This is a genomic window from Alishewanella longhuensis, from assembly GCF_014653435.1.
GTDB classification, from domain to species: Bacteria; Pseudomonadota; Gammaproteobacteria; order Enterobacterales; family Alteromonadaceae; genus Alishewanella; species Alishewanella longhuensis.
In genome coordinates, this window is the sequence record NZ_BNAO01000005.1 from 30,920 (window position 1) to 88,590 (window position 57,671).

General features: G+C 47.7%; 55 protein-coding genes, 1 pseudogene and 2 riboswitches (1 of these 58 cut by a window edge). Of the genes and pseudogenes, 38 read left to right on the top strand and 18 right to left on the bottom strand.

The window, feature by feature from the left end; all coding sequences use genetic code 11:
* The 4 genes from IE163_RS11090 to IE163_RS11105 all read left to right on the top strand — a co-directional run.
* A partial coding sequence (locus IE163_RS11090) for a glycine cleavage system transcriptional repressor (protein WP_308430900.1) occupies positions 1-530 on the top strand: 530 nt, incomplete at its 5' end.
* A 9-nt stretch (positions 531-539) separates the two neighbouring features.
* Positions 540-1,007, top strand: coding sequence for a thioredoxin-dependent thiol peroxidase (gene bcp / locus IE163_RS11095; protein ID WP_189433045.1), 468 nt, complete (start codon positions 540-542; stop codon positions 1,005-1,007).
* Positions 1,008-1,131: 124 nt separating this feature from the next.
* Positions 1,132-2,244 (top strand): PQQ-dependent sugar dehydrogenase, encoded by a 1,113-nt coding sequence (locus IE163_RS11100; RefSeq protein WP_189433046.1) that lies wholly within the window; start codon positions 1,132-1,134, stop codon positions 2,242-2,244.
* Positions 2,245-2,246: 2 nt separating this feature from the next.
* Positions 2,247-4,274, top strand: coding sequence for a TonB-dependent receptor family protein (locus tag IE163_RS11105; RefSeq protein ID WP_189433047.1), 2,028 nt, complete (start codon positions 2,247-2,249; stop codon positions 4,272-4,274).
* Between the two features lie 70 nt (positions 4,275-4,344).
* Here the strand turns inward: IE163_RS11105 and IE163_RS11110 are convergent, their stop codons facing one another.
* Positions 4,345-5,421 carry an AI-2E family transporter gene (locus IE163_RS11110; RefSeq protein ID WP_189433048.1) on the bottom strand — a complete coding sequence of 359 codons (1,077 nt, stop codon included), beginning with the start codon at positions 5,419-5,421 and terminating at the stop codon, positions 4,345-4,347.
* A 236-nt stretch (positions 5,422-5,657) separates the two neighbouring features.
* Between IE163_RS11110 and bepA the strand changes: the two genes are divergently transcribed.
* The 5 genes from bepA (at position 5,658) to IE163_RS11135 (ending at position 9,201) form a co-directional block, all read left to right on the top strand.
* Positions 5,658-7,106 (top strand): beta-barrel assembly-enhancing protease, encoded by a 1,449-nt coding sequence (gene bepA, locus IE163_RS11115; protein WP_189433049.1) that lies wholly within the window; start codon positions 5,658-5,660, stop codon positions 7,104-7,106.
* 17 nt (positions 7,107-7,123) lie between these two features.
* Positions 7,124-7,468, top strand: a complete 345-nt coding sequence (arsC, locus tag IE163_RS11120; RefSeq protein ID WP_189433050.1) for an arsenate reductase (glutaredoxin) — start codon at positions 7,124-7,126, stop codon at positions 7,466-7,468.
* Complete coding sequence (wrbA, locus tag IE163_RS11125) at positions 7,468-8,052, top strand: NAD(P)H:quinone oxidoreductase (protein ID WP_189433051.1); 585 nt, start codon at positions 7,468-7,470, stop codon at positions 8,050-8,052. Before arsC ends, wrbA begins: the two co-directional genes overlap by 1 nt.
* Entirely contained in the window at positions 8,052-8,498 is a 447-nt protein-coding gene (locus tag IE163_RS11130; RefSeq protein ID WP_189433052.1) for a DUF2069 domain-containing protein, read from the top strand. The genes wrbA and IE163_RS11130 overlap by 1 nt, the downstream gene beginning before the upstream one ends.
* Positions 8,499-8,622: 124 nt before the next feature.
* Positions 8,623-9,201 carry an LON peptidase substrate-binding domain-containing protein gene (locus IE163_RS11135; protein WP_189433053.1) on the top strand — a complete coding sequence of 193 codons (579 nt, stop codon included), beginning with the start codon at positions 8,623-8,625 and terminating at the stop codon, positions 9,199-9,201.
* A 4-nt stretch (positions 9,202-9,205) separates the two neighbouring features.
* Here the strand turns inward: IE163_RS11135 and queE are convergent, their stop codons facing one another.
* Positions 9,206-9,871, bottom strand: coding sequence for a 7-carboxy-7-deazaguanine synthase QueE (queE, locus tag IE163_RS11140; RefSeq protein WP_189433248.1), 666 nt, complete (start codon positions 9,869-9,871; stop codon positions 9,206-9,208).
* Positions 9,872-9,987: 116 nt separating this feature from the next.
* Between queE and queC the strand changes: the two genes are divergently transcribed.
* Together queC and IE163_RS11150 are read left to right on the top strand one after the other, a co-directional pair.
* A complete protein-coding gene (queC, locus tag IE163_RS11145; protein ID WP_189433054.1) occupies positions 9,988-10,644 on the top strand; it encodes a 7-cyano-7-deazaguanine synthase QueC in 657 nt (218 codons plus the stop codon).
* A gap of 110 nt (positions 10,645-10,754) precedes the next feature.
* On the top strand, positions 10,755-11,999 hold the full coding sequence (locus IE163_RS11150; RefSeq protein WP_189433055.1) for a dicarboxylate/amino acid:cation symporter: 1,245 nt from the start codon (positions 10,755-10,757) through the stop codon (positions 11,997-11,999).
* Between the two features lie 81 nt (positions 12,000-12,080).
* Here IE163_RS11150 and lysC read toward each other — a convergent pair whose 3' ends face one another.
* Both lysC and IE163_RS11160 read right to left on the bottom strand, forming a co-directional pair.
* A complete protein-coding gene (gene lysC / locus IE163_RS11155) occupies positions 12,081-13,430 on the bottom strand; it encodes a lysine-sensitive aspartokinase 3 (RefSeq protein ID WP_189433056.1) in 1,350 nt (449 codons plus the stop codon).
* Between the two features lie 93 nt (positions 13,431-13,523).
* A riboswitch (Lysine riboswitch) is annotated at positions 13,524-13,696 on the bottom strand.
* A gap of 113 nt (positions 13,697-13,809) precedes the next feature.
* A complete protein-coding gene (locus tag IE163_RS11160) occupies positions 13,810-14,082 on the bottom strand; it encodes a DUF3081 family protein (RefSeq protein WP_189433057.1) in 273 nt (90 codons plus the stop codon).
* A 76-nt stretch (positions 14,083-14,158) separates the two neighbouring features.
* Here IE163_RS11160 and IE163_RS11165 point away from each other — a divergent pair, with 76 nt between their 5' ends.
* The 14 genes and pseudogenes from IE163_RS11165 to IE163_RS11225 all read left to right on the top strand — a co-directional run bounded on the left by IE163_RS11165 (position 14,159) and on the right by IE163_RS11225 (position 29,535).
* Positions 14,159-14,755 (top strand): hypothetical protein, encoded by a 597-nt coding sequence (locus IE163_RS11165; RefSeq protein WP_189433058.1) that lies wholly within the window; start codon positions 14,159-14,161, stop codon positions 14,753-14,755.
* Positions 14,756-14,840: 85 nt separating this feature from the next.
* Positions 14,841-16,544: a M28 family metallopeptidase gene (locus tag IE163_RS11170; RefSeq protein ID WP_189433059.1), complete on the top strand. Its 1,704-nt coding sequence runs from the start codon at positions 14,841-14,843 to the stop codon at positions 16,542-16,544.
* Positions 16,545-16,680: 136 nt separating this feature from the next.
* Entirely contained in the window at positions 16,681-19,314 is a 2,634-nt protein-coding gene (locus IE163_RS11175) for an intermembrane phospholipid transport YdbH family protein (protein WP_189433060.1), read from the top strand.
* Complete coding sequence (locus IE163_RS11180; RefSeq protein WP_189433061.1) at positions 19,311-19,499, top strand: YnbE family lipoprotein; 189 nt, start codon at positions 19,311-19,313, stop codon at positions 19,497-19,499. Before IE163_RS11175 ends, IE163_RS11180 begins: the two co-directional genes overlap by 4 nt.
* Positions 19,500-19,521: 22 nt before the next feature.
* On the top strand, positions 19,522-19,893 hold the full coding sequence (locus IE163_RS11185; protein WP_189433249.1) for a YdbL family probable chaperone protein: 372 nt from the start codon (positions 19,522-19,524) through the stop codon (positions 19,891-19,893).
* 118 nt (positions 19,894-20,011) lie between these two features.
* Complete coding sequence (locus IE163_RS11190; RefSeq protein WP_189433062.1) at positions 20,012-21,691, top strand: carbon starvation CstA family protein; 1,680 nt, start codon at positions 20,012-20,014, stop codon at positions 21,689-21,691.
* Entirely contained in the window at positions 21,688-21,960 is a 273-nt protein-coding gene (locus IE163_RS11195; protein WP_189433063.1) for a cory-CC-star protein, read from the top strand. Before IE163_RS11190 ends, IE163_RS11195 begins: the two co-directional genes overlap by 4 nt.
* A complete protein-coding gene (locus tag IE163_RS11200; protein WP_189433064.1) occupies positions 21,951-22,958 on the top strand; it encodes an ArsA family ATPase in 1,008 nt (335 codons plus the stop codon). The genes IE163_RS11195 and IE163_RS11200 overlap by 10 nt, the downstream gene beginning before the upstream one ends.
* Before the next feature lie 155 nt (positions 22,959-23,113).
* Positions 23,114-23,200, top strand: a riboswitch (cyclic di-GMP riboswitch).
* 109 nt (positions 23,201-23,309) lie between these two features.
* Positions 23,310-23,681 (top strand): DUF3718 domain-containing protein, encoded by a 372-nt coding sequence (locus IE163_RS11205; RefSeq protein ID WP_189433065.1) that lies wholly within the window; start codon positions 23,310-23,312, stop codon positions 23,679-23,681.
* A gap of 273 nt (positions 23,682-23,954) precedes the next feature.
* A complete protein-coding gene (locus IE163_RS11210) occupies positions 23,955-27,131 on the top strand; it encodes an amidohydrolase family protein (RefSeq protein WP_189433066.1) in 3,177 nt (1,058 codons plus the stop codon).
* A gap of 245 nt (positions 27,132-27,376) precedes the next feature.
* Positions 27,377-27,982, top strand: a pseudogene (locus tag IE163_RS17835) (DUF1538 domain-containing protein); the annotation flags it as partial.
* Positions 27,983-28,093: 111 nt separating this feature from the next.
* On the top strand, positions 28,094-28,786 hold the full coding sequence (locus IE163_RS17840; RefSeq protein WP_229833552.1) for a DUF1538 domain-containing protein: 693 nt from the start codon (positions 28,094-28,096) through the stop codon (positions 28,784-28,786).
* Positions 28,783-29,130, top strand: coding sequence for a P-II family nitrogen regulator (locus tag IE163_RS11220; protein WP_189433068.1), 348 nt, complete (start codon positions 28,783-28,785; stop codon positions 29,128-29,130). The genes IE163_RS17840 and IE163_RS11220 overlap by 4 nt, the downstream gene beginning before the upstream one ends.
* A 9-nt stretch (positions 29,131-29,139) precedes the next feature.
* Complete coding sequence (locus IE163_RS11225) at positions 29,140-29,535, top strand: CBS domain-containing protein (RefSeq protein ID WP_189433069.1); 396 nt, start codon at positions 29,140-29,142, stop codon at positions 29,533-29,535.
* 17 nt (positions 29,536-29,552) lie between these two features.
* On the opposite strand, the gene IE163_RS11230 is transcribed toward IE163_RS11225, so the two are convergent.
* From IE163_RS11230 to astA, 5 genes are all read right to left on the bottom strand, one after another.
* Positions 29,553-31,016, bottom strand: coding sequence for an FG-GAP repeat domain-containing protein (locus tag IE163_RS11230; RefSeq protein ID WP_189433070.1), 1,464 nt, complete (start codon positions 31,014-31,016; stop codon positions 29,553-29,555).
* A gap of 220 nt (positions 31,017-31,236) precedes the next feature.
* On the bottom strand, positions 31,237-31,590 hold the full coding sequence (locus IE163_RS11235) for a DUF3718 domain-containing protein (protein ID WP_189433071.1): 354 nt from the start codon (positions 31,588-31,590) through the stop codon (positions 31,237-31,239).
* A gap of 75 nt (positions 31,591-31,665) precedes the next feature.
* Positions 31,666-32,223: a sugar O-acetyltransferase gene (locus IE163_RS11240; RefSeq protein ID WP_189433072.1), complete on the bottom strand. Its 558-nt coding sequence runs from the start codon at positions 32,221-32,223 to the stop codon at positions 31,666-31,668.
* Positions 32,224-32,339: 116 nt separating this feature from the next.
* The gene (locus IE163_RS11245; RefSeq protein WP_189433073.1) at positions 32,340-33,143 is read right to left on the bottom strand and encodes a DUF1338 domain-containing protein; all 804 of its coding nucleotides are present in this window, start codon (positions 33,141-33,143) and stop codon (positions 32,340-32,342) included.
* A 49-nt stretch (positions 33,144-33,192) separates the two neighbouring features.
* On the bottom strand, positions 33,193-34,221 hold the full coding sequence (astA, locus tag IE163_RS11250; RefSeq protein ID WP_189433074.1) for an arginine N-succinyltransferase: 1,029 nt from the start codon (positions 34,219-34,221) through the stop codon (positions 33,193-33,195).
* Between the two features lie 140 nt (positions 34,222-34,361).
* Between astA and IE163_RS11255 the strand changes: the two genes are divergently transcribed.
* The 12 genes from IE163_RS11255 (at position 34,362) to IE163_RS11310 (ending at position 47,650) form a co-directional block, all read left to right on the top strand.
* Positions 34,362-34,799, top strand: coding sequence for an Lrp/AsnC family transcriptional regulator (locus tag IE163_RS11255; RefSeq protein WP_189433075.1), 438 nt, complete (start codon positions 34,362-34,364; stop codon positions 34,797-34,799).
* Positions 34,800-34,910: 111 nt separating this feature from the next.
* Positions 34,911-35,912, top strand: coding sequence for a thiosulfate ABC transporter substrate-binding protein CysP (gene cysP / locus IE163_RS11260; RefSeq protein WP_373297892.1), 1,002 nt, complete (start codon positions 34,911-34,913; stop codon positions 35,910-35,912).
* A gap of 2 nt (positions 35,913-35,914) precedes the next feature.
* Positions 35,915-36,751 (top strand): sulfate/thiosulfate ABC transporter permease CysT, encoded by an 837-nt coding sequence (gene cysT / locus IE163_RS11265; RefSeq protein WP_189433077.1) that lies wholly within the window; start codon positions 35,915-35,917, stop codon positions 36,749-36,751.
* Positions 36,748-37,563, top strand: a complete 816-nt coding sequence (cysW, locus tag IE163_RS11270) for a sulfate/thiosulfate ABC transporter permease CysW (protein WP_189433078.1) — start codon at positions 36,748-36,750, stop codon at positions 37,561-37,563. Before cysT (IE163_RS11265) ends, cysW (IE163_RS11270) begins: the two co-directional genes overlap by 4 nt.
* Positions 37,564-37,657: 94 nt before the next feature.
* The gene (locus tag IE163_RS11275; RefSeq protein ID WP_189433079.1) at positions 37,658-39,487 is read left to right on the top strand and encodes an SLC13 family permease; all 1,830 of its coding nucleotides are present in this window, start codon (positions 37,658-37,660) and stop codon (positions 39,485-39,487) included.
* 33 nt (positions 39,488-39,520) lie between these two features.
* Positions 39,521-42,421, top strand: a complete 2,901-nt coding sequence (locus IE163_RS11280) for a monovalent cation/H+ antiporter subunit A (protein ID WP_189433080.1) — start codon at positions 39,521-39,523, stop codon at positions 42,419-42,421.
* Complete coding sequence (locus tag IE163_RS11285; RefSeq protein WP_189433081.1) at positions 42,421-42,771, top strand: Na+/H+ antiporter subunit C; 351 nt, start codon at positions 42,421-42,423, stop codon at positions 42,769-42,771. Before IE163_RS11280 ends, IE163_RS11285 begins: the two co-directional genes overlap by 1 nt.
* On the top strand, positions 42,768-44,363 hold the full coding sequence (locus IE163_RS11290; RefSeq protein ID WP_189433082.1) for a monovalent cation/H+ antiporter subunit D: 1,596 nt from the start codon (positions 42,768-42,770) through the stop codon (positions 44,361-44,363). Before IE163_RS11285 ends, IE163_RS11290 begins: the two co-directional genes overlap by 4 nt.
* Positions 44,360-44,860 carry a Na+/H+ antiporter subunit E gene (locus IE163_RS11295; RefSeq protein WP_189433083.1) on the top strand — a complete coding sequence of 167 codons (501 nt, stop codon included), beginning with the start codon at positions 44,360-44,362 and terminating at the stop codon, positions 44,858-44,860. Before IE163_RS11290 ends, IE163_RS11295 begins: the two co-directional genes overlap by 4 nt.
* Positions 44,857-45,135: a K+/H+ antiporter subunit F gene (locus IE163_RS11300; RefSeq protein ID WP_189433084.1), complete on the top strand. Its 279-nt coding sequence runs from the start codon at positions 44,857-44,859 to the stop codon at positions 45,133-45,135. Before IE163_RS11295 ends, IE163_RS11300 begins: the two co-directional genes overlap by 4 nt.
* Positions 45,132-45,509 (top strand): monovalent cation/H(+) antiporter subunit G, encoded by a 378-nt coding sequence (gene mnhG, locus IE163_RS11305; RefSeq protein ID WP_229833538.1) that lies wholly within the window; start codon positions 45,132-45,134, stop codon positions 45,507-45,509. The genes IE163_RS11300 and mnhG overlap by 4 nt, the downstream gene beginning before the upstream one ends.
* Positions 45,510-45,643: 134 nt before the next feature.
* Entirely contained in the window at positions 45,644-47,650 is a 2,007-nt protein-coding gene (locus IE163_RS11310) for a cation:proton antiporter (RefSeq protein WP_189433085.1), read from the top strand.
* Between the two features lie 81 nt (positions 47,651-47,731).
* On the opposite strand, the gene IE163_RS11315 is transcribed toward IE163_RS11310, so the two are convergent.
* The 5 genes from IE163_RS11315 to IE163_RS11335 all read right to left on the bottom strand — a co-directional run bounded on the left by IE163_RS11315 (position 47,732) and on the right by IE163_RS11335 (position 51,824).
* Entirely contained in the window at positions 47,732-48,796 is a 1,065-nt protein-coding gene (locus IE163_RS11315; protein WP_189433086.1) for a sulfate/molybdate ABC transporter ATP-binding protein, read from the bottom strand.
* Between the two features lie 11 nt (positions 48,797-48,807).
* Complete coding sequence (cysW, locus tag IE163_RS11320) at positions 48,808-49,683, bottom strand: sulfate ABC transporter permease subunit CysW (protein WP_189433087.1); 876 nt, start codon at positions 49,681-49,683, stop codon at positions 48,808-48,810.
* A 2-nt stretch (positions 49,684-49,685) separates the two neighbouring features.
* Positions 49,686-50,510 (bottom strand): sulfate ABC transporter permease subunit CysT, encoded by an 825-nt coding sequence (cysT, locus tag IE163_RS11325; RefSeq protein WP_189433088.1) that lies wholly within the window; start codon positions 50,508-50,510, stop codon positions 49,686-49,688.
* A 56-nt stretch (positions 50,511-50,566) separates the two neighbouring features.
* Entirely contained in the window at positions 50,567-51,589 is a 1,023-nt protein-coding gene (locus IE163_RS11330) for a sulfate ABC transporter substrate-binding protein (protein ID WP_189433089.1), read from the bottom strand.
* Between the two features lie 73 nt (positions 51,590-51,662).
* Positions 51,663-51,824 carry a YezD family protein gene (locus IE163_RS11335; protein WP_189433090.1) on the bottom strand — a complete coding sequence of 54 codons (162 nt, stop codon included), beginning with the start codon at positions 51,822-51,824 and terminating at the stop codon, positions 51,663-51,665.
* A 258-nt stretch (positions 51,825-52,082) separates the two neighbouring features.
* Between IE163_RS11335 and IE163_RS11340 the strand changes: the two genes are divergently transcribed.
* On the top strand, positions 52,083-53,102 hold the full coding sequence (locus tag IE163_RS11340) for a porin (RefSeq protein ID WP_189433091.1): 1,020 nt from the start codon (positions 52,083-52,085) through the stop codon (positions 53,100-53,102).
* Positions 53,103-53,152: 50 nt separating this feature from the next.
* On the opposite strand, the gene IE163_RS11345 is transcribed toward IE163_RS11340, so the two are convergent.
* From IE163_RS11345 to IE163_RS11360, 4 genes are all read right to left on the bottom strand, one after another.
* On the bottom strand, positions 53,153-55,207 hold the full coding sequence (locus IE163_RS11345; RefSeq protein WP_189433092.1) for a bifunctional metallophosphatase/5'-nucleotidase: 2,055 nt from the start codon (positions 55,205-55,207) through the stop codon (positions 53,153-53,155).
* An 8-nt stretch (positions 55,208-55,215) separates the two neighbouring features.
* A complete protein-coding gene (locus IE163_RS11350; protein WP_189433093.1) occupies positions 55,216-55,638 on the bottom strand; it encodes an HIT family protein in 423 nt (140 codons plus the stop codon).
* 203 nt (positions 55,639-55,841) lie between these two features.
* A complete protein-coding gene (fghA, locus tag IE163_RS11355; protein ID WP_189433094.1) occupies positions 55,842-56,708 on the bottom strand; it encodes an S-formylglutathione hydrolase in 867 nt (288 codons plus the stop codon).
* Between the two features lie 138 nt (positions 56,709-56,846).
* A protein-coding gene (locus IE163_RS11360) for an S-(hydroxymethyl)glutathione dehydrogenase/class III alcohol dehydrogenase (protein WP_189433095.1) crosses the window boundary here: on the bottom strand, positions 56,847-57,671 show its 3' portion. It continues 294 nt past the right edge of the window; 825 of the gene's 1,119 nt are visible here — the last part of the coding sequence; its start codon lies beyond the right edge, outside the window; its stop codon occupies positions 56,847-56,849.

Consider the following 57,671-nt stretch of genomic DNA (forward strand, 5'->3'; position numbering starts at 1 on the left):
GGACCGCTATGCCCCAACAACTTGTCGTAACCGCCATTGGGCCAGACCGAACCGGTATCGTTAGTAAACTCGCCAGGCTAGTGACTGAATGTAACTGCAATATTATTGATAGCCGTATGGCCATTTTTGGCAGCGAGTTCACCTTTATCATGTTACTGGCTGGTGACTTGCCCGCCATTAGCCGTATCGAGTATTTATTACCTGCTCTGGGGTTAGAGCTTGATCTGACCACCATGAGTAAACGTACTACAGGCCGTCCAAGGACCCAAGTGGTTGCGCATTATGTGCTGGATTATGCTGGCCCGGATAAGGTGGGAACCCTGGGTGCTATTACCGGATTATTGGCCAGCCACAACATCTACATTGGTTCTTTGCAATCGGAAACGACCCCGATGGCGGACAACATAAAAATGCGTACTCAGATGACACTGGAATTACCTGAAGGTGTCAATGCACAACAAATTGAGACAGAGCTTAGCGCGCTAATGCAACAACTCGGCTTACATGGCCGGTTTATGGCGCAAATATAAGGAAAACAGATGAAGACATTAATTGCAGGTCAGCAAGCACCAAACTTTACACTGCCCGACCAACATCAACAAAATGTGACATTAAGTGACTGCTTAGCTTCGCACCGGGTGCTCGTTTACTTCTATCCCAAAGCAATGACGCCAGGCTGCACCGTGCAAGCCTGTGCTCTGCGTGATACCCAAACAGAATTAAAGGCCAAAAACGTCAGTATTATAGGAATTAGCACAGACAGTCCGCAGCGTTTGGCAAAATTCGCGCAACGAGATGCGCTAAACTTTACCCTACTGGCCGATGAAGACCACAAAGTTGCCGAAGCTTTCGGCGTTTGGGGACTGAAAAAGTTTATGGGTAAAGAATACGATGGAATTCATCGTTTAAGCTTTTTAATCAACCAAGACGGCAGTATTGCCAAAGTATTTGATACGTTTAAAACCAAAGATCATCATCAAGTGGTACTAGACTACCTAAATAACTGAATTTCAGCTTGCGTTGCAGGCGTTTGAACCGAAAATGCCTGCCGTATTCATCTCACGGCTGCTAGCATCAAATTTCTTCGGCTTTTTTTTCAGCCCACTACATCTGTCATCACAGGAGTTAATAATGAAAAACGTCTTCTCATTGTCTTTACTAAGCGCCAGCTTGCTGTTTACTGCCTCACTATCAGCTCAAACATTGAATACCGAGAAAACCAATTTAACACTGGAGAAAGTAACACAGGGGCTAGAACACCCTTGGGGCTTAGCTTTTTTGCCTGATGGCAGAATGCTGGTCACTGAGCGCGCTGGCAAACTGCGTTATGTCAACACCGACGGCAGTTTAAGTGAGCCGCTGGCAGGTTTACCGGATATTGCGGTGGCAGGCCAAGGTGGTTTATTCGATGTGCTGTTACATCCTAATTATGCTGAAAACAACCAAGTTTATATTAGCTACAATGAACCTAGTGCCAACGGCAGCAGCACGACAGTCGCTCTGGCAACATTGGCTGCAGACCGCCTCACCAATGTAAAGGTTATTTTTAGCGCCAACCCTAAATTCAGCAGTCGTCATCACTTTGGCGGTCGATTGGTTATTCAAGACAACCAATACTTGTTTATTACACTAGGTGATCGCGGGCAGCGTCGTGATGATGCACAAACGTTAGATAACCACCACGGCAAGGTGATTAGACTTAATCTGGATGGCAGCGTGCCGGAAGATAATCCTTATGTACGAAATGCCGCTGTACTTGATGATATTTGGTCATACGGTCATCGCAATATCCAAGGCGCTGCACTACACCCAACCACCGGCGAACTTTGGACTCACGAGCATGGTCCCCAAGGTGGTGACGAAATTAATATAACCCGCGCAACACTAAACTACGGCTGGCCGGTAATCACCTACGGCGAAGAGTATGGTGGTGGTAAAATTGGTCAAACCGCGAAAGAAGGTATGGAACAGCCACTGCATTATTGGGTGCCGTCTATTGCACCAAGCGGTATGGCATTTTATTTGGATGACGCTATCCCGGGCTGGAAAAATAGCCTGTTAGTGGGCTCTTTACGTTTTGGTCAGCTAGTGAGGTTAGAACTTGATGGCGACAAAGTGAGCCATGAGGAACGTATTATGATTGGGCAGCGTATCCGCGATGTACGTCAAGGTCCGGACGGTGCGGTGTACTTGCTTACCGACCAAGCTGATGGCCAGATATTACGCTTACGAACGGCTAAGTAACGATGAACTATTGGTTTTATCCTCTTACCGCGGTAACAGCGTTACTTTCTGCTGCAGTAACGGCTAACGAAGAAAGCGACGACAAAGCAATAGAAGTTATTGTTGTCTCTGCCGGCCAGCAACAGCAGAACTGGCTAAATACACCGGCCAGTGTCAGCGTCAAAACCTTACCACAAGCAGGGTTACTTATTGATAGTGGCCAGTTATTACAAGGAATCCCCGGCTTGCAAGTGGATAGCCGGGCTAACTTTGCTCAGGATACCCGGCTTAGCTTACGTGGTTTTGGTAGCCGCAGCGCTTTTGGGATCAGAGGTCTGTACCTGCAACAAGATGGTATCCCGATCTCAGCACCTGATGGCCAAGGACAGTTATCCAGTGTGCTGCTCGACAGTATTGGCCAGATTGAAGTTTTAAGCGGCCCTTTAGCTGTGCTATATGGCAATGGTGCTGGTGGTGTGATTAGTCTTACTACCCGTGAGCAAATCCCTACAGAAGTAAGTAGCAGCTTGGCAATAAGTGAAGTACAACAGCAATATCAGCTTAGGTTAAATAGACAAACAGCAGACCATAGCTGGCAAGTTGCCGCTAAACACTTTGAAACAGAAGGGTTTCGCCCGCATGCCGCTGCCCGCAAACAACAACTACAAGCCGGTTGGCAACAACTATTAACCGACGACTTGACGCTGAAATTTAAAGTCGATTGGGCAAATGATCCGCGATTACAAGATCCACTTAGTTTGTCAGTAGCGCAGTGGCGTGAAGATCCTACGCAAACGGCAAGCCAAGCTAAATTATTTGATACCACCAAAACTACTGAGCAACGCCAGCTAAGTGCGACATTGCAGCACAGCGGTCCAGCCCCTTGGCAAGTAGCCTTGTGGCAAGGTAAGCGAGAGGTTAGTCAACGGTTGGCTTTTACCGGTGAAGCCATTAGCTCTGCCGGTGGCGACATTGCCTTAGCGCGCGCTTATCATGGTATCAATGCGCAAAAAAAATGGCAGCTGACTCCAGCACTAAGTCATTTGCTCGGTGGCGCTTGGGTAAAAAGCGACGATTTACGCCGCGGATATGTTAATCAGTTTGGCCAGCGCGGCGCACTGCGCCGGGACGAAGTCAATCTGGCAGAAAACCGGGATCTTTATTGGCGTTTTAGTTACCAGCACTCTGCAGCACTCAGTATTGATGGAGGCTTACGTTACAGCGAATTGCGCTATCAGATCCTCGATAATTTTATCCAGCCAGGCAATCCAGATGACAGTGGCAGTAAAAATTATTATCAACATGCAGCAGCTATTGGGCTTACATATCGATTTGCCGAACAATGGTCTTGGTTTGTTAGCACAGGTAAAGGCTTTGAAGCACCAACCTTAGCTGAGCTAGCCTATAAACCAGAAGGCACTGGCTTAAATCTGGCGCTGCAGGCGAGTCAAAACCAGCAGTGGGAAAGCGGTTTTAAATATCAGGGATGGGCCAGCAGTGCGAGTTTAAGCCTGTTTAGTATTCGCAGCAATGACGAGCTGTTAGTCGCCAGTAGCAATAATGGCCGCACCAGCTATCGTAATGCTGGCAATACTGCTCGTGATGGTATCGAGTTCAATCTAAAGCAACAGCTCACAGCACAGCTTAAGCATGAGCTGAGCTTAACTCTGATTGATGCTCGCTTTCAATCGCCGGAACTTAAAGACAAGCGCCTGCCAGGTGTCGCAAAAACAGATGCTTACTGGCAACTACGCTTTCAACCAAACTTAAGGTTACCGGTCTATCTGGAGTGGCGCACCCTGTATCGCGGTAATATTGCTACTACCGATAACAACACTGAGTTTGCGCCTGCGGCACTTACCTTTGATGCTACCCTGCACGCGCAACAGCAACTCAGCCGCTGGCAACTTAACTACTGGCTGAAACTTGATAATTTAACTGATCGTGACAACGTTGGCGCAGTGGTCGTTAACCAAACCAACGGCAGAGCCATTGAGCCTGCACCAGGCCGACAATTAAGTGCTGGACTTAGCATGAACTACCTTTGGTGACGATAAATAGCGGCCGGCGCTCTAACTGACGTGCCGGCTGCAACATAACATCTCGATGCTGAAAAAGACGCTAGCTGGTTTCAACCTTCTCTACGGGACCTAATCTCGTCGACCAGGCATTAGCGGTTGCTTTAACCAATGACGCCAACGGTATAGCGAAGAAAATACCCCAGAAGCCGAATAAACCACCAAAGAACAACACGGCGATGATGATGTAAACTGGATTTAAATCAACAACCTCTGAGAACAGCAGTGGCACAAGCACGTTGCCATCTAAAGCCTGTATCACACCATAAGCCAGCATCAAGTAACCAAACTCAGCGCTAAACCCCCACTGAAACAAACCAACTAAAGCAACTGGCAAGGTTACAACGGCGGCACCTATATAAGGAATTAATACCGAGAATCCAACTAACATGCCAAGTAGCAAGGCATAGTTAAGACCAAATAACGAGAATACGGCATAACTGCACACTCCAACAATTAGAATCTCTAACATCTTGCCGCGGATATAGTTCATAATCTGCACATTCATTTCGTGCCATACCTGAGTAATAAGTTGGCGTTCATTTGGTAAAAATTGTATTAGTCCAGTCGTTAATTGCGTTTTGTCTTTCAACATAAAAAACACCATTACCGGCACCAGTACCAGATAGATTAATAGCGCAACTAAATCAACAATAGAGGCTAACGACATCGACAACATTTGCCGACCAAAAGCCATCACACGTTCATCTACCGTATGCATCATCAATAAAATTTGCTCTTCGCTTACCATACCAGGCAGTAACTCCGGCAGCTCTAACAAGTAGGTACGCCCTAATTCGATCATCTGTGGTAAATCACGGAGCAAATTTCTACCTTGATACCACGCCAACGGCACTACCCACATCAGCGCCAGAATCAGGACTCCCATAAACCCAAGCACCACAACGGTAGTGCTGACGGAGCGACTGGCCCCCATCTGGCACAAACGCGATACCGGCCATTCGAGGAGATAGGCAAAAGCGATAGATACCAACACTGGTGCTAACATCCCGCTTAACCAATAAAGACTCAAAAAGCCCATAAGCAACATTAAAAAGAGTGCGACAACCTGGGGGTCTGAAAATTTATTGGTATACCACTTTCTTAACCAGTCAAACATGTTCAATCTCATTGGCGGACAAACTTGTGCGCAGTATACCAAGATCAACAGAAAAGTAACGAGCCTCTGTATGACAAGCGACTGATTATGGTAGATTAGCGCTAAGGTAACGTCTCTGTATTAAATTTCAGCGTTTACACGCAGATCAGCAATAAGTAATGAACTTACCCTGGCAAAAATAGACAAATACACAGAATTACCGCTCTTAATCGCAGCATGAAACAGGTCAGCCGTTTATGATACGTCTTGCAGTAAAATCAACTCTCGCTTCAAGCCTGCTTATCTTCTGTTTGCAGACCACACCTGCCCAGGCGGTAAACAAGCTGCCTGATATTGGCGGCAATGCCTTTTCCACCTTAACACCAGAAAAAGAGAAGCAACTAGGTGATGTGATGATGCGGCAAACCAGAGGTAGCTTACCTATGGTTTACGATCCATTGCTCGATGAATACATTAATGCCCTGGGTAATCGTTTAGTGGCCAGAGCAAATGATGTGAAATTCCCCTTTAAGTTTTACTGGGTGAATAATCGGCATATCAACGCTTTTGCTACGCTCGGCGGAAATATTGCCTCGCATACGGGGACCCTCGCCGTCGCCGACAGTGAGAGTGAGTTCGCTTCAGTGATTGCGCACGAAATCGCCCACGTTACACAACGGCATATCGCCCGCTTTGTCGAAGCGCAAAACCAACGCGCACCCTTAACGATTGCTAGTTTGCTGGGCGCTATCGTGCTGGCTACTGTCAATCCAGAGGCCGGCATGGCAGCCATGATGGCTTCTCAAGGCGCGGCGCAACAAAGCGCCATTAACTTTACTCGTAGTAATGAACAAGAAGCCGATCGTATCGGCATGAACATACTGGCAGAAGCCGGTTTTGACCCAAATGCCGTTCCTCTTTTCTTTACAAAACTAAGTGAGCAAAGCCGCTTTGTTAATCAACAACTGGCATTTTTACAAACCCACCCTTTATCACAGGCCAGGGTCAGTGACACCCGACTCCGCGCACAGCAATATCCGCAACGTTTTGTGCCAGACAGCCAAGATTTTACACTAAGTAAAGCAAGGGTATTAGCACGTTACCAACACAATACTAAAGATGCTATCACCATTTTTAACCGGAAACTGGGCGAGCCTGGCGGCAATACCCGTGCCAACCGCTACGGTTTAGCGGTTGCCTTGCTAGACGATAAGCAATACGACGCTGCGTTAGCGCATATTGACGATCTGCTACAGCAAGATCCGCACAATTTATATTATTTAGACGTATATACCGATATTCTAATTGGTCAGCAAAAATACCAACAAGCCCTGGATATGTTACAACAAGCCTACTTGCTGCGCCCAAACAACCAGGTTGTTACCTTAAACTATGCCAACGTTGCGATTAAGTCGGGGAGTTATGGATTAGCAATACATTTGCTGCGCAACTTACTGTTCTACAAAGACGATAATATTTTGGCGTATGATTTATTATCTGAAGCCTATAAATTGCAGGAGGATTTTGCCAAATATTATGAAGCAAGATCAGACTTGTTTTATCAATTAGCCAATTATCCTAAAGCGATTGACGATTTAAATGAGGCGTTAAACCATCTGAAGCCAGATGCCCGTTTAGAGAATCGCCGCATTGAAGCGAAAAAGCGCCAATTACAAGCCGAATTTGATCGCTTACAACGCATGTAACACAACAAGGACACCAGATGATAACGCTTTACCATAACCCCCGCTGCTCGAAAAGCCGTGATGCATTAACATTATTGGAGCAACATGGTCAGCCTTTTCAGATAGTAGAGTATTTAAAAACACCGCTGGATGAAGGCACCCTTAGTGCTTTGTTGGTTAAACTGGGTCTGACCGCACGAGAGATTATGCGAAATAAGGAGGATGAATACCAACAGCTTGGCTTAGCCGACTCTAGCTTAACCGAGCAACAACTTATAAGCGCTATGGTCAAACATCCCCGTTTATTAGAGCGGCCTATCGTCGTAACAGGCGATAAAGCCGCCATAGGCCGGCCACTTGCCAATATAGCAGCAATATTATAATGACCTGTAATATCCTGATCCTGTATTATTCACGCCATGGCTCTGTGGCTGCCCTAGCGGAGAAAATTGCCAGTGGTGTACAACAAGCCGGTGCTGAAGCTAAAATCCGCTGTATCGCGGGCTTTAATCAGCACACCCAGCCGCGGCATCCCATAGCGGAGCTGGCCGAGCTAAGAGACTGTGACGGGCTGGCTTTTGGCAGCCCCGTTCGCTTTGGCAATATGGCAGCCGAAGCCAAAGCATTTTGGGATAACACTACCAGTTGCTGGCTTAAGGGAGAATTAATCAATAAAGCGGCTGGGGTTTTTACCTCATCGGGTAGTTTACACGGTGGCAATGAAGCAAATTTGCTAAGCATGATGTTGCCCTTATTGCACCATGGCATGCTGTTAATGGGTATACCCTATAGCGAGCCTGAGCTTCACAAAACACAAAGCGGCGGCACACCCTATGGCCCCAGCCATGTTAGTGGCATGAGCGCTGATACCCAATTGTCGGTAGAAGAACAACGACTAGCGCTGGCTTTTGGTAAACGCTTAGCGCAATTAAGTATGGCATTAAAAACTAAAGGATTCTCAACCTAATGACCGCAACAGCTACAGCGCCTATGTCTGCTGAAACACAACGATTTTTACGCTTAGGCCGCATTGGTTTCTGGGGTTTATGGCTACTTATCCCCGTTTGGCACCTCTGGTTGGCTCCCGTGGGCTATGGCGAGGAACAAGATCTTAAACCCAGTACTGTTAGTACCTTATTATTACTCTGGGTACCATTATGGCTACCCATGTGGGGTATCATCAAAGGCAAAGCCTATACCATGGCTTGGGCTAATTTTATTGTAATGATTTATTTTCTGCACAGTTTAACCAATTTATGGGTAAGTGTAGGACTGTATTTTTGGTTGTCGGTAGTAGAACTGTTGTTAGCCTGCCTGATGTTTTATGGCTGTACTTATTACGCCAGAAACCGTGGCAAAGAGTTAGGATTAAAAATTCCGAAGCTTAAAGATGATCCCGTACGTAAAAATTAAAACTATGCCCATGTAGCAATAGCCACTTTGATGATATCAGGGGTGTTTTTGAAATCGCTTTAATCTGGATTGTTATATCCTGCGTATTAGGTAGTAGGTTTTCATTATATAATACGCGGCAACTATGAACGAACAACTGGCCCTTTTTCCACTAGGCAGCTTTTTATTACCGAGGGGCAAGCTCAAGCTAAGAGTATTCGAACCTCGCTATATTCGCTTGGTCAAAGAGGCCATGAACAAAAAACGCGCCTTTGCCATGGCGACACTTAACCCCTTCGTCAGCCAGGAACATCCTGATCGTATTTTACCCTTAGTGTGCAAAGTACAAATTGAAGATTTTGAAGCGCTACCTGATGGGCTGCTGGGCATTACTCTGCGCGGCATCGCACGTTATGAAATCACTAACCGGTGGCAAGAGCCCGATAAATTGCATGTAGCAGAGGTCAGCCCAGTAGCAGATTGGTCAGAACATCATTTATCTGATGAGTTAAAGCCTCTGGCCATCTCTTTTGCTCGCCTGCTACGCGAATACCCGCAGTTAGCTGAACTCTATCCAGAACCAGAGCTAACTGATGCCGCCTGGCTCGCGGGTCGCTGGCTGGAAATATTGCCAATGCAACCCAGCTTAAAAATCAGGATGGCCACCACTGAACCAGACGCTTGCCTGGAGCAGTTGCAACAATGGTTGGAGCACAACGCTTAACGCACTACTCTATCCCCAAATATTTATGCACCTGTACACTTAACCGCCAGTTATGATTGATGCAGCTAGCAATAGCCAGCTCGGTAGCACGTTTTTGCTGGCTTATCGGCTGCAAATAAATCAACTTATCTGTGGTTGCCGTTTGTTGCAGTAACTGCAGTAGCTCATCGACATGTTTTTGCATAGCTACCGGATGTTTTATCTCGTTGGCACGCTGCATAGCGCTGGTCAATACCTGATAGCCCCCGGCCATATTAATTTTTGGTGAAACCGTAACCCAGCTGTGCTCAGGCACTCTAACTTCAAAGGTACCACTGGTTTCAATTTGACTCGTATAACCATGCTGCTGCAACATATTACAAAGCGGCACCAAATCGTACATACATGGCTCACCCCCAGTGATTACCACATGCTTCGCTTGATAAGCTCGTTCGCTAAACACGCTAAGTAGTGCTTCGGGTGTGACCTCTGCCCAATAATCACTCTCAGCTCGCTTGGCCATCACCTCAGGCAGCCCAACTTGCAGAGCGGGGTCAATCAGCCAGGTATGTTTAGTATCACACCAGGAGCAGCCCACCGGGCAGCCTTGCAGACGCACGAAAATAGAGGGCGTACCGGTATAGCTACCCTCCCCCTGAATGGTTTGAAAAACTTCATTAACCTTATACACCCGCTTTGTCATTCCTCTTTTAACTACATCGCTGTATGCTGTTAGTGCGCCCGAGCCGCTTTTGCACTATAATGCGCGGCCCAATTTTTCGGGCATTATACAAGAGAGAGTGGCTTATGACGCAAAAAGTTGTGGTTATTTATTCTGGTGGTATGGACTCCTACACCGTTTTGCATAAAGCCATCCGGGCTGGCCACGAGGTGTATGCGTTATCGTTTAATTATGGTCAGCGTCATGTGAAAGAACTCATTTGCGCCGAACAAGTCTGCCGGGAACTGGGTATCAATCACAAAATTGTTGATATTTCGGCAATTAATCAGTTAATTGGTGGCTCTTCCTTAACCAGTGATATCGAGGTGCCCGAGGGGCACTACGCGGCAGATAATATGAAGTCTACCGTGGTACCAAACCGCAATATGATTTTGCTGTCATTAGCTGTCGGTTATGCCGATTCGCTGGGCGCACGGGCAGTCTATTATGGTGCACACTCGGGCGATCACTTTATCTATCCGGATTGCCGGCCAGAATTCGTGCAAAAGATGAATGACGTTTGCCAAATTGCTAATTATGACCCGGTGGATATTGTTAGCCCGTATTTAGCGCAAACAAAAATTGAAATTCTGCGAGATGGCTTAGCTATGGGCCTTGATTACAGTAAAACCTGGACCTGCTACAACGGCCGCGAAAAAGCTTGTGGTAAATGCGGCTCTTGTCAGGAGCGGTTAGAGGCCTTCACGCTAAATCAGGCTACTGATCCCCTTCCGTACGAATAGTAAAGCGATACAGAATAGCTAAAAATGTTCTAAGTTAGAACAAAGCGGCCTTGTGATGGCCGCTTTTCGTTTTATACTGTGCTCTGATTTTTTCAGACAAAGGCTAATTAATGTTAAAGCTCTGGTTTGCAATTCCTTTTTGGCAACGGGTGCTGGGTGCCTTATTGCTGGGTGTCACTGTTGGCGTCATCTTAGGCGAACAAGCAACGGTTTTTAAACCGCTCGGTACCTTGTTTATAAACGCTATCCGCATGTTAGTGGTGCCGCTTATTTTCTTCGCCTTAATCACCAGCATCACGTCGCTCGCCGATACCAATAAAATGCAGCGGCTGGCATTTAAAACTATAGGTTTGTTTTTACTTACCGCCTTTATTGCCAGCTTAATTGGCTTAACGGTGGGCAGCCTGATGGATTGGGGCGACAGTTTGCAGCTGACTGCCAGCGAGGTACGAGAGCGCAATATTCCCCCGGTATCAGAAGTATTAACAGGCTTAATCCCCACCAACCCAGTGGCGGCCTTGGCACAAGCCAATGTGTTACAAATTATTGTGTTTGCCGCCCTTTTTGGTATCGCTATCAATAAAGTGGGCGAAAAAGCCGAACCCATGAAAAAGCTAATGCAATCGGGCGCTGAGATTATGTATCAAATTACCCGCATGGTATTGCAGCTAACACCAATCGGGGTCTTTGGTTTAATGGCTTGGGTGGTCGGCAGTTTCGGCCTGGCAACCTTATTGCCGCTGGCCAAATTTATTGGCGCCATTTATCTGGCTTGCCTAATTCATATTCTGGTGGTTTACGGTGGCTTAGTCAAAGTGTTTGGCGGCATGGGCTATAAGCAATTCTTTAAAGCCGTACTGCCGGCGCAACTAGTCGCTTATAGCAGCGCCAGTAGCTACGGCACCCTGCCCGTATCGTTTAAAGTTGCCACCGAAGATTTAAAGGTCTCTAAAAATTACGCCAGCTTTGTGTTACCGCTTGGTGCAACCATTAATATGGATGGCTGTGGCGGGATCTTCCCAGCGATCGCCGCTATTTTTATTGCGCATATCTATGGTGTACCGCTGGATACGCTCGACTATCTGCTGATTGCTGGCACCGCTACCCTTGCCTCTGTGGGTACCGCTGGTGTACCTGGCACAGCGATGGTGATGCTGACTGTCACGCTAAGTGTGGTGGGCTTACCGCTGGAAGGGATTGCCTTTATTGCCGCTGTAGACCGGATAGTTGATATGATGCGCACCGCCACTAACGTTACCGGCGATTTAATGGTGGCCAGGGTTATCGGTAAACAGGAAGATTTGCTGGAGCAGCCCGCTGCGACTGACCAAAACTTAGCCAAGCACACCAGCTAAGCACTGCGATAGTCTGCAGATATAAAAAAACCGGTCAGCTGACCGGTTTTTTTATACGGGGTTGTGCTGTTACCAGCGATTTTAGGCTGCAAATAAGCTTTGATGTAACTGCTTTACTACCGCTGGGCCATCGTTATCCTGCACCAGGAAACACAAGTTATGTTTTGATGCACCATGACAAATTAATCGCATATTGATGCGCTCTAACGCATGAAACAGCTCACCGGCAATACCTTTACTGCTATGTAAATGATTACCGATAACAGCGACCAGACTAAGCCCCTGCTCCACACTCACTTCACAAAAGCTTTTAAGCTCATCCAACGCCGGTTCAACATTCGTGCTAAAGGCACTGGTCATGCCGCCTTGATCCAGGGTTAAGGCCACACTGATCTCCGAGGTTGTCACTAAATCAACTGAAATCTGATGCCGGCTTAAGGTATCAAACACCCGGGTTAAAAAGCCTGCTGCATGCAACATAGCGGGGCTTTTTACCGTAATTAAGGTTTGTGACTTGCGCAGCGCAATAGCACGATACGGTGGCCGATCTTTTACTTCTTTGGCAATCCAGGTGCCACCTGCGGCAGGCTCACGGCTGGAACCAACAAACACCGCAATATTCTGGCGCATCGCGGGCAATAAGGTGGCCGGATGCAATACTTTGGCACCAAAGGTGGCCATTTCTGCTGCTTCATCAAAGCTGATTTCTCGGATACAACGGGCATCACTGGTTAAACGCGGGTCGGTAGTAAAAATACCCACCACATCGGTCCAAATTTGTACCGTAGCGGCGTTTAATGCTTCAGCTAATAAGGCGGCGCTGTAGTCCGAGCCGCCACGACCTAAGGTGGTGGTTTGCTCGCTATCATCCGCACCAATAAAACCCTGAGTCACAATACGATAATCGGCTAATAAGGGGGCCAGATGCACTTCACTAAGCTCGGCAATCTGCTGGATTTGCGGTTCGGCCTTTCCGAAACGCGCATCAGTACGCATCACCCGGCGAATATCAAAGCACAACGCAGAGGCTTCGCGTTCAGCCAGCACCTGGCTGAATAGCACCGAGCTTAAACGCTCGCCAAAGGATTGAATAAGATCTTTATGCGCACTGCTGTAAACCGCGCCGCCGTTTTCAATTAGGGCTTTTAGTTCACCCAGTAGCAAGGCGACCGGATCCGCGACGGCTTGTGGCGACGCAAGGCGGTTTAACACATTCAGTGTAATAGCTTCAATACCCGCATAGGCAGCGTAACGCTCCTGCACTTCGGTGGTTTTGGTAATATCGACCAGTAAGTTAGTTACGCCAGAGCTGGCGCTAACCACTACCACCCGAATATTTTCGTCGGCAAGTACAATATCGGCACAACGTGACATAGCATCAAAATCAGCCACGCTGGTGCCACCAAATTTGGCAATAATAAGTTTGGACACGGGGTCTCTCTCCTTAACAGATTAGATAAGCAGAGCATGGCATTTGCTAACACGCAAAACGAGAATAGAAACAGACCGTTGCTGTAAGTAACAAAGGCCAGAAGCTCTCCACCGGATTAAAGGTGACAGTCCTAAGGATTCAGCCTTAGCAACCGGGTGCACAACCACTATTTGTTGTTTACCCTCGGCGCTAAACCCCCTCTTCTATGCTACGAGTAATAGTGCTCTGACATAGAATACCTGGCTAGCGCGCCTCTTCTGGTCTATCGAATACGATTGACGGTGTGTACTTTATCGCGTTCTGCAGTAAATTGCAAACGGCCTTTTAGCCATCTAGACGTAAGAATGCGCTTTTATTCTGCAGTCGTCAAGCAAGGTTTTAACGATAACTTTTTTGAATATATCTAAGCCGCTCTAAAAAAGCCTCCATTTGCTTTTCCTCACTCGCATCCGCATGCCATTTATTGTGAAATCCCAGGGTTAACTGCACAGTACCATCTGAGAAATAGGCGTCGTAGCCGTCAAATCCCTGACTAACAGTAATACCCTCTAACTCAAAACCTGCGCCATTTGCTGTCGTCACCGCTTTACCGTTTTTTTCAATTTTGCTGTATAAACTCAGTAAAAACTTGCCATCAATTTCATTTTGCATAACTACCTCAGTCCCATCTCATTTGAACCCACTACGCTTTAACGGTATAGTTTGGCTGAAACAATAGGAGAAAATAATGAAAAAAACCTTAATTGCTGCTGGTCTGCTCAGCGTTTTTGCCGCTAATGCGCAAATTGTCCGACCTGCTCCACTGGTCTCTATTCCTACCCATGATGCCTTTTTTGACAAGCTAAAAGCCTTATGTGGCAAAGCTTTTGCCGGTGAAATTGCTGTTGATAATCCACCAGCTCCTGGTTTTGAAGGTGCACTTATTATGCATGTGCGCCGCTGTACTGACACTGAATTACAAATTCCTTTTCATGTTGGTGACAATCATTCCCGTACCTGGATTATTACGAAAACCGGCGCAGGGTTATCACTAAAACATGATCACCGCAATAAAGATGGTTCACATGATGAGCAAACCATGTATGGTGGTCATACCGTTGATGCCGGCTGGCCAAATTCACAGTCATTTCCTGCTGATCAATACTCTAAAGAACTGTTCGCCGCCCGCGGTATTCCGCAATCTAATGGCAACACTTGGCAAATGTATGTTTATCCAGAAAAATTTACTTACCGCTTAGTACGTGAAGGCCGGGAGTTCAGAGTTGAGTTTGATCTCACCAAGCCGGTAGCACTACCGCCAGTACCTTGGGGCTATGCCGACTAATTCCCCTGTTTTAGCGACGGCAGTGCTTGGCGGCACTGCTTTCCATCCTTACAATACTTAAAACAAAAACACCAAGGAACCCAAGATGAAAAACACCCTAAAGCAACCCGCACTGTGGCTTACCCTCGCCTCTGCGGTTGCCTTAACTGCCTGCGGTAAACCGGCTGAATCACCACAACAAGTAAGCCCTGTTTCAGCGAATGCTGCAACAGAGCTGGTTGATACCGAGTTTAATCCAAAACTAGCAGAATACATCAAAACCCTTTCCGATGATAAGTTTCAGGGCAGAGCCCCGGCAACTAAGGGTGAAGAGCTTACTGTTGCCTATATTGAAGACAACTTTCGCCGCATTGGGCTCAAAGGTATTGACGGCGACAGCTATAAACAACCGGTTTCACTGGTACAAATTGATCCCAAGCAAGTCAGCGCTATGACCTTAACCGGTGGCGGCGAGCAGTTGCCAACGTCATTGGCCTATCGCGATGATATGATTGCCTGGACCACGCAGGTGGTCGAAGCCGTAGAAGTTTTAGAGAGTGAAATGGTGTTTGTCGGTTATGGCATAGTGGCACCAGAATATAACTGGAATGACTACGAAGGCTTGGATGTCAAAGGCAAAACCGTAGTGATGTTTGTTAACGATCCCGGCTACGCCACGCAAAACCCAGAGCTATTTAACGGCAATGCCATGACCTATTATGGCCGCTGGACTTATAAATTTGAAGAAGCGGCCCGCCAAGGCGCGGCTATGGCACTGATTATTCATGAAACGGCGCCTGCCAGCTATGGTTGGGGTGTGGTAGCACATGGTTCACCGATTAAATTTGATTTGATTAAAGAAAACAAAAATATGGACCGCGCTAAAGTTGAAGGCTGGGTTACCGCCGACACTGCCGCCAAACTATTTGCTAATATCGACAGTGATATTGAAACACTGCGTGCGCAAGCACTGTCGGGCGATTTTAAGCCGGTGCCATTAAATGTAAAAGCCTCAGTTAGCGTGAATAATAACTTACGTGAGCTCAACTCCAGCAACGTAGTGGGCTATATTGAAGGCAGCAAGTACCCGGATGAATATGTACTTTACATGGCGCATTGGGATCACCTGGGCATGGATTTCTCTAATCCAACCAATAAAGTCTTTAATGGCGCCCAAGACAATGCCAGTGGCACCGGTGCCGTTATTGCCTTAGCAGAATACTTCGCCCAGCAACCACAGCCAGAACGCTCTATCGTCTTTGTGTTAGTGACCGCGGAAGAACGTGGCCTACTGGGCTCTGCCTGGTATGCGGAAAACCCGGTCTTCCCGCTGGAGAAAACCGTGGCGGCTATTAATATGGACGTGATGAACGTCTATGGCCCAATGAAAGATATGGTGGTGGTTGGTTTAGGTAATACCGATCTGGAAGAGATTTTGGTGAAGCACACTGAAAAGCAGGGGCGTTATGCGGTGAAAGAGCCTAATCCAGAAGCGGGTATTGCCTATCGCTCAGACCACTTTAGTTTATCGAAAAAAGGGGTTCCGATCCTCTATGCTAAAGGCGGTAACGATCACTATCAACATGGTGCAGAATGGGGCGCAGCTAAGCGCGCAGAATACAATACCTGCTGCTACCACAAGGTAGAAGATGAATGGGATGATAACTGGGATCTGCGCGGTGCCCAGCAAGATCTGTTTTTATACTATCGGGTCGGTAATGAACTAGCGAATAGTCGTCAGTGGCCAAACTGGTATCAGGGCAATGAGTTCCGTGCTATTCGTGATGCTTCAGCGGCAACGCGTCAATAATCTACAACAGCCAGACAAGATTTAAGGCACAGTAAAGCAGCTTCGGCTGCTTTACTTTTTGACGCGCTATAAATTCAGAGTATATTCAGTTAGTCTAGGCCAGACTACTATCAAGGAGCCTTGAAAAGGAGCAGTGATGCGCCGGCTGTTTAAATCGATACTTATTTTACTGCTAGGCTTACCGGTCATTCTCTTTGTTGGCTGGCTTTATTTGCATGCGCAGTTAAAACAAGCGGGTATTAGCGACTGGTCGGCACACCTTGATAAACTGTCGTTACATCAACTCGTGCTAACCGAACTGGTGTTTACTCTTGAGCAGCCAGACTATCAACTAAACGTTAGCCTCAAGACATTGCGATTGGACTGGTCCTGGCCCGCATTTTTCCGGATAAAACTACAAAACATACTGCTAGACTCTGCGGATATTCATGTAGAACGTTTTCAAGCTGTACAGCATGAGTCCAGCGACTCTGCCTTTGAGCTACCTGCCGAATGGCAATTGCCGCCTTGGCTGCCACAATTACTCAAGCTTGAGCACGTTAACCTTACCCTGCCCTGTGGCCAGCAACACTGTCAATTACAAGCAACAGCGCTAATCAGTGGCGATGACGCTGGGCAATGGCAGGCCAAGCTGCAACTGATTGACCCTAAACACCAATTGACGCTACACGCCGATTTCTACTACGAGCATCATGCCAGCGATAAAACGCTGCAAGGTAGTATTCAGCTTGACCAGCAACTGGCTCTTAGCCTAAAACAATACCTCAATAGTGACCGTCAGGCCAGGACTGAACTGGCACTAGCTATAGCGCCACCGTCAGCCGCCTTGCTGGCAATGCTGGCAGATTTCCAGCTTACTTTGCCAGCAGAATGGTTAACGCAATTTAAACAACCCGTGCAACTTTATGCCGCCGGCGACTGGCGACTACCAGCAACACTTGACACAAGCACCCATGCTTTACCACTGGCTGACGCAAGTTTTCAGCTAATAGCCAGAGCACCGGACCCTTTTATTGTTCCAGGGGTGGGTTGGTTAAAAGGTGAGATAACAAGCCAGCTAAAACTGAGCGATTCTCAGTTAACACAATGGCAGCTCGAGGCAGAGCTGGAGCTAACACACTATGCCAACACTATCGCTAATGGCAGCTTAGCAGATACGCTACTCGCAAGCTTTGACACGCCACTGGCGCCACTGCAGATAACACTGCAAAGTGGCAGTCAGTTAATGCCAGACGCGGTAACCGACACAACAACAGAGCAGGTGTTATGGGATCTGACTCAAGGCTTACCAATTAGCGTTAGGCTTAGCTCAAAAGCGCCGCTACAAAGCTTGGTAGAAGCTAATTTACTACTGGGTTTTGCACCGACACTTACTCTAGAACTACAACAGAGTAATGTTGCCATAGCAGCCAAAACGGTTAAGGCAAGCGCCATCCAGCTAGAAATTGCAGATTTGCAGTTACAAAGCAACGTCAGCGGTTTTTGGCAAGCAACCGGTTGGCAGTTTACACTGGCCGATAATAGTCAGCTCAGCGGTACTTTTAAGCATCCCAGCGCCCAGGCTAAACTGCAGTTGCAGCTAGAAAACACCGAGTTTACACAGCATGGCAGTGCCGATATCGCCATGCATGGTAAAACCATACTAACCATCGCCCAGTTGCAACAGCCTCAGTTAAATACCCAAGATTGGCAATGGCAGGCTGACTTAACGGGTAATTTGTCACAACTAGCCCTCAAAGGTGAACTGACAAACGACAGCGGGCTGTCGATCCCCCATCAACTGCAGTGGCAGGCATCAAATCCACTTAACGTAAACTGGCAAGTTGCCGATATTTTTTTACTGGCGGGTAACCCGCTACATAGCACCCTGGCCGTCTGGCCGGAACTGCTGACCCTTAGCCGCGGCCGCTTAATAGCTGCTGGCCAGCTAAGCTATGATGCGGATCATGTTACCGCCAGCGCCTTACTACAACTGCGTGAGCTAAATGGCCTTTATGATCGCACCTTGTTCAGCGGTCTAACGAGTCAAATTAGTGTTAAGTTGCAAGATCAGCAGCTTAGCGTGGATATTCCAGCGCTACAGCTGACCCAACTTAACCATGGTATGCAACTGGGTCCAGTTGCTATGACCGCCCAGTATACGGCCTCACTGGCTGAGCCGCTAACCGGTAAATTGCAACTGAGTAATCTGACCATGAGTTTTATGCAGGGCGAACTAGCAGTTGAACCGCAGTTGTTGGATCTTAGTGCTGCTGAACAACAACTGGTTTTAGTTATTAAGCAGCTGGATCTGGCAGAACTGATGCGGCAACACCCCACCACCGATCTCAATGCCAATGGCAAGCTAAGCGGCCGGATCCCGATTACTATTAAAGATAAGCAATTTAGTGTGCAGCAGGGTATGTTAGCGGCTGAGCAACCTGGCGGGCGATTACAATACCGCACAGCCGCCAGTGCAACGGGAAGTAGTAATCCAGGCATGAAGTTGGTTTTTGATGCGCTCTCCGATTTTCATTTTAGCGTACTAAGCTCAGAGGTCAGTTACAGCCACAGCGGTAAACTACTATTGTCCTTGCAGTTGCAAGGTGCCAACCCCGCCGTGCAACAAGGTCGCGCGATAAATTTAAATATTAATTTAGAAGAGGATTTACCCGCTATGATCGCCAGCCTGCAGCTGGCGAATAAACTGAACGATACGCTAACTAAACGTGTCCAACAGCATATCCAACGACAACAAGCAGCTAAAGCAGCTGCAGGAGAAAACCCATGAAGCGAAATGCGCTGCTGGCGCTCGGTGTAATAGTTGCGCTTAGCGCCTGTACCCCCAAGGTAGAAGTTGCCCTGGCCAATGAGCCTATTAATATCAATCTGAATGTAAAAATCCAGCACGAAATTTATATTAGAGTTGATAAACAATTAGATGAATTATTTAGTGACTCCAGTGGCTTATTCTAAGCGCTATTCTGAGGAAAACATGATGAAATCGATTCACAGCTTATCTGGTAGTAAGGTACTGAAAACACTGTTTTTAAGCGCCGTATTTGCGATCAGCATGCCGGTATTTGCCATGAACTTGCAACAAGCCATGAGTGCCCTGCCTAATGCAAAAACCCAGGGCTTAGTGGGTGAACAGCTTAATGGCTATTTAGGCGTGGTCCAAAGCAGCCCTGAAGCGGAAAGTATTGCCAAACTGATTAATGATGCCCGCCGTGCAGAATATACCCGCCTGGCCAAAGAAAATAATATCGCCGTCGCCGATGTGGAAGCCATGGCTGGACAAAAAGCAGTAGAACGCACATCGCGGGGACACTATATTCTGCTGGATGGAAATTGGATACAAAAACGTTAAGCATTGCGCTAACGCAAATAAACAACAGATAACCATTCGACTTTAGTCGCATGTTTGACGCTGAGCTAATGCTGTACCATGCTAAGTTGGTTTCTAACACCCACTAAGAGGTAGTAGCATGAATGCTATTTTGCTGATGTTGATGGGCCTGGGCGCCATGGCGCTCGGGTACTTCGTGTACTCTAAGTTCATTTGTGAAAAAATCTTTAAAGTCGATCCAAACTTCCGCACCCCTGCTCATGAAATGCAGGATGGCGTTGACTACGTACCCACCAATAAATATATCTTGTGGGGTCACCACTTTACCTCGGTCGCGGGTGCCGCGCCTATTATCGGCCCAGCAATAGCCGTTATCTGGGGTTGGGTACCGGCCTTTTTATGGGTGGTATTTGGTACTATCTTTTTTGCCGGTGTGCATGATGCCGGCGCGATCTGGGCCAGTAGTCGCAACAAAGCGAAATCTATCGGTGCCTTAACCGGTGATATTGTAGGCAACCGCGCCCGCAGTATCTTTATGATTGTGATCTTCTTAGTGTTGCTGATGGTTAACGCGGTATTTGCCGTGGTAATTGCCAACCAACTGATTAGCTTCCCAAGTGCCACTGTACCAGTGTGGGGTGCCATCATTGTGGCATTGATCATCGGGCAGCTGATTTATCGTAAGCTGATAGGTTTACTCATGGTAACCATTATTGGCGTAGTAGCACTTTACGCGATGATTTATGCAGGCCCCATGTTCCCGCTATCTTTACCAGAAAGCGTGATGGGATTATCTGATCGTCAAGGCTGGATCATCCTGTTATTTGTTTATGCTGCTATCGCCTCGTTATTGCCAGTATGGGCGCTATTACAACCACGCGATTATATAAATGGTATCCAGTTGTTTATCGGTCTGGGCCTACTATACGCAGCAGTTATCTTCGCCAGCCCGGATATCGTAGCACCAGCCTTTAATACCGATGTTCCTGAAGGCACCCCCTCACTTATTCCGCTACTGTTTGTGACTATTGCTTGTGGTGCTATCTCTGGTTTCCACGGCTTGGTAGCAAGCGGTACTACCTCAAAACAACTTGATAAAGAGCCCGATGTGCGCTTTGTGGGTTATTTTGGTGCTATCGGTGAAGGCTCATTAGCTTTAGCCGCTATCATTGCCGCTACCGCAGGTTTCGCTACCCTCGCCGACTGGCAAGCTATTTATCACAGCTTTGGCCAAGGTGGCGTAGGCGCCTTTATTCGTGGTGGTGCCAATATTCTGCAAGATGGTATTGGCTTAGATGCAGTGCTAGCACAAACGCTACTAACAGTAATGGTAGTATTATTTGCCGGTACTACTATGGACACCGGTTTACGGCTACAGCGTTATATCTTCCAGGAATGGGGCAGTATTTATAATGTTGGCTGGATGCAAAAAGCGGCGCCTGCAACCTTACTGGCAGTGGGCTCTTGTTTATTATTAGCCTTCGGTGCTGGTGGTGACGGTTCTGGTGGTATGATGATTTGGCCATTATTCGGCACCACTAACCAGCTACTGGCAGGCTTAACCCTATTGGTGATAACCGTAATGCTGGTTAAGTTGGGGCGCCCTATGTGGTATACCCTCGCGCCGTTAATTTTCTTATTAACGATGACGACCTTAGGTTTATTGATCCAGCTGAAGAGCTTCTACGACAAAGGTGATTGGTTCCTGTTTACACTGGATATCATTATCCTGGTTGCCGCCATTCTGGTTATTCTGGAATCAGGTTCGACCTTAACCAAACAAATTAAAGCTAATAAAACTGCTAGTAGTAAAGCATGAAGCTTGATGCGATAAAGGCCTGGTTTCGCCAGGCCAATTTTTATGTTGAAGAGGTCTATAATGCTCCCTATCGCTCGGCAATTGCCCGAGCGCAACGGGAGCAGGATGACCTCTTTATGTTATTAATCTTTTCAGAAATGATGGGCGTACCCAATCCTGCCAGCTACTACACATTAGAACTGCAACCGTTATTAATGGAGCGTTTTCATGATTGGCACAAACGTATGGGAATGGAGCACTCGCCTTTGGATAATTTCAAATGCTGTTAACTGACAAAAGGGTGTTACTGATTGGCGGTAAAGGCGGTGTAGGTAAAACTACCGTGTCCTCTGCCCTTGCCGTACTCGCTACCCAACGCGACAAAAAAGTCTTGTTGGTGTCTACCGATCCGGCACATAGTCTGGCTGACGCTTTTGGCCGTGAAAAAATTGGTGATAAGGTAACCCGACTCGCGCCCAATCTTGATGCATTGGAGCTTGATCCCGATCAGGAAGTAGAACAGCATCTGGCCAGAGTAACAGCGCAGTTAAAACGCTATACCCGTCCCGAAATGTTTACTGAAATTGAACGGCAAATGCGTTTAACGCGCCAATCACCAGGCGCGCAAGAGGCCGCTATGTTGGAGCGTATCGCCAACACCATTGAATTAGGCCTGGCCGAATATGATTTGGTCATTTTTGATACGGCCCCAACTGGCCATACTTTACGTTTGCTTAGTTTACCTGAGGCGATGGCGGCCTGGACTCAGGGATTACTTAACGCCAATAAGCGCTCTGAAAAACTCGGGGAAGTGCTCGGCCATTTAACACCAAAAGCGGGCCGGGATATCAATAACCCCCTTATCGATCCTGCCGAGCATGCCACTGCTGGTATGGATGAACGAAATAAAGCTCTTACCGAAACCTTGTTAGCCCGTCAGCGCTTATTAACGCGCACCCGGGAATTACTACTCGATAGCCAAAGAACAGCGTTACTTTTTGTACTGACCCCCGAGAAATTACCCATTTTAGAGACTGGTCGCGCCGTCACGGCTTTAATGGCAGAAAAACTGCCGTTAGCAGGCTTGGTGGTTAATCGTATTCTACCTGAGACAGCCGACGGCGACTTTCTGGCACAGCGCAGGACACAAGAAAAAAGCCACCTGGCACAGATTGAGCAAGACTTCAGCCAGCTCAAACGTTTTAAGCTGCCACTACAAGCCACAGACATTGAGGGAATAACGGCGTTAACGCAATTTGCAAGCTTATTAGCCGAAGCCGGGATCTAACGAGGCATCAATACGTTACCATTAGCCGCTAAGCACGCTATAGGAAATTTGGATTAGATCACACCAATAACAAAGCTTATCGCAGTGTTAGGGTATTCTATCGTAATTTTTGTGTATTTTACCTTGCGCATAAATTAATCATTACATAGAATGCGCGCATTGAAGGGCAAGTCATCCGAAAGGATGTACACGCAAAGCTTCGGATCTAACGGGTATACCCCCATGATAGCCGGGCCACCACGCTTAGATAAGTTATCTGAGCGAGTATTTGGGTTCTGCGCGAAATTTGCCTTTCTGAAAACGAATTGCCTATACTTATCCTGATCGTAAATGTACAAGCCGGAGCCGACAATGAAATTTAACGTTATTACCCTTGCCGCTGTTATTGCATCCACTGCTTTTATCAGCACTCCAGTTGCCGCAAACGATCAGCTAGCACAATCGATTTGTGCTTATGTTGCTGCTGATAGCAGAAATAACCTGCGTAAAACCTTATCAGATAATCGCTTACGTTTAAGCAACGTATACGGCAGCATCGTATGCGATGGTTTACCCTTAGTGCGTTACGCTATAAAAAATGGTGCTAACGACACTGCTGATTTTATTATTAAACAGTTACCTGGTAGTGTTGTAGCTGCATCAGGTGATGTTGAATGGGCCAGAAGTAATGGTTTCGCTGATTCACCGGTAATTGAGTCTTTAATTGCTCGTGCCGGCGGCTAAGTCTTAGCTCTATTAACTCGCTTTGTAAAATAGCACCTTAGGGTGCTATTTTTTTGCTTGTATTGAACCGTTATAAAGCGTTTTTTGCCGCATAAAATGATGTTCTCGCTTAACTTTAGCCTTAGTTTATGCCAGTCTGTAGCAGAATTACCTGAATTATCCGCTAAGATCTTGCAGCACCGCCGCTTATTTAGCGAGCCTAACGCTGACGTTAATCCAAGCAAACTCGTCAGGTAAACCACCCTAAAACTTATAACAACAATAGGTTATCAGATGCGCCTTCTTAAACCCAGTTTACTGACTTTAGCCCTTAGCAGCCTAAGTCTATTCGCCAACGAGCCAGCGTCCACCTGGCAGGTCAACGCACCTTTGGGTGAATTTAGCAGCGTTGATATACAGGTCCAGCAAGGTAGTTGGATGAATGTGAACGTCAGCCCCGATGGCAAAACTGTCGTCTTTGACCTACTCGGCGATATTTATACGATGCCCATTACAGGTGGCGCGGCCACTGCTCTAACCGCAGATATCGCCTGGAATATGCAGCCAGTATTCAGTCCAGACGGCAAATATATCGCTTTTACCTCTGACCGGGATGGCGGCGACAATATCTGGATAATGGATGCAGATGGTCAAAATTCCCGCGCTGTCACTAAAGAAACTTTTCGGTTACTCAATAGCCCGGCCTGGAGCCCAGACGGACAATTTATTGTCGCCCGTAAGCATTTTACCGCCAGTCGCTCTTTGGGCGCCGGTGAAGTCTGGCAGTATCATATAAGCGGCGGCACCGGTGTGATGCTGACTGAACGCCCGAATGATCAAAAAGATTTAGGTGAACCCGCTTTTTCACCTGACGGCAATTTTATTTACTTTTCACAAGACGATACCCCAGGTAAAACCTTCCATTACAGTAAAGACTCGGAAGCCGGCATCTATACCATTAAGCGCTTTGAACGTTCAACCGGTGATATAGACGTAATTTTAGCCGGTGCTGGTGGTGCGATACGCCCTACTCCCTCACCTGACGGCAAGTACCTGGCCTATATTCGCCGGGTCGATTTTCAAAGTACCTTATTTTTATACGACTTAACCAGTGGCGAACATATTAAGCTCTATGACGGTTTAGATAGAGATATGCAAGAAACCTGGGCCATTCATGGCGTCTACCCTACCTTAAGCTGGACACCAGACAATAGCAGTTTAGTGTTTTGGGCCGGTGGCGAGATCAAGCGCCTGACTATTGCCAATAAACAGGTGAGTACTATCCCTTTCAGGGTGAACGCCAGCAAGCAAATTCAAACAGCGCTGAGGGTGCAACAAGATTTAGATCAAGAACAGCTTGATGTAAAAATGCTGCGCTTTGTGCAAGTATCACCCGATGGTAAACAAGCCGTTTTTACTGCCTTAGGACATCTCTATATTAGCGATCTAAAAGATCCTAAACCACGGCGTCTAACCCGCCAAAATACTGACTTTGAATTTTATCCACAGTTCTCCCGCGACGGTCGTGAACTGGTTTATGTGACTTGGAATGATCAGACCCAGGGAGCAGTAAACATTCTAAATTTACGCAACAACAGAGTCACCAAACTCACTTCAGATCCCGGTAAATATATAGAGCCGACTTTTAGCCCTGATGGCAAAACGGTGGTGTACCGCAAAATTGGTGCCGGTAGCTTGCTACCCAAGCAATGGTCATTAAATACCGGTCTTTACAAGGTCAGTAGCCGTGGCGGCCCTGCCGAGCTAATTGCCCGCAACGGCCGCGCGCCGATGTTTGGCGCAACAAATGACAAAGTCTATGCGATGGATTTTGGTACCAGCCCGCGCCTGATTAGCATTGATATGACCAAGCATACCCAGCAAACCCTGTATACGGCTAAGTTTGGTACCGAATTTAAACTCTCTCCCGACGGCAAATACCTGGCGTTTGCTGATCGCTTCAAAATCTTTGTCACGCCGTTTATCGAGCGCGGCAGACCGATAGATATTGGTGCCAATGATAAGCAGCTGCCGGTAAAACAGTTGTCCGTGCGTGCAGGCGAATATATTAGCTGGCATGCCGACAGTAATATGCTTTATTGGAGCCTGGGGCCGGAGCTCTATCAAGCCAGCACTAGCGGGCTTTTTAGCGCCAAGAGTGCCGACGACGTAGCTGCCGCGCATGAGAGTATTCACTTGGGTTTTAAAGCACCGGTCGACTATCCGCGGGGTCTTGTGGCCTTTGTTGGTGGTCAGGTAATCACCATGAAAGGCGATGAAGTGTTGCAAAACGCCGTAGTCCTGGTGGAAAACAATAAAATTAAGGCGGTGGGCACTCAGGCAGAAATCAGCATCCCTGCTAACGCCAGAGTTTTTGATATCACTGGTAAAACGCTAATGCCGGGGTTATTTGATGCACATGCCCATGGCAGTCAGGGCGTGCAACAAATTACCCCACAACAAAATTGGCAAAACTATGCCGGTTTAACCTTTGGTGTAACCAGCATCCATGATCCTTCTAACGATACCTGGGAGATCTTTAGCGCCAGCGAGCTGCAGCGCAGCGGGCAAATTGTCGGACCGCGGATATTTTCTACCGGCACTATTTTATACGGGGCCGAGGGTGCAGGTTATACCTCGCATATTGATAGCCTGGAAGATGCGAAATTTCACCTTAGCCGTTTGCAAAAAGCTGGCGCCTTTAGTGTAAAAAGCTATAACCAGCCAAGACGCAATCAACGCCAGCAAGTGATCCAGGCCGCCCGCGAACTCAATATGATGGTGGTGCCCGAAGGTGGCTCGCTAATGCAGCACAATCTGACGATGATTGTCGATGGCCATACCACCATTGAACACGCCCTGCCCGCGGCTAAAGTCTATGATGATATTAAGCAACTGTGGCAAGCCAGTGGCACAGCTTACACACCAACTTTAAATGTGGCTTATGGTGGCATTTGGGGAGAAAACTATTGGTATGATAAAACCGAGGTTTGGAAACATCCGCGCTTAAGCCGTTACGTGCCCATGGATCAGCTAGCACCACGCAGCATGCGCCGGCCAACTGCTCCTGAGCATCATTACAACCACTTTAATGTAGTAAAAACAGCCGATGAACTAAAACAGGTTGGCGTAATAGCCAATATTGGTGCCCATGGGCAACGGGAAGGCTTAGGGGCACACTGGGAGATTTGGATGTTTGCCCAGGGTGGCATGACGCCGCTGGAAGCGCTGCGTACCGCCACGTTAAATCCGGCGAAAACCTTCGGTATGGATCATCAGCTGGGCAGTATTGAACCGGGCAAACTCGCTGATTTAATCGTTATTGATGGCAATCCACTGGATAATATCCGGATCACCGATCAAGTTATCTATACCATGGTCAATGGCCGATTATTTGATGCCGCTAGCATGCACGAAATTGGTCTGCGTGAACGCAAACGCCAACCCTTTTACTTCGAGCCAATGCAGTAAAAAGAAAGATTGCCATGCTGCTGTGAAGGCAGCATGGCAACCAGTTATATCCTGTTCTGTAATGTTAAAAGCGCTGACCTAAATCAACTTTCCGCCAAAATTTAGTATTTCATTTTGTGCTTTTTGCTTTAGACTAACAGCAGTTAGCTTATCAAACTTTACCAGTAAAAGGACCCCAGGTGCTGCAGCCATTTTTACATCAGCTACTACATGCGCTAAAAAACCTGCTGCCTATTGTGCTGGTTGTGTTGTTCTTTCAGCTTATTATCTTTCAAAGTGTTCCCTCCAATCCCATCAGCATCGCCATTGGTTTGTTTGTCGTCGCAATTGGCATTGCACTCTTTTTATTAGGTTTAGAATTAAGTATCTTTCCGGTGGGGAAAAATCTGGCAAACCAGTTTGCCCGCCGCGGCTCCTTACCGCTGTTAATGTTTTTCGGTTTTGCGATTGGTTTTGCTGCGGTGATTGCCGAACCGGCGCTGATTGCCGTAGCAGAGCAAGCACAGCTAATCAGTGATGGTCGGGTTGATGGTCTAACCCTTAGACTTATTGTCGCCACCTCCGTTGGCCTGGTGATGGCTCTGGGAGTGGTTCGTATTATTTTAGGCTGGCCAATCCATTGGTTAATGATTGGTGGCTATATTACCGTATTACTGGTCACGTTTTTTGCCCCAGAAGAGATAGTCGGCCTGGCTTACGATTCAGGTGGTGTTACCACTAACATTGTTACCGTTCCGCTAATTGCTGCCCTGGGTTTAGGTTTAGCGAGTTCAATTAAAGGCCGTAACCCGCTAACCGACGGTTTTGGCCTAGTCGCGCTTGCCGTCATGGTGCCGATGATCAGTGTGCAACTCTATGGTATTTGGGTATACCAATTTAGTACGGCAGCAACCCTAGTGATATCCGAAGCCGGCCCGAGTACTATCCACTGGTTATTAAAGGCGATTATCGATCTCGCTACCATGGTTAAAGATATCTTACCGATGATTTTAGTGGTGCTCGTTTTTCAATACCTTATTTTGCGCCGGCCGCTGGCAAATCCGCTTAAAGTCACCCTTGGTTTTGTGATGGTCTTGTTTGGCCTGTATGCCTTTGTGCTAGGTTTAAAACTCGGGCTCTTTCCGGTAGGTGCGCTAATGGCCGAGCAACTGATTAATCGGGGAATGAACAGCCTGATCCTGTTATTTGCCTTTATGATTGGCTTTGCCACCACCATGGCTGAACCCGCCTTGATTGCCATTGGTAATCAGGCCGAGGAAGCGGCTAAAGGTAAGTTAAAAGGTTCAGTAATTCGCCTAATTGTTGCCTTAGGTGTGGCTATAGGTATTACGGTTGGTGTATATCGTATTATCAGTGGTGACTCTATTCACTACTATATTATGGCCGGTTACGCGCTGGTGGTAATACTGACAGCCTTTGCCCCTAAATATATTATCGCCTTGGCGTTTGACCTCGGTGGTGTTACCACCTCAGAGGTTACAGTGCCGCTGGTAACAGCCTTAGGTATTGGCCTGGCGTCGGCGATTGAAGGGCGCAATGTGTTAATTGATGGCTTTGGTTTAATTGCCTTTGCCTCTATTTTTCCTATTATCACGGTTATGCTGTATGCCATCGCCGTAGAACATTTTAGTCAACTCAGGAGTGCTGCAGCGTGAAATTTTCTGCCATTGTCGTCATAGCGCCAGAAGAACTGGAACAACAAGCTATTGACGATGCAAAAGCGGCTGGCGCCACCGGTATTACCATTTTGTCCGGTCGCGGTATCGGCGGCGAAGTAAAGAAAACTTTTTTTGGTATGACCTTTGAAGGTAGTCAATCAGTACTGTTAATGGTCGTTGCCAAGCATCTGTCGATGCCTATTTTAAAAAAGATGCAACAGGTCCTGGTTGAAGACGGTAAATCTCGAGGTATTGCCTTTACCGTGCCCATTGATCACCTCACAGGTTTAGATATGGGTCAGGTGATGAAGTTTGAACAACATCTGCGTGAGCAGGATTAGGAGCGAGCAATGTCTTTAAAACTAGTACAAGATTTGATGGTAACTCAGGTCATCACTATCTCACCTTTTAGTAGCTTGCGTGAAGCCCTGAGCTTAATGAAGAAGCATAATATCAAATCTTTAGTGGTGGATAGGCAAAATGAACATGACGCCTATGGCCTCATTACCTACACCAATGTACTTAAAACCATTATCGCCGAAGAAGGCGATATTGATTTGATTAATGTTTATGATGTTTGTGTAAAACCTGCTATTACTGTCAGCCCTAAGTTAGCGGTTAAACACGCAGCGGCAATGATGAGTCAACATCGGCTCAAACGCCTGCTGGTTACCAGTGATAACCAACTGGTTGGCTTATTGGCAATGGACGATCTAGTCTCTGACATCCTGAGCTTAATTGAGTAACACCGGTTTCCTTGACACTAACGGCTATACAATAGAATAAGCTGATTACGTTGCCCTTCGATATCTAAGCTGTCGAAGGGTAAGATTAAATCTTGTTTACCATCACCATTCAGATCCAACACTTTAACCCTGCTTGAATCTCGTGGTAAGGGTAACGCGACCCTATCACTATTTCTGCTGAACAGGCGGCTTCTATCTGGTCCATAGAATCTTAATTCGCGCCCAGACTCACCCAACACCAGCGATTTACGGCCATCGCCATTCAGATCAATCAGCTCAAATAACGGCATATCAAACCGCAGATTACTAATACTGACATCGATCTTCGCTTGTTGTCTAAAGTCAGCTTTCGCTGCATAACGCCGCTGCTCTGACAGTAAGTAAAAATCGACATCTAAATTGGCACTGCCGCGCAGCAACACTCTAACAATAGTGCCGACACCAATTTTTGTGGTAGGAATATAGAAATCCCGGCGGCCATCACCGTTAAAATCCGCGATGACCACTTCAGTCGGCACCGAATCCAATACTATTTGGGTATCGGGTTCTGCAGTAAAAGTCAGCCCTGCTTCAGTTTGCTGCCCAAAATAAATCTCAAACCGGCTACTGCGCTCCAGCGCATCGGCTATTTGTTCTACATTCACTACTATATCAGGTAAGCCATCACCATCTAAATCCTGAATAGACTCAAGGCTACGAATTTGCTGCCCAGTGTAACTTCGGCCGGCATCAGAACGCTGATCGGCTTCTTGTTCGGTTGATAAGGCAATAGGCCAACCAGGATCCGAAGCAATACTGTTAAAGCTGCCGTCCTTTGCTTGTAAAAAAACATCAAAACGCCCCTGCTGCACAAAGACTAAATCAAGTAAACCATCCTGATTCACATCCAGCACATAATGGCGGCGGCCGGTATAATCAGCGCGATTATTATTCCAGGTTTGTACCCGAGCAGACACTGCTAAAGGATAGTGCTGAAAACTGCCATCACTTTGCTGCCGATAGAGGTGTGTCACCTCAAAATCTGGAATAAGCAAATCGGTTAAACCACTGCCAAGGTCGACACCAAGGTTACGCTGGCGCAAACGCACCGCATCGGCCACCCGGAAAATAGACGGCGTCGCTACTAGCAAGCGAGCATCTGCTGTGCCCTCATTTGGGTGATGGTAAATACCGTCAGTAGCCAGCATAATAAGTTGCGGGCTGGCAAAGCCTGCCAACTTTACCGTGTCAAAGAACTGCGCCTTACTGGGGAGTTGTAATACTGTGGTACTAAAATCAGTTAAATTGACTGCAGTGAGCCAACGTTCATACTGACTAAAACCTGAAACCAGTAAGTGTTGCTCGTCTAGCAACACTAAACTGCCATTGGCCGGATGTGCCAGTGGCACCTGCACTTTATCCATTTCGAATGCGTTGACGCTACCAGCAGCAATACTGCCTAGACCAAGGGAAAACACTAAGAGTGCAAAGTAATGACGCATTGATAATCCTATAATCTCGAAAATAGCCTAACGGCTAATACCATGATATTAACGTTAAATACAAGCAAATGGATCTGCATGGAAACGAGCAGCGCCTTATTATCAATGCGCGTTAAAGCTTAAATATGCCAAGACGGGAAGCGGCAAGAAAGAGGGAAAACCAGTGGTTAAAGCAAGAGCCTGAGAGGAGTCAGGCTCTGAAAATCTGTTATGTTACAACTTACTCGCCAAGCCGGGTCTTAATAATATTGACTAAAGGACTGTCGGCGAAACCATTTGCAGAGGCCCAACCATCATAGCCAGACTCTGCTAATACTTTTGCCGGCATCTGTTTCACGATAAAAGTACCGGTATCCAGCGCATCATTACGTATGGCTAACTGCAATAAACTTTCATTATTACAACGAATACCAGCATAGATATTGCGCATATTGAGTTTATTGTCAGACAACACTTTACGAACCTGATTGCGGTTATCTTGCGCCACAAAAGAACACAAAGACGTTGCGATCTGGTCTTGTGCTATTGCAGAAGAAGTAAACACTAACCCTGCGATTATTAATAGTTTTTTCATAGCTTTTCTCTACCGTTGTTATTCGCGTTACTATTATAGCCAGAGTTAAACAGATTAGCAGTAGCACACTAAAATTTAGTTATTGAGCATCCTGATCAACTTTGCCGGATTACCGCCATAAAGCCCATCAGCGGCAAGATCCTGAGTTACCACAGCCCCGGCGGCAACCACGGCTCTGTTACCAATAGTCACCCCAGGACAAACAATCACGCCGCCACCCAACCACACATCATCACCAATAGTGATGGGATTTGCCTGCTCGATACCAGTGCGTCGCGTTACTGCGTCAAGCGGGTGATTTACAGTATACAACTGCACTGCGGGGCCAAAAAAGGCATTGTTACCAATAGTAATAGTAGCCACATCTAGTAACACACAATTGAAATTAAAAAAAACGTTGTCGCCTACATGGATATGTTTCCCATAGTCACAAAAAAATGGCGGCTCAATAAACAATTGCTGCCCCACTGTGCCCAGCAACTCTGCCAATAACAGGCGACGTTGCTTATGATGGCTGGCTCCGGTGCTATTGTATTTAGTACAGTTTTCACGGCTTTTCAGCCGCAATTGCCGTAACTCCGCATCCAATGGGTTATACCATTGGCCTGCCAACATTTTTTCGTATTCAGTCATAGCTAAAACACCTTAGTGATTCTTTGCAGTGTGCCACGGCCATGTTTTCACCTAGTCACACCCACAAAAAAGCCCTGGGCATAACCACAGGGCTAAGGTTGGGAGTATAACAATAATTAGCGCGCGTTGGTGCTTTCGAAAATTTTGTCGGCCGAAGCTGCAACAAAACCCGTGTACAGGGCACCATTAGGCAGGGTATAGCGGCGGGCAAATTCATAAAAACAACTTGGAATATGCGCATCACCATCACTAAAGGCAACAGGTACTATGTCTGCCAGGGTAGAAGATTGCTCTAAATAGACTTCAGGCGTACCTTTAATTTCGCCACCTGAGGTGTTAAGTAGGAAGCCCGCAGTTTTCAGCGCCTCATTAACTTGCTCAAGCGAACTGAAATTCTGTAAATAATTTACGCTTACTGTGAAATGGTTGGCACGGTAACCCCAGGCGGCAACCCAGGCGGCATATTCGCTTTCTGCCAATAAGCTTTCATAGGTCGCACGATCAACTTGCCAATGGGTACCAGAGTATAAGAAATTATCCGCCGTTACCGCCTCTTCCGGGATCTGCGCAACCAAGGATTCGATGGTCGCTTTCAGCGACGGTGAGCATTGCTCTAACAGCAGCTCAGAGATAAATACCTTAGGTAAAGTACTGTCAGCATGTTCAAAATGTTTGGCGTACAATTTTTTCGCTTCGAAATGGTATTCGCCACACTCTTTGTACCCTAACGCCAAAAAGTGCGCCGCTAACTTTTCTAATGACACTTTCGGTAAATTAAAAGTGCGTAAAGCGATATGATCGTTAATCACATCATCTTGTTGTGATGAGCCCAATAATTCGTGTACTTTTTTTGTCGAAGGTGTTACCGACAAATAGTTCTGCCATAAATTTTCAAATAACGCTTTAACATCAGTATGCATTGCAAATCCTCTGTAGAATAACGCACTCATTTTATCAAAATGCGCAAGGTTAACGCTGATCCAGATTAATAAATCGGGCAAATTGGCCATCTTGTAACTGCAAAGCAGCGGCGAACGCTGGGCTTAATAACAACTCGCCGCTCGTTTCATCAAAGCTTGCTTGTTTACCAAAACTGGCTCTAAATTCTTTTAACTCCGTATTCGCCACCGCCAAAGTACTCTCGCCCAACACCTCAACAATTTTTACCGGCACTTTACGGCTCGAAGCGACAGAGCGAATGTCAGTTAAGTTCGCTTCCACTGTAGGCCCGGCATCGAATAGATCGATATAGCCGCGATGCTTAAAACCCTCTTTCTCAAGCATTTTTAATGCAGGTTTGGTGTTTTCATGCACCTGCCCTATCACTTGCTGCGCCGCCGCCGGTAATAAGCCAACATAAATTGGATGGCGTGGCATTAATTCGGCAATAAAGGATTTCTTACCAACGCCAATAAGCTTATCCGCTTCAGGAAATTCAATGGTCAAAAACAATTGCTGTAACCAGCCCCAGAATGGTGGCTCGCCACGATCATTCGTTGCGCCACGCATCTCGGCAATCACTTTTTCGGCAAAACGTTGCGGGTGTTCGGCCATAAATAAAAACCGCACTTTAGACAAGAAACGACCAGCATGGTTACGCCGATAGCTTTCGCGCAAAAATAAGGTGCAAATTTCTGAAGCGCCAGTGTAATCGTTACATAGTGTCAAGGTTTTTAACTGATTAAGCACATTAAGCTCTGCGCTGTGATGAATAACAGTATTCTGCTGAAAGTGATACAAGGGGGTATGTAAACCTACCGCTGCTTCAATACCGGTGGTGCCAACAATTTCGCCATTGCTGGTGTCTTCCAGCACAAACAAATAACCTTGATCACCCGGAGACTCAATATCAGCGGCAAAACTGGCTTCCGCATGGTGAATTTTTTGCCATAACCTTTCATCATGTACCGGTAAAGAGGTAAAACCATGACCAGATTCAATAGCAATTTGTTTTAGAGCAGCAAAATCCGCTGCAGTAATTGGCCGGATTATTAACATATCACAGAGTCTCGTCTAATCTAGATAAGTGGTAACCACTTAATTGAGCGTCATTATATTAGCCAAAGAAGTCAAATTGCAGTATCATTTTGCACAATTTACAAAGCTAATAATTCAAATTGATAAGCAAGGTGAGCAAAATGCTAAGTAAGGAAGATGAAAAACTATTAGCGCTGTTACAGCGGGATGGTCGCGCCAGTATTTCCGACCTGGCCCGGGCGTTGTCGCTATCCAGAGCAACCATTCAAAGCCGCCTACAAAAACTACAGGATACTGGCGTAATCAAAGGTTATACCCTGGAATTAGGCGAAAGCTATCTGGCGAATTTAGTATCAGCACATGTTAGTATTAAAGTTAAGCAAAAGCTCACGGCGCGCACTAACACCGAGCTTAGGCAGATGTCACAAATTTCCGCGCTTTATGCCATCAGTGGTGAATATGATCTCATTGCCATAGTGCAGGCACAAAGCACCGAGCAACTAAGCCATTTGCTAGATGATATCGGTAATCTGGAAGGCGTTGAGCGCACCACCTCATCGGTGATTTTAGAAACCAAGTTCAAACGTCATAGTTTTTAAGCCTTATAGCATCTGCGTCTGCTATATAACTAAATAGCCTTATCGAAGCGCTTGTAGTAACCATAGTGCATATTAAACTGGTGATATCAAAAGCTCATGGAGTTATCAGTTATGCGTAAACTTTTATTTGTCACGGCAATGTTAGCTGGCAGCCTTATTAACACCTCGCTTGCAGCCAAGGAGTTGCTAAACAGCAGTTACGATATTTCGCGCGAACTCTTTGCCGAAATTAACCCATTATTTGTCGCGCACTGGCAGCAGAAAACCGGCGAAACCTTAACCATCAATCAATCGCATGGTGGCTCTTCCCGTCAGGCCCAGGCCATTATTCAAGGCTTAAGAGCCGATGTAGTGACCTTTAACCAAAGCACCGATATCGATATTCTGCATCAGCGCGGCAATTTGCTGCCAGAAAACTGGCGCGAGCGGCTAGCCAATAACAGTTCACCGTATTATTCCACCATGGCGTTTTTGGTGCGCAAAGGTAATCCGAAAAATATTCAGGATTGGAGTGATTTAACCAATGACGGTGTCTCCCTGGTATTCCCTAATCCAAAAACGTCCGGTAATGCCCGTTATACCTACCTGGGTGCCTATGGTGCCGCCAAGCAGCGTTTAGCTGACGACGCTGCCGCCCGCAGCTGGATGGTCGAGTTTTTAAAGCGCGTCGTGGTATTTGATACCGGAGGCCGCGGTGCCACCACCTCTTTTGTGGAGCGTCAGCTCGGTGATGTACTTATTACCTTCGAGTCAGAAGTCAACAATATCATCAAGCAATACCCCGATTTGCAGTTAGAGCGGGTAGTACCAAAAACCAATATTCTCGCCGAGTTCCCAGTTACCTGGGTAGATCGCAATGTCACGCGTAACGGCACTGAGCAACAAGCTAAGGCTTATCTGGAGTTTTTATACAGTAAGCAAGCCCAACAAGTGTTAGCGAGCCATTATTATCGGGTACATCATGCTGAAGTGGTTGCCCAAACCACCGAGCAGTTTCCTGCCACGGCGCTATTTACCGTAGAAGAACAATTTGGTAGCTGGGATAAAGTGAATACAGAGCACTTTGCCAGTAATGCCGAACTGGATAAATTACTCGCCGAGGGTCGTCGTTAAGCATGGCGCAAAACCGCAGTAAACGTGTACTGCCAGGCTTTGGGATTAGCCTTGGCAGTAGTCTATTTTTTATCGGTTTGGTTATTTTACTGCCATTGACCGGCTTGGTCATGGAAACCGCTAAACTCACCTTACCCGAGTACTGGGCCATTATCAGCGATCCGCGGGTAGTGGCATCTTATAAAGTTACCGCCTCTGCCGCCTTGGTCGCCAGTATTTTTAATTTGTTTTTTGGCTTATTGATGGCCTGGATTTTAACCCGCTATCGCTTCCCTGGCCGCTTATTGCTTGATGGGTTAATGGACTTACCCTTTGCTCTGCCCACTGCTGTAGCCGGTTTAACGCTAGCGGCCTTGTTTTCTACCCAAGGTTGGTATGGTCAATATCTTGCTTTGTGGGATATTAAAGTCTCTTATACCTGGCTTGGCATCGTCGTGGCTATGACCTTTACCAGTGTGCCCTTTGTAGTACGCACGGTACAACCGGTACTGGAAGAGTTTGGTCCAGAATATGAAGAAGCCTCAGCGACCTTGGGAGCGACACCCTTTCAAACCTTTTACCGGGTTATCCTGCCGGAAATTAAACCGGCGTTATTAACGGGTACAGCCTTATCCTTTACCCGTAGCTTAGGCGAATTTGGCGCTGTTATTTTTATTGCCGGCAATTTGCCCTGGCAAACCGAAGTGACCTCTTTAATGATTTTCATACGCTTACAAGAATTCGACTATGCCGCTGCTGCCGCTATTGCCAGTGTGGTATTGATCGCCTCTTTGATTTTATTGTTTTTAATTAATGGTTTACAGCAACGCTATCAACATATTACCGGAGCCTTAAAATGAGTGTCTCAGCCTCAAGCAAGGTGCGTTGGCTGTTAATCGGCACGGGCGTTTCACTCAGCGTGCTGCTTTTATTAACACCACTTGTGCTAATTTTTATTGCCGCTTTCTCTGCCGGCATCGGTGGTATTATTCAAAATCTTAGCGATGCCGATATGCTGCATGCTATTGGTTTAACCCTATTAATCGCCGGATTAACCGTACCGATAAACCTGATATTCGGCACCTTAATCGCCTGGTGCGTCACCCGCTTTACCTTTCCGGGCCGCCGTTTGTTACTTACGCTGATAGACATTCCTTTTGCGGTATCGCCAGTAGTTGCAGGTTTACTGTACTTACTGCTCTATGGTAGCAATGGTCCCTTTGCTCATTGGCTGGATGCGGCTGATGTGCAATTGATGTTTGCCTGGCCTGGCTTGGTATTGGTCACCATCTTTGTCTCCTGCCCCTTTGTGGTAAAAGAGCTGGTCCCGCTTATGTCAACACTGGGCACCGAACAAGAAGAAGCCGCCGTGTTACTGGGGGCCAGTGGCTGGCAGGTATTCTGGCAAATTACCCTACCGAATATTCGCTGGGCCTTGCTATATGGCGTAATTTTAACCAATGCTAGGGCAGTAGGTGAATTTGGGGCCGTATCGGTGGTATCTGGTACCATTCGCGGCCAAACCAATACTTTACCGCTACATATTGAATTATTGCAGCAAGATTATAATGCTACCGGTGCCTTTATCGCCGCGGCACTATTGACCTTAATGGCCATTGCCACTTTGGTGGTAAAAGCGGTGCTGCAATGGCAGTTGCATAAAACAGACTAACAACAGCAAGCCTTCATAAGGCTGTATTCTTTTTGGCGGAAGCATTACACTGAATAACAGTAACTTAGTATAGCCTGGCCAAGGATTTCAGCTTATGTCTGACGAATTATGGATAGTACTGGCATTACTGCTTGGCGCTTTAATCTGTTTTGTAATGAATAAACCACGCTCGGATGTGGTTGCCCTGACATTGCTCATTCTCTTCCCGTTAACAGGCATCTTATCGGTCAGCGATAGCCTGGCCGGTTTTAGTAATCCTACGGTGATTCTGATTGCGGCCTTATTCGTCGTGGGCGATGCTCTGGTTCGTACCGGTATTGTTTATCGCTTGGGCGACTGGCTGGTGAAAACCTCGGGCAGCAGTGAGATCCGCTTACTCGTGTTGCTGATGAGCAGCGTAGCCTTGCTTAGCTCAGTAATGAGCTCTACCGGCGTGGTTGCGGTCTTTATCCCGGTGGTATTAAGTGTCGCCGCCCGCCTTAAGATCCCACCCGGGCGCTTGATGATGCCACTGGCTTTTGCGGCACTGATTGGCGGTATGTTAACGCTAGTGGCCACCCCGCCTAATATGGTAGTAAACAGTGAACTGATGCAAAGCAGCCATTCGGGCTTTAATTTTTTTAGTTTTACCCCTATCGGCCTGACGATACTTTTAGTTGGCATCGGCTATATGTTGCTGCTTCGCCATTGGTTAGTGCCCACAGCAAGCAATGATAGCCCTTTGCTGCAACGCCTAACGCTGACAGACTTAGCCAAAGCTTACTGCTTGACCGAGCGCGAAGTCAGGCTGAAGGTGGCTGGTCATTCCCCCCTGCTTAATCAGCCACTCAATGCGCTGGCGCTGCGCTCTGAATATGGTATCAATGTGGTTGCGGTGGAGCGGCCACAAAAATTTCGCACTTTACTGCTGGTGGCAACGGGACAAACAGTGATTCAACGCGGTGATATTTTATTAGTCGACTTAGCCGATCCTCAAATGAGTGTCATGCAAGCTGCGGCCATTCTGGGTTTAGAGCCTTTGCCACTCACCAGCTCCTATTTTAGCCTGCATGCCCACGAACTTGGCTTAGCCGAAGTGGCCTTTCCACCGGAATCGTCATTACCGGGTAAAAGTATTCAGCAGCTCGCTTTTCGCAGCCGCTACCGGCTGAACGTGCTGGGGATCCGGCGCAATGGTAAAGCCTTAAACCAAGTGTTGGTCGAGGAAAGGCTACAAACCACAGACACCATCTTGGTTGCTGGTACTTGGCAAGATATTCAGCAGTTACACCGGCAAAACCGCGATTTTTTAGTGTTAAGTGTGCCGGCAGAAATGGACGAAATGACACCCGCAGCAAAAAAGGCGCCACATGCGCTGGTCTGTTTGGCGCTAATGGTCGTGTTAATGGTCAGCAATCTGGTTCCGGCGGTGGTTGCTGTGTTGATAACCTGTTTGTTGTTAGGCGCTTGCCGCTGTATTGATTTAGCCAGTGCCTATAAAGCCATTAGCTGGCCCAGTATACTGCTGATTGTTGGTATGCTGCCCTTTGCACAGGCGCTGCAACAAACCGGCGGCATCGACTTACTGGTCAGTCAATGGCTGGCGCTGATGGGGAACGCCAGTTATCATGCCATACTGGCGGCGGTCTTTATGCTAACGACTCTGCTGAGCTTATTTATCTCCAACACCGCTACTGCCGTATTGATGGCACCGGTCGCGATTTCGCTGGCCAGCGCCTTTAATGCCTCACCCTATCCTTTTGCTATGATGGTGGCGCTGGGTGCCTCTGCGGCCTTTATGACGCCAGTCGCCTCCCCCGTTAACACCCTGGTATTAGGGCCTGGTCAGTATAAATTTAGTGATTTTTTAAAAATCGGCACGCCCTTTACCTTTTTGGTATTGTTAATTAGCGTTATACTCGTACCTTGGTTATTCGCGCTGTAACCCAGCTAAACTAGCTGTTTTTTAAGGAGAAAAATGCTGCTACTGTTACTGATTATCCTGCCCTTTTTCGGTGCCATGGCCGCGGCCTGTATGCCAGCACACGCCCGCAACCGCGAAGCTTGGTTTGCCGCAGCGATCGCCCTAATGGGCTTAGTGATAACACTATCGCAATATGAGGTAATCAGTGAAGGCACAGTATTAAGGTACGAATTAGCCTGGCTTGCCAGCTTTGATCTTAATCTGGTGTTTCGTATGGATGGCCTGGCCTGGCTCTTTACCGTACTGATCCAGGGGATCTGCCTATTGGTAGTGCTGTATGCCCGCTATTATATGTCGCCAAAAGATCCGGTGCCGCGCTTTTTTGCCTTTCTATTGGCTTTTATGGGGGCGATGCAAGGGGTGGTGCTGTCCGGTAACCTCATTCAATTAGTGATGTTTTGGGAGCTTACCAGCCTGACCTCTTTTTTACTGATTGGCTATTGGCATCACCGACCCGATGCGCGGCGCGGTGCCCGGATGGCCTTTACGGTAACCGCTATTGGTGGCCTCTGTTTACTGGCTGGCGTGCTGTTACTTGGCCATATTGCTGGCAGTTATGATCTGGATAAGGTGTTGGTAGCCGGCGATATTATCCGTGCTCATCCCTGGTACTTACCTACGCTGGTATTAATTGCCCTGGGTGCGCTGACCAAAAGCGCGCAATTCCCATTTCATTTTTGGCTACCCCATGCCATGGCAGCCCCTACACCGGTATCCGCTTACCTGCACTCAGCTACCATGGTCAAAGCTGGCATCTTCTTATTAATGCGGCTTTGGCCAGTATTAGCAGGCACACCGGAGTGGACCTGGATTATTGGCACTGCCGGCGTTTGCACCATGTTAATTGGCGCCTTTTTAGCCATTTTTCAGCATGACTTAAAAGGGCTGTTAGCCTACTCCACCATTAGCCACCTGGGGTTAATTACCTGTCTACTCGGTATTGGTACCCCCCTGGCAATGGTCGCCGCAATTTTCCACACCCTAAACCATGCCACCTTTAAAGCCTCACTTTTTATGGCAGTGGGTATTATTGATCATGAAACCGGTACTCGCGATATGCGCACCCTTAGTGGTTTGCGCCGGGTATTGCCTTATACCGCCACGCTAGCCGTTGTTGCCAGCGCCGCGATGGCTGGGGTGCCGCTGTTAAACGGCTTTTTATCCAAAGAAATGTTTTTTGCCGAAGCGCTGTTAGTGGGCTCAGCCTCCAATTGGTGGATGTCGGCTGCAGCAGTATTAATGGGCATTTTTGGTGTCGCCTATTCACTGCGTTTTATTCAGGTATTTTTTGGCCTCCTGCAAAGCGGTGACAACCCTACACCGCACGAGCCACCGCGTTGGATGCGCTTTCCGGTCGAGCTGCTGGTGCTGTGCTGTTTAATTGTCGGTATCTTGCCAGAACTCAGTATTGGTGTGATGTTAGATGCTGCCGCCCAATCGGTATTGGGCGAAGCCTTGCCAGAATACAGCCTGGCAATTTGGCATGGTGTTAATCTGCCGCTGATTATGAGCATGCTGGCTTTTGTCGGTGGTGTGCTGTTTTATCTTTGGTTAAAGCTGCGCTGTAATTTACAACAACGTGACAAAGTACCGCTGCTGCATCATCTGAATGGAAAAGAAGCCTACGAAACCACTATGCTTTTGCTGGCCGCAGGCGCTGCCAGACTAGAAAGGCTGTTTGGCACTCGCCGTCTGCAGCCGCAATTGCTGCTTATTGTGCTTTGTGGCCTTGCTGCCTGTGTGCCCCTGTGGTGGCTATTACCTCAAGTATCTACAAGCCTTAGCCTTAGTAACATCAGTTGGCCCTTTGCCATGCTCTGGCTGGTCGGCTCTGCCTGTGCCATCACCGCCGCCTGGCAGGCAAAATTCCATCGCTTGGCCGCGCTGATTCTGGTCGGTGGCACCGGTATTATCACCAGCTTAACCTTTATGTGGCTGTCAGCGCCCGATTTAGCGCTAACCCAACTGATGGTAGAAACGGTTACCGCCATTTTATTATTATTAGGTTTACGTTGGTTACCGGCGCGGATCAGTGCAGATAAGCTTAATCTGGTCGCCAGTAATACCGATAAACTGCGCCGGGTGCGCGATCTCATTATTGCTATTGGTGCAGGTGCCATATTAGCTTTAGTGAGCTATATCATTCTCATTCAACCAGATAACCAAACGATCAGCTTGTTCTTTCTAGAAAAATCCTTACCTGAAGGGGGCGGCAGTAATGTGGTGAATGTGCTGCTAGTCGATTTCCGTAACCTGGATACGCTGGGTGAAATTACCGTGTTAAGCATTGTAGCCCTTACCGTTTATGCGCTGTTACGGCGCTTTCGACCGGCAGTGGAAAGTATGAAAATGCCGCCGCAGCAACGTAATCCCATCGATCCTGCTGTCAATCAGTTACCCGGTGAGCAGGCTACCACGGGTTATTTACAGGTACCTGCGGTGTATTTACGTTTACTGTTACCCATCATCAGTGTAGTGGCGGTGTATTTCTTTATGCGCGGTCACAATCTGCCCGGTGGCGGCTTTATTGCCGGCCTGGTGTTCTCGGTGGGGCTAATTATTCAATATATGCTGGCAGGCACTGCCTGGGTTGAAGCACGGTTAAAAATGCAGCCACACCGTTGGATCAGTTTTGGCCTGGCGCTAGCTGCCGTCACCGGTATGGGGGCCTGGGCCTTTGGCTATCCGTTTTTAACCACCCACACCGCCCATATTACGTTGCCTTTCTTCGGTGAGCTGCATCTACCCAGTGCCTTTTTATTCGATTTGGGCGTATTTGCTGTGGTAGTAGGCACCACTATGTTGATCTTAATTGCCTTAGCGCACCAGGCAGTGCGCAGCCACCGGATCCCAGGGCAAAGCAATGAATATCGGGCACAACAGGAGACTCGCTAATGGAACTGATACTGGCACTGGCCATTGGTGTGCTTTTCTCATCAGGTATCTGGCTTATTCTGCGTCCGCGTAGCTTTCAGGTGATTACCGGCTTTATGTTGCTCTCTTATGCGGTAAATTTGTTTATCTTTATCACCGGTAAAATCCACATTAACAAAGCCCCGCTAACCCTGGACGGCGTGCCCGTCGATCCTACGCGCTATGCCGATCCGCTACCACAAGGTTTGGTGTTAACAGCCATAGTGATAGGTTTTGCCACCACAGCACTGTATTTGGTTGTGCTACTGGGTTCTCGAGGTTTAACCGGTACCGACCATGTCGACGGTAAAGAGCGGGACCACGACGAATGAACCCTTTGTTAGCCGAACTATTGGTATTACCTATCTTGTTACCGCTATTAACCGGTGCCTTGTTGGTACTGATTAATGAGCGGCATCACAAACTAAAATTTGTGATTAACCAAGTGAGCTGCCTGTTATTACTGGCGCTGGCGTGCTGGCTATTATGGCTTACCGATGGCCCAGCCACCGGCGAAAACATCCTGGTCTTTCTGGCTGCAAACTGGTCTGCCCCCTTTGGTATAGTGCTGATTGGTGACAGGCTGTCTACCTTGTTTATGCTGCTGGCAGCCTTACTGGCAAACTGCGCGCTGATTTTCTCTTACAGCCGCTGGGCCAGGCTGGGTGTGCACTTTCATACGTTATTTCAGTTGCTGTTGATGGGGATTAATGGGGCCTTATTGACCGGCGACTTATTTAATCTCTTTGTGTTTTTTGAAGTGATGCTAGCCGCATCATACGGCTTGTTATTGCATGGCTACAATATCACCCGTATTAGGGCCGGCATGCAATACATTGTAGTTAATTTGCTCGCTTCAGTGTTTTTCCTACTGGGTATTGCCTTGGTTTACGCTGCCGCCGGCAGCCTCAATTTTGCCGACTTAGCCGCAAAAATCCCAATGCTAGATGACAGCGCGCGGCTGCTGCTGCATACCGCTGCCGCCATGCTGGCGGTGGCGTTTTTAACCAAGAGTGCCATGTGGCCGCTCGGTTTTTGGTTACCTACCACCTATTCCGCTGCCTCCCCGCCGGTAACCGCTATGCTGGTGTTATTAACCAAAATAGGCGTTTATATTATTCTACGCTTAAATTATTTATGGTTTGGCGACAATGCCGGGGCTTCTGCCCACTTTGGTAACCCGATGTTACTGCTTGGCGGCTTACTAACGCTGGCCTTTGGTGCTGTAGGTTTACTCGCCAGTCAGGATTCAGGCCGTATTGCCAGTTATAGTGCGGTGATCTCCTCCGGCACCTTGTTGGCCCTTATTGGCTATGGCGAGCACCTTACCTTAAGCGCTATGCTGTTTTATTTAATTAGCTCTACCTTAGCGGTTGCCGCCTTTGTGCTACTGACCGAGCTGATTGAACGCATTTATACCCCAGCCGATAGCGTCTTTGCATTGAGTATGGAGTTTTTTGCACCTGAGGAAGAAAAGCACGAATCAGCCGGGGTGGCTATTCCGGCCGCCATGGCCTTTTTAGGTCTAACCTTTGCTGCTTGCGCGCTGATTATCTCAGGTTTGCCGCCATTATCTGGCTTTATTGCCAAGTTTAGTATTCTGCATCAGCTGTTACAAAGCCGCAATGATATGGCTAGTTGGTTATTCTTGCTGCTGTTAATGCTGGCAGGTTTAACCGCTATTATCTCATTAATGCGTTTTGGCGTGCGCAGTTTCTGGACAGCACAAAGCAGCCAAAGCCCACGTTTAAAATTAAGCGAAGCAGGACCCGTTTCCCTATTATTAGTGCTTTGTATTAGCATGGCTGTACTGGCTGGGCCGCTTCACACCCTGCTAGAGCGGGTGGCAGATGATTTACAGCAAACCGAACGCTATATTGAGCAAGTACTAGAGCGCAAAGTCATCAGCAAGGAGGCACTATGAAGCGCTTACTGCCTTCCCCCTTGTTAACGCTGGCTTTGCTGGTTATCTGGTTGCTGTTAAACCAAACAGTAGCGCCACTCCATGTTTTATTTGGTTTATTGCTGGGGCTAATCATTCCCCGTTTAACCCTGCCCTTGCGGCCAACCCAAACTCGGCTGCGTAAGCCCTGGGTATTGTTTCGCTTGTTGAGTTGGTCGTTACTGGAGATCTTGCGTTCGTGCTTTAACGTCAGCCGGATTATCTTGTTTCGAAAGCAGCAAGACTTAAATTCACAGTTTATTCGGGTACCCTTAGACTTAAAAGATGCCACTGGCTTAGCGGTATTATCCTGCCTGATCAACTCCACCCCCGGTACTGTCTGGGTAGAGATTCTAAGTGACTCGCATGAGCTCTCGTTGCATGTGTTTGATTTGCATGATGCTAACTGGTGGATAGACACCATAAAACAGCGCTACGAACGGCCGCTGATTGAGATTTTTGAACAGGAGCAAGCATGATCACATTGCTGCAGTACGCCTTATATTTCTCACAGTTTTGCCTGCTACTGGCGATGATTTTTTGTACGCTACGCCTACTGCGCGGCCCTACGGCACAAGACCGGGTATTGGCATTGGATACCTTATGGATGATTGTGATGCTGTTCACTTTGGTACTAGGCATTAGTTTTGCTGATCAGGTGTATTTTGAGCTGGCGCTGCTGATTGCCTTAACTGGCTTTGTGTCGACCATTGCCTTGGCGAAATTTCTAATGCGCGGGGAAATTATTGAATGATGCAGCTACCTGAAAGCCTGCCTCTGTGGCTTGGCATACCTGTGGTGTTTCTGCTGTTAGCCGGCAGCCTGGTCACCTTAATTGGTGCCCTCGGTTTATTGCGGCTACCGCATTTTTATCAACGGATTCATGGCCCCTCCATAACAATAACCTTCGGAACCGGCTGTTTTTTGCTGGCCTCTATGCTTTACTTTACCGGCTTAGAGCAAAGGCCCATAGTACATGAGCTACTGATCACGGCTTTTGTATTACTTACCGCACCCGTTAGTGCCATGCTGATTATGCGCGCCGCCGTATACCGGGATTTGCGTAATGAAAATAAAAAAGCCACCGAAAATTTACATCAAAGCCTGCCTAAGCCGAAAACAGATTAAAGTAGAAAAGTGGATTGACACTATAAAGCCGCTTAGCAGCACTATATTTGATATGTATCGGTTACAACCGCTATTTATGAGGCTGTTTTTCAACTAAGCTAGCCTTCTTTTAGGCTAACATATCTGATTACTCTATGGAAAACCTGTTGCCGATAACTAACCCTGTTATCGTCTTTGCCTTAGTTGCCAGCCTGATCCTACTTTGCCCCTTGCTGTTAGCACGCTATCGGCTGCCGGGCATGCTAGGGTTATTATTTGCTGGCGCCCTGCTTGGCCCGAATGCCCTTAATGTCTTAGCGCGTGATCAGTCTTTTGTACTCTTTGGCACCGTGGGCTTGCTGTATATTATGTTTATTGCTGCATTAGAAATTGATATGCAGCAGTTAAAACGTTCTAAGTCTCATACGCTGCTGTTTGGCTTACTCACCTTTATTATTCCACAAGCGACCGGCACCGCCATCGCCTTGCTGCTCGGTTTTGACTGGCTGGCGGCAATACTGCTGGCAAGTATGTTCGCCTCTCATACGTTGCTGGCTTACCCTATTGCCAGCCGCTTAGGTATTAGCCGCAACCCTGCCGTTACCACTGCGGTCGGCGGCACCATTATTACCGATACGCTAGCCTTATTAGTGTTGGCGGTTATCGCCACTATGGCCAAAGGCGAGCTCGGTGAACACTACTGGCTGCAGCTTGGTATCAGCTTAAGCCTCTATATTCTGGCTATTTTATTCTTATTGCCCAAGCTGGCGCGCTGGTTTTTTCGCAGTGTTGGCGGTGATGGTGTTGCCGAGTTTGTGTTTGTGCTGGCGACGGTGTTTATCTGCGCCAGCTTCTCACACCTGGCCGGCGCTGAGCCCATTATCGGGGCGTTTTTAGCGGGGTTAGCCCTTAACCGCATTATTCCGCACAACAGCACCCTGATGAACCGGCTGCAATTTACCGGCGAAGCGATTTTTATCCCGTTTTTTTTGTTATCGGTTGGGATGCTTCTGGATGTCGGTATTTTCTTTGCCAGCGCCCGCGCTTGGGTAATAGCCTTTGCCATGGTAGCAACAGTTATCTTAACCAAATGGGCCGCCGCTGAGCTATGCCGGCTATTTTTGGGGTATAGCAAACCGCAAGCGCGGGTAGTGTTTGGCTTAAGCGTGGCGCAAGCGGCAGCTACGCTGGCGGCAACTATGGTGGGTTATGAAATAGGCTTATTTGACGAAGCCGTGGTAAATGGCGCGATTTTAATGATTTTGGTTACCTGTTTTCTGGCGCCCTGGCTGGTTGACCGCTACGGCCGGAAAATGGCCTTAAGCCAACAGCAGCTGCCAGAAGACAGTCTGGCTGAACAACGCATTATGGTAGCACTGTCACCAGAGCAACCCGCAGAGCCCTTTTTACAGCTGGCGAAATGGTTACGTAAGCCTGGCAGCGTGCAACCCGTTTATGCCATGACCATCGTAGAAGAGCAACACAGCCAGGATGCAAAATTACAACACGCGGAGCAGCTACTGGCAAATGCGGTAAGCTATTTAGCCACGGCGAATATCAGTGCCGCATCGAAGCTTAGGATAGATCTTAATATCACCGATGGTATTTTACGCACACGCCGCGAACTCAGGGCCAGCGAGGTCATTGTTGGCTGGAGTGAACACAGCAGTACCTCCGAGCTGTTATTTGGTTCTATGCTAAGCCGCTTATTAGCTGACCCTGCTTATACACTGCTGGTAAAGCGCCAGGTTGCACCGCTGCAACATGGTAAAAGACTCTGCTGGTTACTGCCACCCAATGCCGATTTAGAAGCCGGCTCTGCCGAAGCACTGCAATTAATTAAAAGACTCTGTCAGCAGCTAGGGTTAACGCTGCAGATCTATTGTCAGCCAGAACAGCAAACGCGGTTAAAGCTGCGCTTAAAAGCCCTGCCCGATACCCAATGGCATACCGCCGCGGACTGGCTACAATTACCTGCGCTATTGCAAAAACACACCGCAGCAGGTGATTTACTGGTGCTCTATGGCGTGCGTAAAGATGGCCTAGCCTGGAACAACCACTTACCTGAGGTACAAAACCAATTGGCGCAACAGCTGCCCGCGGTTAATTTACTGGTTATCTATCCGGCAGAGCCGCAGGATCTGCCGCTCATCAATCGATGATCATTAGAGCCCCGACGCAGTGTCGGGGCAAAATAACGTTTTTTATAAACTGTATAACTGGTGTGGTAGCATCCAGCGCGATTAAATCCCCTCCCCCAAAAACACCTTGGTATAACGCGGTAAAATCCAGGCGGTATCGCCCTGTTTTAAGTTAAGCTGTTTAAACTGCTCTTTCGGTTGCTCAATATGAATAAGTTGCTGATCGCTCTCGGCCAACACTTCCAAGCGCACCGCCGGGCCAACAATGGTCACCAGATCCAGCTTCACTTTAATCGCATCCGGTTGCGGCAGATTAAACACATCAATTTCGTGTGGCCGTACATACGCCAGACCGTCTTGCTCTTCGCTATTGGTATATTCCGGGGAAGGTACTTGTAAATCGCCAATGCTACTTTGCCCTTGTTTAACCCTGGCATGAAACAGGTTTACATTACCTAAGAACTCATACACAAAAGGATTTGCTGGGTTGTCATACACCTGCTCAGGGGTGCCATCTTGTTCAATACGGCCTTTGTTCATCACCACTATTCTGTCAGCCACTTCCAGCGCTTCTTCCTGATCATGGGTAACAAAAACACTGGTAACATGAATTTCGTCATGCAGGCGGCGCAACCAGCGGCGTAGCTCAGCACGCACCTTGGCATCTAGCGCACCAAAGGGCTCATCTAATAACAGCATTTTTGGCTCTACCGCCAAAGCGCGGGCTAAAGCAATCCGTTGGCGCTGCCCGCCAGAGAGCTGCGAAGGGTAACGGTCTGCCGTCCAGCCCAGTTGCACTAACTCGAGCAGATTATTCACTTTTTTGGCAATCTCCGCTTTAGAGGGGCGGAATTTTTTTGGCTTAACGGTTAAGCCATAGGCCACGTTTTCAGATACTGTCATATGCTTAAACAGTGCATAATGCTGAAACACGAAGCCGACGCCACGCTCCGACACATGCTGGCCGGTAATGTCTTCATTATTAAAGCGAATAATACCGCTATCGGCCTGCTCCAGCCCAGCAATAATGCGCAGCAAGGTGGTTTTACCCGAACCGGAAGGCCCTAGCAGCGCCGTGAGCTCGCCGGTTTTAATGGCTAAATTCACGTTATCCAGCGCCACAAAATTACCAAAGCGTTTGTTTACCTGTTCAATACTAATACTCATTACATTCTCTCTTAGGCCGTTTTATGACGACGTTCGTCTTTGTATTCAACCCAGCTTTTAATCACTATGGTTACTAATGCTAAGCCGGTTAGCAGGGATGACACGGCAAAGGCCGCAGTAAACATATATTCGTTATACAACACTTCGATATGCAGCGGCATGGTATTGGTTTCGCCACGAATACGGCCCGATACAATCGCCACAGCACCAAACTCGCCCATGGCACGGGCATTACATAGCACCACGCCGTAAATCAGGCCCCATTTAATATTAGGTAAGGTTACGTACCAGAAGGTTTTCCAACCACTAGCACCGAGTGTAAGCGAGGCCTCTTCTTCTTCTTTACCTTGTTGCTGCATCAGTGGAATAAGCTCACGTGCCACAAAAGGCAAAGTACCAAATAAAATCACAATAATAATGCCCGGCACCGCAAACACAATTTTAATATCATGCGCCGACAGCCAGGGGCCAAGCCAACCCTGCGAGCCAAACAGAATAACGAAGATTAAACCAACCACCACAGGTGAAATAGCAAATGGCATATCAATAATGGAGATTAAAAGGGTTTTGCCTTTAAACTCAAATTTGGCAATAGCCCAGGCGATGGCGATACCAAAGATGGCATTTAGCGGCACCACGATCACTAGTACAAAGAGCGTTAAGCGAATAGCTGCCAGCGCATCGGGCTCGGTAATCGCATCCCACCATACTTTTACCCCAAGCTCAAAAGCACCGTATAACACCACGGAAAGTGGTAATACCAAAAATAACGTTAGAAAGGTTAACGCCACTGTAACCAAGGTCCATTTTACCCAAGCGGGCTCTGCCGTTGCTTTTGGCAAGCTGGCTGCAGCCAAGGCGGGTTGCGTTTGTGCAAGACTTGACATGCTTATCCCCTTCTACTCGCCCACCACTGCAGGCCATTAATCATTAATAACAAGATAAAGGCAGCCGCCAGCATCACCACGCCTATAGCCGCTGCGCCGTTGTAATCGTATTGTTCAGCCTTGGCGACAATTAATAACGGGGTAATTTCTGTTTTATAAGGCATATTGCCTGAGATAAAGATCACCGAACCATACTCCCCAACAGCACGGGCAAAGGCCAGCGCATAGCCCGTAAGTAACGCGGGTAAAATAGCCGGTAAAATAACCCGTCTGACGGTTGTTAACCGGCTGGCACCAAGCGCAGCAGAGGCTTCTTCTAATTCTTTTTCAAAATCAGCCAGTACCGGTTGTACTGTGCGAACCACAAAAGGTAAACCAATGTAGGTGAGCGCAATGACTACGCCAATTTCACTATAAGCTACCCGAATACCAAACAGATCCAGATAATGCCCTACCCAACCGGTACTGGCATACAGCGTAACCAAGGCAATGCCGGCCACCGCCGTAGGTAAAGCAAAGGGTAAATCGACTAGCGCATCGACAATCTTTTTACCGGGAAAGGTGTAACGCACTAACACCCAGGCCGTTAAAGTACCGAATACCGCATTAATACTGGCACCAATAAAAGACGCTAAAAAGGACAACTTATAAGAGGCAACAACCTGCGGATGGCTTACTGCGGCCCAGAATTCTGGCCAGGTCATTTTAAAGGTAAAGAGTACCAAACCGGCAACGGGCAATAAGAACAGTAAACTTAAATATAAAACGGAAAAACCTAAAGTAATGCCAAAACCGGGTATCACTGAACGCGCAGCACTTTGACTCATAACGTATTTCCAACAACAAATGACAAAACCCCCGGCCAAAAGCCGGGGGAACTTGGTTAGCGTCGCGCGCGCGCTATCGCTTCTAAGATGGCATCAAAGCGACCGCCGTCGTTAAAGTGCGTCTCTTGCGCATTATCCCAACCCGCAAAAACCTCATCGACAGTGAAGAAATTCACCTGCGGAAACTTCTCTAGGTATTGCTTGGCAATCTCGGGTTTAGCCGGACGGTAATAATGTTTCGCCGCTAAATGCTGTGCTTCATCACTGTATAAAAAGTTAAGATAAGCTTCTGCTGCTTTACGCGTGCCTTTACGATCAACGTTCTTATCCACCACAGTGACCGGCGGTTCGGCTAAAATGCTGGTACTTGGCACAATGATTTCGTATTCGCCACGGCCTAACTGTTCAACAGCTAAGAAGGCTTCATTTTCCCAGGCTATAAACACATCACCAATGCGGCGCTGTACAAAGGTATTGGTCGCACCGCGGGCCGCCGGATCAAGCACTGGCACATTTTTATAAATCTTTTCAACAAACTCGTAGGCTTTTTCGTCTGAGCCATATTTTTTCAGCGCATAACCCCAGGCAGCTAAATAATTCCAACGCGCCCCGCCAGAGGTTTTCGGGTTTGGCGTTATCACCTGTACATCGTCACGTACTAAATCATCCCAATCTTTAATATTTTTGGGGTTACCCTTACGTACTAACAGCACGATGGTGGAAGTATAAGGCGAGCTATTAAGCGGCAAACGGCTTTGCCAGTTCTCAGGTATTAACTCACCACGTTTGCGCAGTGCATCGACATCATAGGCCAGCGCCAGAGTCACCACATCGGCATCCAGGCCATCAATTACCGAACGCGCTTGGGAACCAGAGCCGCCGTGCGATTGGCGCACCGTTGCCGCTGGATTGTCTTGCGCTTGCCAATGCGTATTAAAAAGCTGATTGTATTCGCGATAAAACTCACGAGTGGGATCGTAAGAGACATTTAATAACGTGGTCGCAGTAGCGGCAAAACTGCCGCTGGCGATAATGGCGGCTAAGGCCAGTTTTTTTGCTGTGTTAATTAATGGTTTCATGCTGAACTCCTTGGAAGTAAAACGCATTTTCAGGTTTTGCTTCCGGTGTTCCGGTCAGCATTCTGGTGTTTATTTAAGGTTTATCGAAACGAATTTTTTCACTTTTCTCTAACTGCACTAATTTCCCGTTATGAAAAATCAGTTCAATTGAGCCGAACTCGACGTGCCCGATTAACGATCGGAGCAAGCGGATTAACTCATCTAACACAACCGCGTCTTTGGGTATGTTGCTCACTGTGCTCTCCTGCTTTTCAGTTGTTGCGCTGTAGATAATAACCAAATCTATTGATAACTTTGTAATCACATTTAAAGATTACCTATTCCAAAATGGAATATAAGAGCTAATCACTGGTTCAGCAAAGTTTGGAATTGCATATTCCAAAATCATATATAAATTTATTTATAAATCACATAAAAGAATATTAAAGTATCTTTACCACAGCAGCATTGCCCCCCCAAAAAAAAATTCATTACTATTCAGGAAAACAACACTATGAAAACTTTCAGTAAATCACTGCTGACGGCCAGTTTGCTGCTTGCGGCCAATGCACTTTATGCTGCTGATGTCACCATCTATGGTTTAGCGCATTTATCTGTCGATCATTTAGACAACGGCGTTGACAGCGGCACCAATATATCCAGTAATGCCAGTCGCCTTGGCTTTAGAGCCAAAACCGAACTGGAAGGCGGCTTAGAAGCCTTTGTGCAATTAGAACAAACTATTCGCTATGATGAAGGTGCCGGTAGCTTTGCCGATCGCGATTCTTACGTCGGTTTACGTGGGAGTTTTGGTACGATAAAACTGGGGCAATTTGATACGCCACTGAAAATTATTCGCGGTAAGGTAGATCTGTTTGGTGACAGAGTGGGCGATATCCGTAATGTTAGCCGAGTTAATGCTGGTACTCTTGGCAATGTGTTTGATGAGCGCTTTAAAAATGGTATCTCATACGAAAGTAAAACCGTTAACAACCTCAGTTTTGCGTTTCATTACACCCCGCATAACAACACCGGTGCTACGGTAGACAATGTAAGGGAGTCTTACAGCAGCTCAATCAGCTATGAGCGCAAAGGCTTATACCTAGCGGCGGCCATTGAACGCTTTGAAGGTACTGATGGCTTAGATCCGCAAGCCATTCGCTTGGGGGCCTTTTATGATGTTACCGAGCAATTTCGGCTAACAACACTTTTACAGAGCGCTAAAGATATTCCTGGCGGCGATCGCAATACTTATGGCTTGGGTGCAAGCTATAAACAAGGCAATTACACTTGGCGCGGCCAGGTATACCAAACCAGTGATAACGATACTGCGGATACTGGTGCAACCTTGCTAGCTGTAGGTGTTGACCGTAATTTTGGCCGTGATTTAATTCTGTACGCGGTTTATGGTATCACCAGTAATGATGACAACGCCGCCTATCGTGTCTCTGGCGGGGGCCGCGGTACCCAGTTGGCGGCAGTAACGGGCGAAGACAATAGTGGCTTATCGCTGGGTATTATCTATCGTTTTTAGTGGCATCTTACCCTTACCCGCGAAAACGGGTAAGGGTTGAGGTTAAGCCTTTAGTTACGCCATAGTGTCACAGTAGCAGGCCGCAGTTGCTGCCATAATGCTGGCGTAGCGCGCAAGTAATCAATCATTGCTTGTGCTGCAGTTTTACAATCAACCCCCTCATTGCCACAAGGTAAAGACGCTTGTGCATACTCCACCACAAAGGCCTGTTGCCCTTTGGTATCGGTGTTAGCCAGCACCCGCTTAACGGCAAAGGCTTTTGGCTGACCGTTCAGCAAAATAATATCCTGTCGATCAGTGCTGTGTTGCTGTACCTGTTGTAGCCGATGCCAGCCATCATTGCCATTCGCCAGATAGTTCGTGGTGGCTAAGCGATATTGCTGCTCAGGCACTATCGCTTGCCAGTTACCCTCACGTAAAACCGCCACCTCAGATAACTGTAAACTGCCATCCAGCCGCTCACTGGCGGTATAACGTAAATGGCTGCTATACGGGAATTTACCGGCATGGGCGCCTTCTGGCAACGTAGCCGCTATGGTTTCTTCCAGCAATGCCAACACATCGGCGCCCGTTACCGTCAGTACACTTAATGGCGCATCAAAGGGTAATACTTCCAGCCGAATATGGCCTTCATAAATGGCGCCGGCTTCAATGCTACTGCGAATATTACCGGCACCGATTAAGCTAAAATCGACCGGCCCCGCTAATAACGGCTGCACCTGAGCCGAATTTAGCCAGCTGTGCATCGCATCAGCGATATGGCCAGCTAGCTCCGAGCCATGCTGATCGCTGCCGCCCGTGCCCGGTAAACGGACATGCGTAATGGTGCGCTCTGTGCTGCTTATTTGCGCGCCATAAGCCTGTTGCAGTGCAGGCAAGTAGATCTCATTAATTACCTGTCGCAGTGCCGCATCTTCTTCGGTGATACGGGTATTTGGCAAGCTTTGCAGATACGCCAGCTTTTGGGCCAAGGCATCGCCGTTTACTTGGCTGTCGGCCTGGCGCAGTGCGCTGCGATAAAGCTCGCGACTAGCCAGTAAGGTATTTTCACCACGACAATCGGTAATTTGCCCCTGGTTATCAAAACTTACCGTTAAGGCCCCGACCGCCTGCGCAAATTGCCCAGCTTGCACCACGCAGGTAAAACTGTTGCCATTCGGGTTTATTACCTGCTGGGCATAAGGCCCTTGCAGCCCCAGATACCAATGGCGGAAATCGCCCAGCAAGCTATGCGAGTGGCCACCGACAATCACATCAATGCCATTTACCGCCGCCGCAACACGCAAATCACGCTGATTGCCCAAATGCGTAAGCGCCACAATATGGTTAATACCCTGCTGCTGCAAATAATCCACGGTACGCTGTGCTGCTGCCACCTCAGCTTCAAACACTAAAGCACCAGTGTCGGGCACCATGGCGCGCATATCTTCCAGCGCTAAACCAAAAATGGCTAAACGCACCGGCGCAGCCTTTACCTGCGCGGCGCTTTGCACCTGCCCTTGCGGCTCTGGCAACCAGCGGTTATTGTCCAGTACAAAAATTTGGTAGGGTTTTAAATTGGCCACCTCGGCTAATTGCGGCTCGGCGCTTTTATCCACATTGGCGGCTAACAACGGAAAATTAATGTTACTGGCAAAATCTGCCAGCTTGGCTAAACCAATATCAAACTCATGGTTACCCAGCGCCATCGCATCCAGCTGCATGCGGTTTAAAATATCGATATTAATTTTTTGTTCAAACAATTCAAAATAGGCACTGCCCTTAAACGCATCCCCGCCATGCAAAAATAAACTGGGTAAACCGGCAGCTGTTGCGTTTTCGCGTAAGCGGCGCGCTTCGGTTAACAAACGTGGATGACCACCAATAAAGGTATACAGCGGATTACCATCGCGGCCAACGACTTTGGCGGGCGAAGGATCAAACTGCGAGTGAGTGTCATTGATATGAATAATTTTAAACTGCAAGCCAGCGGCGGGCTGGGATTTGTTAGCGGCAACAGGTTCAACCGCAGCGCGTTCAGTATAGGCGCGCTCAGTGTAGGGTAAACTGCAAGCAAAGAGCGCAGTGCTAAGGCTTAGCGCTAACAAGGGTCGACAAAGGTTCATGCAACGTCCTAAAAAATGCCAAGCGCAGCAGCAAGCGCTTCAGCCTGCGCTTTAATTTCTGCCATATCGCCTTGCTCAGCACCATGGGCTTTTAAATTACGTAAATGCGCGGGGATCAGATGAAAATGCAAATGAGGCACCGTTTGACCAGCGTCAGTACCATTTAGCTGCATTAGCACCACACCGGTTGCACCTAACACCTGCTTTTGTGCCGCCATGACTTTTTGTACTGTGCTTAACAAAGGCGTCGCATACTCTAACGGTAGCTCCGCTAAGGTCTCAGCGGGATATTTGGGGATCACTAAAGCATGGCCGGCGGCCTGCGGCATAATATCCATAAAGGCTAAGCTATACTCATCTTCATAAATTTTAAAACAAGGTAATTCGCCGCGCAGAATTTTGGCAAACACATTCTCGTTGTTATAGCTCATAGCGCTCTCCCATCATTAATTGCAGTAGTTTTGCCAAATTATGCCAGTATGTTGCACTGAAAGGTAGGTTATATTACTGCAGCTTGCACTTGCCTCAACTCGACAGCAGCTCAAGAAACCGCACTGTTAAAGCTGAATTTAAGGCTGAATTCAAATGGGGACAGCACAACCTTGCCAGCGATTGTGCTGCCCCAGTTTACATTTTAGCCGTGAGTCAGGGCTAGATGCTGGGCATGAAAACGCAGATGCTGCTCAATAAAGCTGGCAATAAAATAATAGCTATGATCATACCCCTCATGTAGGCGGATCTCTGCGGCTACACCTGCGCTATTTGCGGCATTAACTAATGCCTCAGTTTGTAGCTGCGCGGGGTAAAAATTATCGGCAAGGCCCTGATCCACTAAAATAGGCAGCGCACTGCCCTTTGCCGATAAAAGCACTGAGGCATCATACTGCTGCCAATGTGCTTTATCTTCGCCTAAATAGCCTGTTAATGCTTTAATGCCCCAAGCACAATTGATTGGGTTACAAATCGGTGAGAATGCCGAAATACTGCGATAACGCTCGGGGCTGCGTAAACCAATGACTAAAGCGCCATGGCCGCCCATCGAGTGGCCGCTAATGGCTCTTTTATCGCTGACGGGTAATTCAGCCTCTAACAGGGCTGGCAATTCAGCGGCGATATAATCGTACATCTGATAATGCTCAGCAAACGGCGGCTCGGTGGCATTGACATAAAAACCGGCACCTAAGCCAAAGTCATAAGCGCCATTGGCATCATCTGGTACGCCCTCACCGCGCGGGCTGGTATCAGGCATAATTAACGCCAAGCCAAGCTCGGCGGCCACGCGCTGCGCGCCTGCTTTGCTGGAAAAGTTTTCATCGGTGCAGGTTAAGCCCGATAACCAATATAAGGCAGGCACTTTGCCCGCTTCTGCCTGCGGCGGTAAAAACACCGAAAATTGCATCTGGCAGTTAAGCACCGCAGAATGATGGCTAAACCGAATTTGTTTCCCACCAAAGCACAGCTGCTCGCTTACCTTGGTTAACGCTGACGCTGACGTTGTCATATCTGTTCCTATGTAAAAACCCTGAGCACCCAGCCTGCAGCGAAACTGCCGCTGTTGCAATAACAAGCCAAAACGAAGCTAACGCTCCGCTCTGGCTCCAATCACTGCATGCCCAGTGCATGCTAAGGCTAAGCGTGTTTAAAAGTGAATTACCGTGCGAATAGACTTACCCTCATGCATTAAATCAAAGGCTTTATTAATATCCTCTAACGGCATGGTATGGGTAATAAAAGTATCCAGCTCGAATTCACCGTTTAAATAGCGTTCTACATAGTCAGGCAACTCGCTGCGGCCTTTTACGCCACCAAAAGCCGTGCCGCGCCATACTCGCCCTGTCACTAACTGAAATGGCCGCGTGGAAATTTCTTGGCCCGCACCTGCAACACCAATAATAACCGACTCGCCCCAACCTTTATGACAGCATTCCAAAGCAGAGCGCATCACATTCACATTACCAATACACTCAAAGGAGAAATCTACCCCGCCATCGGTCATCTCTACAATCACCTCCTGAATGGGTTTATCGAAGTTTTTCGGATTAATCACATCAGTGGCACCGAGCTTTTTGGCAATATCAAATTTTGATTCATTGATATCAATAGCAATAATCCGGCTGGCTTTGGCCATCACCGCGCCAATAATAGCCGATAAACCAATACCGCCTAAACCAAAGACGGCCACCGTATCGCCCTCTTTCACTTTGGCAGTATTCATCACCGCGCCCATGCCGGTAGTCACGCCACAGCCCAGCAAACAGACTTTCTCCAGTGGCGCTTCTTTATTAATTTTTGCCAGCGAAATCTCAGGTAATACGGTGTATTCAGAGAAGGTTGAAGTACCCATATAGTGATAAATTGGCTTTCCGTCTTTCGAGAAACGGGTGGTGCCATCGGGCATTAAGCCTTTACCCTGGGTTGCACGAATCGCCTGACACAGATTGGTCTTGCCCGATAAACAAAACTT

Coding starts and splice junctions, on each gene's coding strand:
- bcp (WP_189433045.1), top strand. CDS start 540: ATGAAGACATTAATTGCAGGTCAGCAAGCACCAAACTTTACACTGCCC.
- IE163_RS11100 (WP_189433046.1), top strand. CDS start 1,132: ATGAAAAACGTCTTCTCATTGTCTTTACTAAGCGCCAGCTTGCTGTTT.
- IE163_RS11105 (WP_189433047.1), top strand. CDS start 2,247: ATGAACTATTGGTTTTATCCTCTTACCGCGGTAACAGCGTTACTTTCT.
- IE163_RS11110 (WP_189433048.1), bottom strand. CDS start 5,421: ATGTTTGACTGGTTAAGAAAGTGGTATACCAATAAATTTTCAGACCCC.
- bepA (WP_189433049.1), top strand. CDS start 5,658: ATGATACGTCTTGCAGTAAAATCAACTCTCGCTTCAAGCCTGCTTATC.
- arsC (WP_189433050.1), top strand. CDS start 7,124: ATGATAACGCTTTACCATAACCCCCGCTGCTCGAAAAGCCGTGATGCA.
- wrbA (WP_189433051.1), top strand. CDS start 7,468: ATGACCTGTAATATCCTGATCCTGTATTATTCACGCCATGGCTCTGTG.
- IE163_RS11130 (WP_189433052.1), top strand. CDS start 8,052: ATGACCGCAACAGCTACAGCGCCTATGTCTGCTGAAACACAACGATTT.
- IE163_RS11135 (WP_189433053.1), top strand. CDS start 8,623: ATGAACGAACAACTGGCCCTTTTTCCACTAGGCAGCTTTTTATTACCG.
- queC (WP_189433054.1), top strand. CDS start 9,988: ATGACGCAAAAAGTTGTGGTTATTTATTCTGGTGGTATGGACTCCTAC.
- IE163_RS11150 (WP_189433055.1), top strand. CDS start 10,755: ATGTTAAAGCTCTGGTTTGCAATTCCTTTTTGGCAACGGGTGCTGGGT.
- IE163_RS11160 (WP_189433057.1), bottom strand. CDS start 14,082: ATGCAAAATGAAATTGATGGCAAGTTTTTACTGAGTTTATACAGCAAA.
- IE163_RS11165 (WP_189433058.1), top strand. CDS start 14,159: ATGAAAAAAACCTTAATTGCTGCTGGTCTGCTCAGCGTTTTTGCCGCT.
- IE163_RS11170 (WP_189433059.1), top strand. CDS start 14,841: ATGAAAAACACCCTAAAGCAACCCGCACTGTGGCTTACCCTCGCCTCT.
- IE163_RS11175 (WP_189433060.1), top strand. CDS start 16,681: ATGCGCCGGCTGTTTAAATCGATACTTATTTTACTGCTAGGCTTACCG.
- IE163_RS11180 (WP_189433061.1), top strand. CDS start 19,311: ATGAAGCGAAATGCGCTGCTGGCGCTCGGTGTAATAGTTGCGCTTAGC.
- IE163_RS11185 (WP_189433249.1), top strand. CDS start 19,522: ATGAAATCGATTCACAGCTTATCTGGTAGTAAGGTACTGAAAACACTG.
- IE163_RS11190 (WP_189433062.1), top strand. CDS start 20,012: ATGAATGCTATTTTGCTGATGTTGATGGGCCTGGGCGCCATGGCGCTC.
- IE163_RS11195 (WP_189433063.1), top strand. CDS start 21,688: ATGAAGCTTGATGCGATAAAGGCCTGGTTTCGCCAGGCCAATTTTTAT.
- IE163_RS11200 (WP_189433064.1), top strand. CDS start 21,951: ATGCTGTTAACTGACAAAAGGGTGTTACTGATTGGCGGTAAAGGCGGT.
- IE163_RS11205 (WP_189433065.1), top strand. CDS start 23,310: ATGAAATTTAACGTTATTACCCTTGCCGCTGTTATTGCATCCACTGCT.
- IE163_RS11210 (WP_189433066.1), top strand. CDS start 23,955: ATGCGCCTTCTTAAACCCAGTTTACTGACTTTAGCCCTTAGCAGCCTA.
- IE163_RS17840 (WP_229833552.1), top strand. CDS start 28,094: ATGGTTAAAGATATCTTACCGATGATTTTAGTGGTGCTCGTTTTTCAA.
- IE163_RS11225 (WP_189433069.1), top strand. CDS start 29,140: ATGTCTTTAAAACTAGTACAAGATTTGATGGTAACTCAGGTCATCACT.
- IE163_RS11230 (WP_189433070.1), bottom strand. CDS start 31,016: ATGCGTCATTACTTTGCACTCTTAGTGTTTTCCCTTGGTCTAGGCAGT.
- IE163_RS11235 (WP_189433071.1), bottom strand. CDS start 31,590: ATGAAAAAACTATTAATAATCGCAGGGTTAGTGTTTACTTCTTCTGCA.
- IE163_RS11240 (WP_189433072.1), bottom strand. CDS start 32,223: ATGACTGAATACGAAAAAATGTTGGCAGGCCAATGGTATAACCCATTG.
- IE163_RS11245 (WP_189433073.1), bottom strand. CDS start 33,143: ATGCATACTGATGTTAAAGCGTTATTTGAAAATTTATGGCAGAACTAT.
- astA (WP_189433074.1), bottom strand. CDS start 34,221: ATGTTAATAATCCGGCCAATTACTGCAGCGGATTTTGCTGCTCTAAAA.
- IE163_RS11255 (WP_189433075.1), top strand. CDS start 34,362: ATGCTAAGTAAGGAAGATGAAAAACTATTAGCGCTGTTACAGCGGGAT.
- cysP (WP_373297892.1), top strand. CDS start 34,911: ATGCGTAAACTTTTATTTGTCACGGCAATGTTAGCTGGCAGCCTTATT.
- cysT (WP_189433077.1), top strand. CDS start 35,915: ATGGCGCAAAACCGCAGTAAACGTGTACTGCCAGGCTTTGGGATTAGC.
- cysW (WP_189433078.1), top strand. CDS start 36,748: ATGAGTGTCTCAGCCTCAAGCAAGGTGCGTTGGCTGTTAATCGGCACG.
- IE163_RS11275 (WP_189433079.1), top strand. CDS start 37,658: ATGTCTGACGAATTATGGATAGTACTGGCATTACTGCTTGGCGCTTTA.
- IE163_RS11280 (WP_189433080.1), top strand. CDS start 39,521: ATGCTGCTACTGTTACTGATTATCCTGCCCTTTTTCGGTGCCATGGCC.
- IE163_RS11285 (WP_189433081.1), top strand. CDS start 42,421: ATGGAACTGATACTGGCACTGGCCATTGGTGTGCTTTTCTCATCAGGT.
- IE163_RS11290 (WP_189433082.1), top strand. CDS start 42,768: ATGAACCCTTTGTTAGCCGAACTATTGGTATTACCTATCTTGTTACCG.
- IE163_RS11295 (WP_189433083.1), top strand. CDS start 44,360: ATGAAGCGCTTACTGCCTTCCCCCTTGTTAACGCTGGCTTTGCTGGTT.
- IE163_RS11300 (WP_189433084.1), top strand. CDS start 44,857: ATGATCACATTGCTGCAGTACGCCTTATATTTCTCACAGTTTTGCCTG.
- mnhG (WP_229833538.1), top strand. CDS start 45,132: ATGATGCAGCTACCTGAAAGCCTGCCTCTGTGGCTTGGCATACCTGTG.
- IE163_RS11310 (WP_189433085.1), top strand. CDS start 45,644: ATGGAAAACCTGTTGCCGATAACTAACCCTGTTATCGTCTTTGCCTTA.
- IE163_RS11315 (WP_189433086.1), bottom strand. CDS start 48,796: ATGAGTATTAGTATTGAACAGGTAAACAAACGCTTTGGTAATTTTGTG.
- cysW (WP_189433087.1), bottom strand. CDS start 49,683: ATGTCAAGTCTTGCACAAACGCAACCCGCCTTGGCTGCAGCCAGCTTG.
- cysT (WP_189433088.1), bottom strand. CDS start 50,510: ATGAGTCAAAGTGCTGCGCGTTCAGTGATACCCGGTTTTGGCATTACT.
- IE163_RS11330 (WP_189433089.1), bottom strand. CDS start 51,589: ATGAAACCATTAATTAACACAGCAAAAAAACTGGCCTTAGCCGCCATT.
- IE163_RS11340 (WP_189433091.1), top strand. CDS start 52,083: ATGAAAACTTTCAGTAAATCACTGCTGACGGCCAGTTTGCTGCTTGCG.
- IE163_RS11345 (WP_189433092.1), bottom strand. CDS start 55,207: ATGAACCTTTGTCGACCCTTGTTAGCGCTAAGCCTTAGCACTGCGCTC.
- IE163_RS11350 (WP_189433093.1), bottom strand. CDS start 55,638: ATGAGCTATAACAACGAGAATGTGTTTGCCAAAATTCTGCGCGGCGAA.
- fghA (WP_189433094.1), bottom strand. CDS start 56,708: ATGACAACGTCAGCGTCAGCGTTAACCAAGGTAAGCGAGCAGCTGTGC.